The 42152-nt window shown below is 36.2% G+C and carries 31 protein-coding genes and 2 pseudogenes (1 of these 33 only partly in view); 4 read left to right on the top strand and 29 right to left on the bottom strand.

Translation table 11 applies throughout. The annotated features are described in order from the left end of the window. The first annotated feature begins 328 nt into the window (after positions 1–328). The gene (locus ACQV2P_RS04440; RefSeq protein ID WP_428894673.1) at positions 329–4096 is read left to right on the top strand and encodes a YSIRK-type signal peptide-containing protein; all 3768 of its coding nucleotides are present in this window, start codon (positions 329–331) and stop codon (positions 4094–4096) included. Between the two features lie 544 nt (positions 4097–4640). Here the strand turns inward: ACQV2P_RS04440 and ACQV2P_RS04435 are convergent. From ACQV2P_RS04435 to ACQV2P_RS04400, 8 genes are all read right to left on the bottom strand, one after another. Then, on the bottom strand, positions 4641–7154 hold the full coding sequence (locus tag ACQV2P_RS04435) for a CAMP factor family pore-forming toxin (protein ID WP_428894672.1): 2514 nt from the start codon (positions 7152–7154) through the stop codon (positions 4641–4643). A 204-nt stretch (positions 7155–7358) separates the two neighbouring features. Further along, the gene (locus tag ACQV2P_RS04430; protein ID WP_428873353.1) at positions 7359–8021 is read right to left on the bottom strand and encodes a potassium channel family protein; all 663 of its coding nucleotides are present in this window, start codon (positions 8019–8021) and stop codon (positions 7359–7361) included. Between the two features lie 4 nt (positions 8022–8025). Continuing rightward, positions 8026–9381, bottom strand: coding sequence for a TrkH family potassium uptake protein (locus tag ACQV2P_RS04425; RefSeq protein WP_428885054.1), 1356 nt, complete (start codon positions 9379–9381; stop codon positions 8026–8028). Positions 9382–9526: 145 nt separating this feature from the next. Next, positions 9527–10384: a class C sortase gene (locus tag ACQV2P_RS04420; protein WP_428875258.1), complete on the bottom strand. Its 858-nt coding sequence runs from the start codon at positions 10382–10384 to the stop codon at positions 9527–9529. After that, on the bottom strand, positions 10385–11236 hold the full coding sequence (locus ACQV2P_RS04415; protein WP_428875257.1) for a class C sortase: 852 nt from the start codon (positions 11234–11236) through the stop codon (positions 10385–10387). Further along, positions 11217–12563: an MSCRAMM family protein gene (locus tag ACQV2P_RS04410; protein ID WP_428894671.1), complete on the bottom strand. Its 1347-nt coding sequence runs from the start codon at positions 12561–12563 to the stop codon at positions 11217–11219. The genes ACQV2P_RS04415 and ACQV2P_RS04410 overlap by 20 nt, the downstream gene beginning before the upstream one ends. 99 nt (positions 12564–12662) lie before the next feature. Next, on the bottom strand, positions 12663–14192 hold the full coding sequence (locus ACQV2P_RS04405; protein WP_428894670.1) for a SpaH/EbpB family LPXTG-anchored major pilin: 1530 nt from the start codon (positions 14190–14192) through the stop codon (positions 12663–12665). Between the two features lie 4 nt (positions 14193–14196). Beyond that, on the bottom strand, positions 14197–19311 hold the full coding sequence (locus ACQV2P_RS04400) for a SpaA isopeptide-forming pilin-related protein (protein ID WP_428894669.1): 5115 nt from the start codon (positions 19309–19311) through the stop codon (positions 14197–14199). A 337-nt stretch (positions 19312–19648) separates the two neighbouring features. Between ACQV2P_RS04400 and ACQV2P_RS04395 the strand changes: the two genes are divergently transcribed. Next, positions 19649–20842 (top strand): coenzyme F420-0:L-glutamate ligase, encoded by a 1194-nt coding sequence (locus tag ACQV2P_RS04395; protein ID WP_428876432.1) that lies wholly within the window; start codon positions 19649–19651, stop codon positions 20840–20842. A gap of 294 nt (positions 20843–21136) precedes the next feature. Here ACQV2P_RS04395 and ACQV2P_RS04390 read toward each other — a convergent pair whose 3' ends face one another. From ACQV2P_RS04390 to ACQV2P_RS04370, 5 genes and pseudogenes are all read right to left on the bottom strand, one after another. Next, entirely contained in the window at positions 21137–21346 is a 210-nt protein-coding gene (locus ACQV2P_RS04390) for a hypothetical protein (protein ID WP_428873361.1), read from the bottom strand. A gap of 124 nt (positions 21347–21470) precedes the next feature. Next, the gene (locus ACQV2P_RS04385) at positions 21471–22340 is read right to left on the bottom strand and encodes a radical SAM protein (protein ID WP_428873362.1); all 870 of its coding nucleotides are present in this window, start codon (positions 22338–22340) and stop codon (positions 21471–21473) included. Between the two features lie 92 nt (positions 22341–22432). Continuing rightward, positions 22433–22681: pseudogene (locus tag ACQV2P_RS04380) on the bottom strand (2-keto-3-deoxygluconate permease); the annotation flags it as partial. A gap of 79 nt (positions 22682–22760) precedes the next feature. Continuing rightward, positions 22761–23312: pseudogene (locus tag ACQV2P_RS04375) on the bottom strand (2-keto-3-deoxygluconate permease). Between the two features lie 72 nt (positions 23313–23384). After that, positions 23385–24572: a M20 family metallopeptidase gene (locus tag ACQV2P_RS04370; RefSeq protein WP_428873363.1), complete on the bottom strand. Its 1188-nt coding sequence runs from the start codon at positions 24570–24572 to the stop codon at positions 23385–23387. A 161-nt stretch (positions 24573–24733) separates the two neighbouring features. On the opposite strand from ACQV2P_RS04370, the gene ACQV2P_RS04365 reads away from it, so the two are divergent. Then, positions 24734–26074 carry an MATE family efflux transporter gene (locus ACQV2P_RS04365; RefSeq protein WP_428873364.1) on the top strand — a complete coding sequence of 447 codons (1341 nt, stop codon included), beginning with the start codon at positions 24734–24736 and terminating at the stop codon, positions 26072–26074. Between the two features lie 76 nt (positions 26075–26150). Here ACQV2P_RS04365 and ACQV2P_RS04360 read toward each other — a convergent pair whose 3' ends face one another. The 13 genes from ACQV2P_RS04360 to ACQV2P_RS04300 all read right to left on the bottom strand — a co-directional run bounded on the left by ACQV2P_RS04360 (position 26151) and on the right by ACQV2P_RS04300 (position 39617). Beyond that, on the bottom strand, positions 26151–26501 hold the full coding sequence (locus ACQV2P_RS04360) for a hypothetical protein (RefSeq protein WP_428894668.1): 351 nt from the start codon (positions 26499–26501) through the stop codon (positions 26151–26153). Between the two features lie 69 nt (positions 26502–26570). After that, positions 26571–26720 (bottom strand): hypothetical protein, encoded by a 150-nt coding sequence (locus tag ACQV2P_RS04355; RefSeq protein ID WP_428881786.1) that lies wholly within the window; start codon positions 26718–26720, stop codon positions 26571–26573. 122 nt (positions 26721–26842) lie between these two features. Beyond that, positions 26843–28351: a DUF1846 domain-containing protein gene (locus ACQV2P_RS04350; RefSeq protein ID WP_428894667.1), complete on the bottom strand. Its 1509-nt coding sequence runs from the start codon at positions 28349–28351 to the stop codon at positions 26843–26845. A 157-nt stretch (positions 28352–28508) separates the two neighbouring features. Further along, a complete protein-coding gene (locus ACQV2P_RS04345) occupies positions 28509–29588 on the bottom strand; it encodes a M42 family metallopeptidase (RefSeq protein ID WP_428873368.1) in 1080 nt (359 codons plus the stop codon). 11 nt (positions 29589–29599) lie between these two features. After that, complete coding sequence (locus tag ACQV2P_RS04340; protein WP_428885050.1) at positions 29600–30391, bottom strand: Cof-type HAD-IIB family hydrolase; 792 nt, start codon at positions 30389–30391, stop codon at positions 29600–29602. A 128-nt stretch (positions 30392–30519) separates the two neighbouring features. Next, positions 30520–30783, bottom strand: a complete 264-nt coding sequence (locus tag ACQV2P_RS04335) for a YkvA family protein (protein WP_428873370.1) — start codon at positions 30781–30783, stop codon at positions 30520–30522. Between the two features lie 85 nt (positions 30784–30868). Next, positions 30869–31858 (bottom strand): MsnO8 family LLM class oxidoreductase, encoded by a 990-nt coding sequence (locus ACQV2P_RS04330; protein ID WP_428873371.1) that lies wholly within the window; start codon positions 31856–31858, stop codon positions 30869–30871. Positions 31859–31883: 25 nt separating this feature from the next. After that, positions 31884–32375 carry an FUSC family protein gene (locus ACQV2P_RS04325; protein WP_428873373.1) on the bottom strand — a complete coding sequence of 164 codons (492 nt, stop codon included), beginning with the start codon at positions 32373–32375 and terminating at the stop codon, positions 31884–31886. Positions 32376–32723: 348 nt separating this feature from the next. Continuing rightward, positions 32724–33089, bottom strand: a complete 366-nt coding sequence (locus tag ACQV2P_RS04320) for a DUF937 domain-containing protein (protein WP_428894675.1) — start codon at positions 33087–33089, stop codon at positions 32724–32726. Between the two features lie 130 nt (positions 33090–33219). Further along, positions 33220–35004 carry an ABC transporter ATP-binding protein gene (locus tag ACQV2P_RS04315; protein WP_428873375.1) on the bottom strand — a complete coding sequence of 595 codons (1785 nt, stop codon included), beginning with the start codon at positions 35002–35004 and terminating at the stop codon, positions 33220–33222. Continuing rightward, on the bottom strand, positions 34991–36754 hold the full coding sequence (locus ACQV2P_RS04310) for an ABC transporter ATP-binding protein (RefSeq protein ID WP_428894666.1): 1764 nt from the start codon (positions 36752–36754) through the stop codon (positions 34991–34993). The genes ACQV2P_RS04315 and ACQV2P_RS04310 overlap by 14 nt, the downstream gene beginning before the upstream one ends. 132 nt (positions 36755–36886) lie before the next feature. Next, positions 36887–38728, bottom strand: a complete 1842-nt coding sequence (locus ACQV2P_RS04305) for a heavy metal translocating P-type ATPase (RefSeq protein ID WP_428894665.1) — start codon at positions 38726–38728, stop codon at positions 36887–36889. Between the two features lie 211 nt (positions 38729–38939). Further along, complete coding sequence (locus ACQV2P_RS04300) at positions 38940–39617, bottom strand: LPXTG cell wall anchor domain-containing protein (RefSeq protein ID WP_428894664.1); 678 nt, start codon at positions 39615–39617, stop codon at positions 38940–38942. A 165-nt stretch (positions 39618–39782) separates the two neighbouring features. On the opposite strand from ACQV2P_RS04300, the gene ACQV2P_RS04295 reads away from it, so the two are divergent. Next, entirely contained in the window at positions 39783–40064 is a 282-nt protein-coding gene (locus tag ACQV2P_RS04295; RefSeq protein ID WP_428873381.1) for a DUF1294 domain-containing protein, read from the top strand. A 45-nt stretch (positions 40065–40109) separates the two neighbouring features. Here ACQV2P_RS04295 and fsa read toward each other — a convergent pair whose 3' ends face one another. The 3 genes from fsa to ACQV2P_RS04280 all read right to left on the bottom strand — a co-directional run. After that, complete coding sequence (gene fsa, locus ACQV2P_RS04290) at positions 40110–40766, bottom strand: fructose-6-phosphate aldolase (RefSeq protein WP_428875247.1); 657 nt, start codon at positions 40764–40766, stop codon at positions 40110–40112. 98 nt (positions 40767–40864) lie between these two features. Then, a complete protein-coding gene (locus ACQV2P_RS04285) occupies positions 40865–41527 on the bottom strand; it encodes an HD domain-containing protein (RefSeq protein WP_428873383.1) in 663 nt (220 codons plus the stop codon). Next, a protein-coding gene (locus ACQV2P_RS04280; RefSeq protein WP_428873385.1) for a deoxynucleoside kinase crosses the window boundary here: on the bottom strand, positions 41508–42152 show its 3' portion. 33 nt of this gene lie beyond the right edge of the window; the window shows 645 of its 678 coding nt (coding positions 34–678); its start codon lies off the right edge, out of view — the gene reads right to left on this strand; it ends in the stop codon at positions 41508–41510. Before ACQV2P_RS04280 ends, ACQV2P_RS04285 begins: the two co-directional genes overlap by 20 nt.

Below are 42152 nucleotides of genomic sequence, written 5' to 3'. Positions count from 1 at the left end.
CGAAAGATCATCTAAAATGCGAGGTTAGGATCGGAAATAACAGAAGTATTGATCTGATAATTACAATCTTGAAATGTAGGTTACACAATTTATCTGACACTACCTTCGACATTGATCTATAATACATTTATATAGGGATTTAAGGCTGTATTATTTAAAATAATAAGTTTCAAGGTTTTATCTAAAGCTTTTGAGGTCATAATAGTTGTTGTCAAAAAGCAAAAATATATTTAAAGAAGTTTATACACTTGACTTTTCTTTACATTTCAATTAGTTTATAATAAATTAATGTATATTATGCATTGATTATTTTGAAAGGGGTTATGATATGGTGTTAGAAAATAAAAACAGATTTGCCTTAAGAAAAAAATCTTTTGGCTTATGTTCAGTAGCAATTGGTTCATTTATAGTAATGAGTTCATTTGGCATTACACAAGCTTCGGCTAACGAATTGACTGATGAGAATTTTTCTCATGCAGTAATTTTAGAGGAAGTAGTAACTAAAGATCAAGCAGTAACTGAAGAAGAAGTAGTAACTGAAGAAGTAGCAGTAACTGAACAAGAAGTAGTAACTGAAGAGCAAGCAGTAACTGAAGAAGTAGCAGTAACTGAACAAGAAGTAGTAACTGAAGAAGAAACAGTAACGGAAGAGGAAATTCATTTAAATCAAATAGAAGAAGATTCATCACTTAGTTCAAACAGTAATGAACTTGAATTACAAGAGAAACCTCAAATTGTTACAGACAATGACGTTCAATTTCAGCCAATGCAAAATTATAATCAATTTCAAAATTTTCCCTCACAAAATGTTATTTCCTATACAGGAGGTGGAGTTGATGTAACTCCACTTGAAGCGAAAAAACTGGAGACGGGAGATATTCAGTATTCTTTCCAGGTCTCTTTTGCTGGAATTACAAGTTCGGATCATGTCCAAACCGCAACATCTTATAGTTTAGTGGTTCCTTCTCTATTAAAAGATATTAAAATCACACAAATTGGGACATATGATGGGGATAAATTAAAAGATGAAGCAGGTGATTGGCACTATACGGATATTAAAAAAACACATGATGCAGCAGTTGATATTTTATTACCATTAGAAATGATTAAAGAGTATGAAGGAGTCGAGTACCCAGCTTTATCAGATGCCTTTGATCTACGTGATCAACTACTAAGAGAATATACTGGGGATGAGTATAGTTATGCCGGAAAATTCGGTAATCTAGCAACATTGGATGAAGTGCGCGCCTTAAAAGCTAAAGGATTTGATTATTTACCTGGAGGCATTGTAGATCGAGGCTACACGGCAACACACTCATCATATCAACCTAAAGGAGAAATGTTTACTTCTACAAAAGGATACGCTTCTCCGGAAGAAGCAATCAAGCAATTCAAGTTAAGTCAAAATCAAGAATTGGATGATGAAGGCTTTAGCACAGTTCGAAGATTTGCCATTAATTCAGGAACTCTTTCCTCTCGTTTTCCTATTGCTATTCGGTTGGATTATGTTGTGACAAAAGAACAGGCTCAAAAGACGCCTATTTTACCACTATGGGCTGGATTAGAATGGCGAGCTTATTTTGAAAGTCGTGAGCCGGATAGTCATGAAGATGGATCTCAAAATTTAACTTCTTATGGTGATTTCACCTCTGCCTATCAATTCTTAGCGCATCCTGAAGTCATTCAAGAAACCCAACTATCAAAAGATGGATTGGCAGGGACACAAGTTGGCCTTAACCAATATACAGGTGACTGGAAAATGATCGGCAATGATGTGACAAGTTCTACTTTTAATTATGTAGAAACATTCAATTTGCATAGTAATCCATCAATAACCTATTATGCTTCAGAAACGGATGATTATCGGGACATTGCAGCTGTGCAATATATTCCTGAAGATAATCTACCGTTGACACCACTCAATGAAGTGCCAACTCTCACTGTTAAAGACATGCGTATTGCTCAAGGTGATAATACTTTTACCTTAGGTTCATTAATTTCAGACGCACAAGATGCTGAAGACGGTGATTTAAAAGAGTCCGTTGTGATTACCAGTGATGGAGGCTTCAACCCAAATGTTCCTGGGGAATACACGATTACTTTTAAAGTAAGGGATAAAGATGGCGCAACTATTACTAAGTCATCTCTTGTTACAGTTTCACCAAAATGGACCGCAATCAATGAAGCTCCAACCCTCACCGTTGAAGACATGCGTATTGCTCAAGGTGATAATACTTTTACCTTAGGTTCATTAATTTCAGACGCACAAGATGCTGAAGATGGTAATTTAAAAGAGTCAGTTGTGATCACCAATGATGGAGGGTTCAACCCAAATGTTCCTGGAGAATATACAATTACCTTTAAAGTAACGGATAAAGATGGGGCAACTATTTCTAAATCAGCAGTCGTAACTGTAGAGGAAGAAATGACACCATTGACGCCACTTAATGAAGCGCCAACACTTAGTGTTAAAAATAGCACCATTGCTCAAGGTGACGAAAGCTTTACTTTAGAATCGCTTATTGAAAAGGCTCATGACAAAGAAGATGGTGATTTGATTAACGAAGTTAAAATCTTTGACAATGGTGGTTTTGATGTCAATGCACCAGGTCAATATACGATTATATTCATGGTCACTGACGAAATGGGTGCAAGCATTACTAAATCAGCAGTAGTGACTGTTTCACCAAAATGGACCTCAATTAATGAAGCACCAACGCTCACCGTTGAAGATATTCGTATTGCACAAGGTGATAATACCTTTACTTTAGCTTCATTAATAACAGACGCACAAGATGCTGAAGATGGTGATTTAAAAGAGTCCGTTGTGATTACCAATGATGGAGGGTTCAACCCAAATGTTCCTGGGGAATACACGATTACTTTTAAAGTAACGGATAAGAACGGTGCAAGTGTTACAAAGTCATCTGTTGTTACTGTTTCACCAAAATGGACTCCATTTAATGAGGCACCAACACTCAAAGTAACAGATCAAACAATCACCCAAGGAGATGATGTCTTTACCTTAGAATCACTCATTCAAAAGGCTCATGATACTGAAGATGGCAACTTAATTGACGAAGTTGAAATCGTTGATAATGGTGGGTTTGATGTCAATACAGCGGGTCAATATATTGTTACTTTTAAAGTAACGGATAAAGATGGGGCAACTATTTCTAAATCAGCAGTCGTAACTGTAGAGGAAGAAATGACACCATTGACGCCACTTAATGAAGCGCCAACACTTAGTGTTAAAAATAGCACCATTGCTCAAGGTGACGAAAGCTTTACTTTAGAATCGCTTATTGAAAAGGCTCATGACAAAGAAGATGGTGATTTGATTAACGAAGTTAAAATCTTTGACAATGGTGGTTTTGATGTCAATGCACCAGGTCAATATACGATTATATTCATGGTCACTGACGAAATGGGTGCAAGCATTACTAAATCAGCAGTAGTGACTGTTTCACCAAAATGGACCTCAATTAATGAAGCACCAACGCTCACCGTTGAAGATATTCGTATTGCACAAGGTGATAATACCTTTACTTTAGCTTCATTAATAACAGACGCACAAGATGCTGAAGATGGTGATTTAAAAGAGTCCGTTGTGATTACCAATGATGGAGGGTTCAACCCAAATGTTCCTGGGGAATACACGATTACTTTTAAAGTAACGGATAAGAACGGTGCAAGTGTTACAAAGTCATCTTTAGTGATTGTAGAAGTTAAAGAAGTTGACCCAAACGTTCCATCTAACCCTAATGATCCTACAGACCCAGAGACACCTGAAAGTTCAGAGACACCTGAAAGTCCAGAAACACCTGAAAGTTCAGAAACACCTGAAAGTTCAGAGACACCTGAAAGTTCAGAAAGACCTGAAAGTTCAGAGACACCTGAAAGTTCAGAAACACCTGAAAGTCCAGAGACACCTGAAAAGCCTAACCCTCAAGCACCTAATGGTGAGATGGATGAAGCTTCCGTTTTACCAGCAACAGGGGATGCAGGAGCATATGCCATCTTCTCTGGAGCTGCCCTTTCTATTTTAGCTGGATTGTTCCTTACAATGCCTAAAAAGAAAGAAAACGAAGAGTAATACTAAATAATTTGAATAGAAACCTAAGTTTAAAGGCGAATTCAATTTCGGCTTACTGAAACTTAAGATTGATGCATTCAATTTATCTTGGAGGGGGCTGAGACAAAAGGTCTTCTCAGCTGCTTCAAAATATACAGCGAGCCTAGATTGGAAAGTTACTTTCCAATCTAGGCTTGCTGCTTTGCGTATTTACTTAGATTATTGGTCATAAATATCATCCCTATATCGGTCTTCACCTTATTTTTACCGCGAAGATGGAGCCGAGTGAAACCTAGTCAGTAAAGAGCGTCTCATCTATTTTTGGCGCTGATATCTATTAATCAAGGCCCCCGTACTATTGATAGGATTCCATTACCATTTACTTTTGGAGTTATGCTAAGTTTGCTTTTCATCTTTTTACTGGTTAGAGGCTATGTGAATTGTCACCGTTTTAAAAATAAGATAATGTATATTATGTAAACCCATATAAATAAATTGTATTTCAAACTAAAAAGCCTAATAGAATGATTCTATTAGGCTTCTAACGAGACGGACCAAGCTATGATTAAAGATCTGATTCAACGGCTGACTCTTCTATTGAGAGGTCACTTATAGTTTCGTCTTGAAGAACTGTTTGCTCAGCATCAAGTTGAGTTTCTTCAGTTTCAGCGTCATCTGCCGATTTCTCAACCGTTGTTTCTTCAATTTGTTCAACTGATGTTATTTCTTCTTCAATCGCTTCATCTGTAGAAAGCTCTTCAAAAGTATCGCCGACAATCACTTCTTCTACGGAAGCTCCTTCACTCTGATCTTCACTAACACTTTCTTCATTAGCTTCAATTGCTTCATCCACAGCAACTTCATCATTAAGAGCTTGGATGGTAGCTTCTTCTTCAGTGACTTCTGTTGCAATCACTTCTTCGGTTTCTGTTATCTTATCATCAAACAATAATTCTAATTCATGAATCATTGAATAGACATCTCTTAAAGTAGAATTTGGATTTAATTGAACCCCAACTGCTTTTGTAAGTGTCCGATTGATTTTAGAATATACTTCATAAGGTTGTTTACCGAGAATTTCTTTATCCCGTCTAAATCTTGTATTCCAAATCACTTCATCTAGGATTGATTGAACATAAATATTAGCACGAGAATCTAAATGAAGATCGGGTGTATGGGCTGCTTTTGTTTCTAAAGCTTGCAATTCAGCCATTCTTTTTTCAATTTTTTCTTTTGAAGCAAATGGGTCTGATAAAGTAACTAGTGTTCTTGTAATTGCAAAACCATAATCTTTATGTATAGATAAATCTTTATTTTTGAGTTCACTTGTTGCATAATCAATGGACTCAATAATGTTTTTTAAAGCATTCATCCGGCTACCAATTGAGTTTAGGTTAAATATAGTATCTGATTGTTTTATCCCATTTAACTCGCCACCGAGTTTATCGATTAACTTAAAGGCTTGTTCTAATGATTTTTCATATTTTTTAGAAAGAACTCTTTCAGAAATTTTTACCAGTTTATCTTCTTCAATTTTTAATTCTTCTAGATCTGAAGCAACCTCATGATCTTTTACAATGTCTGGAAGTGTCAAGTCTTTTGATACGATTGATCCCACTTCGTAACCTAAAATTGATTGAAGTTTTTCTTGTAATTGTTGAACGGATAAATTAATATCCTTGACAGTCGATTTTGGATCCAACTGCACACCTACGGCTTTAGTAATTGTTTTATTAAGATCATTATACTGTTCAAAAGGAAGTTTACCTAATATGTTTTTATCTCTGATAAAACGTGTATTCCAAATGGCGTTATCTAATTTAGCTTTTACATAGATTGTTGCAATGTCCTCTTCAGTTAAATCTGGATAATCATTGATGGCCTCTTTTAGATCTAAGATTTGTTGTACTTGATGATCGATTGAAGCTTGTGAAGAGAATGGGTCTGCTAAAGTGATTAAAGCTTTAGTGATTGTATATCCCATGTCTTTATGGGCATGGCTGACTTTATTAGTAGCTTCAGTCGTTGCGTATACAATTCCATCAATGATCGTTACTAATGCTTCAATCCGACTTCCAATTGTATCAACCTTTAATGGAACTTTGCCCGCTATGCTTGCTTCGAGAGTGGCTTCTTTCTTGATGTTTTCAACCAATTTTGAAGCTCTTTCAAGGATATTTTCATAATTTGTACCCGCTAAAACTTCTTTCAGATGCTTAATTTGCTCTTCTTTATCTTTAATTACGAGCAGATCTTCCTTGTGATCAGCTACACGATCACGTTTAGTGACTTCTACAACTTTACCTTGTAAGGCTTGATTAAGTTGACTTTCAATTTCAGCCACCGCTTGGTCGATTTCTCCAACGGTTGATTTTGGATCATGTTGAATTCCTACTGCTTTTGTGATTGCGCGATTTAAAGAATGATAGACATTGGCACCCATCTTACCTAATATTTTTTCATCCCGAATAAAACGCGTATTCCAAATGGCTTTATCTAATTTAGCTTTTGAGTAAATAGTTGCTGTATCTTTTTCACTGAGATCTGGTAGAGCAGCTGCCTCACTCTTGGTTTCTCTCAATTCAGCAATTAATTTCTCAATGCTATTGTTCGAAGAAAGCGGATTCAACAGAGTGTATGTAAGATGTGTAATTTTTAATCCCATCATATGGTGGGCATCGATTATTTTATTATTCAAATGATTAACGGAATAATCAATTGCCTCAATTACTTCTGTAATAGCAGTTAGACGTGGCCCTATTGAATTTAAAGCATAAATTGTTTCAGGATTTATACCCTCGCCTTTTGCTATTGCAGTAGCGTCTGAGATGACTGTTTCTAAAATATCAAAACTTTTATTTAGGAGATCTTCATAGGGAGTCCCTAAGACCGTTTGTTCTAATGCTTCTAATTTGTCTTTTTGATTTACTATTTCTATTGCTAAATCTTGTACATTTGCACTATAAGCTTGCGAAGTATTTGACGCTTCTTCTTGTGCGTATATTGATTGTTGTATCAGAGGAGTTCCAACACTAGCTAGCAATAATGCACTTGAAAAAATGATTGACATTTTTCTCATAAATACCACCTCGATCTATTATGATAAAATAATTATAACACGATTAGAAAAAAAATCAATATTTTATCTCGAAACAGTTTGATACAAATTGCTTATATTAAAATGCGTAATATGTTCATTCTCAAACCCTCCCATTTAAAATAAAAAAGAAACAATCTAAAATGTAGATTGTTTCAGGATTTGATACTTTATTCAATGGATCAATTATTGCTCATTAATCAGCTTCTCAACCGTCATAAAGTCTTTTGAGGTTCCCAGTATTACCAACATATCCCCTTTATGGATGACCGAATGAGGTTCAGGATTTCCAAGAAAATCACCCGAATCTCGAATAATTCCAACTATATTAAAGCCATGTTTAGCTCTCACGTCTAAATCGATTAGACTTTTATCCACCCATAATGAAGGGGTGGTTACTTCGAAGATGGAATAGTCATCAATAATATTAAAATAATCAACAAGATTCTTAGAGGATAAACTATAAGCTAATTTACGGCCACTTTCTTTTTCTGGAATAATAACTTTATCAATGCCAACCTTTTTAAGAACTTTGGCATAATAATCGGTAGAAGCTTTGCCGATGATTGTTTTTACACCGATTTCTTTTAAAGTGATGGTAGATAATATAGACGCTTCTAAATCCGATCCAATTGCAATAATGGCTGTTTGGATATTCGCTAGCCCTAACTCATGAAAAACCTCAATGTTTTTGATATCTGCGCAAATTGCATGGGTTACATAAGGAGCGATTCGGTTGATGCTTTCTTCATTATGATCAATAATAATCACTTCATGTCCTAATTTCATTAAATTCTCCGCTAAACTACGCCCAAATCTTCCGGCGCCAATCACTAGATATTCCTTCACATAATCACCCCACTAAGATACTTTCTTGTGCTTCGCGATAATTGTTCGAGGCTTTGGATTTGAAGAAGACAAACACCATCGCCATGGGTCCAATTTTACCAAAAATCATGGTAAAGATTATCACTATTTTACTCATCACACTTAAACTGGCTGTAATTCCTTGGCTTAATCCCACTGTACCATAAGCAGAGATAATCTCATAATAAAGATTAACCAGTGACTTATTAGGTTCAAATAGGGTAAGCAAGATTAAAGCGATACCCACCCAAGAAAAAGAAAGAAAGAAAATGGCCAGTGATTTCAATATATTCTTCCTAGGAATCCGACGTCTAAAGACAACGGTATCTTGACTTTCGCGCAAATACGACAGAGTATAAAGAATTAATAAGGCAAAGGTTGTAACTTTTAAGCCACCGGCTGTTCCTCCGGGTGCCCCCCCAATAAACATCAGTAGATTCGTCACCAAGTAGCTCGGGGTGCGTAAGCCTCCTTGTTCGATCGTCGCAAAACCAGCCGTTCTTGTCGTTACCGATTGAAAAAAAGCCGCAGTAAATTTATCCACAAGATTTAAGGGTCCTAACGTACTAGGATTTTGCCATTCAACAACTAAAAAGAATAAGGCAGGTAAGATAATTAAAAGACTTGTTGTCACTATAACAAGTTTTGTATGCAAGCGAAGAGGCTTTCCATTTAAGTAATGGTGGATTAAATTTCTGCTAACTGAAAAACCGAGTCCCCCTACTATAATTAAGAACATTAGTACGATATTTATCCAATTATTATCGACATAGCCCATAAAACTTTGGTCACCGATAATATCAAAGCCGGCATTACAAAAAGCAGAAACAGAGTGAAAGATACTATTGATGACGCCTTTAATGACCCCATATTCAGGTATAAATTGAAAGCTTAATAAAACAGCACCAATGGCTTCAATAATTAAAGTAGAATAAGCGACATACCGCACAAGGTCTGCTACCTCACTAAAAGTAGTGGTGTTTTTTTCTTCTGCTAAGAACTTACGATTAGAAAAAGACAGCCGTCTCCCCATTAACATACCAATGGTTCCCACACCGGTCATGATTCCAATACCGCCTATTTGTATGAGAATTAAAATGACCGTTTTACCAAATGGCGACCAATGACTTGCGGTGGTTAAAGTCGCTAGACCCGTGACGCAAACTGCAGAAGCGGCTGTAAAGATACTATCAATCAATGAGGTCTGCACACCCTCATTAGTTGCAAAAGGTAATTTTAAACAGAGGCTCCCAATTAAGATGAGGCCCAAGTAGCTATAGAAGAATAATTCAGCAGGATTGATTGAAATGAGATCTTTTTTCCACTGGTTATAGACAAGCATGACTTTCCACCCTTCTGTGCACAAAAGTTAGTTATATCGTGGTTTAGCTTTTTTAATTTTGCTATTCCTATAGTAGTGAAAAAAAACAGGAATTTCAAACACAAATTACTCATTGTTTATTTTGACCAGCAACTTATCAATAGACTCATTTTACCCTAGAAAAGCTACGATTAGCTTTTTTTCTTTTGATGAATAAAACTATAATAGACAAGAAAATAAATAAGCTTAACGCAATCGTAAGCCATAACTTCCATGGAGATGGCTGTCTTCTTGTTATTGTCTCTTGAACGCTTTCTTTCGGATATGGAATACGTTTACCAATAACCAATAAGCGATGACTATTAATCATATAGGGTGTGCAGGTTAATAAAGTTACTCGATCTTCTGCTTCTTCAATTTTGAGGGATTCAAAATCATTAGGTTCAATCACTTTGATTTCAATCACTTGATAAGCTAAATCATCGCGCAAGTTATGGAGGAAAAATAAGTCGCCAACTTCCATTTTGTTTAAATCAGAAAATAATTTGGCGCTAGGTAAGCCTCTATGAGCTGTAATGACGCTATTTGTTCCTTTACCACCAACAGGTAAGCTGGTTCCTTGGAGGTGAGCGGCTGCTTTTTGTAAGACTTCTTCAGTCGCTCCTGCATGGATAGGTAATGAGAGATCAATCTTAGGAATATCGATAAAGCCTATCTGTTCATTGATTTCGAGCATGCGAGCATATTCTTTAATTCCTTCCTTTTGTTTTTTGGTAAAAGGATCCACCACGCCATTCATACTAGGAAGGATGGTCGAATTATAAGCATGGGCTAATTCAATCCGACGGTCTAATTCAGTTTGTGATATTTTGATAGATTGGTCCCTAAATTCTTCTACTTGCGTTCTTGCCGCTTGGTTATGAATATAACGCGCTACAAAAGGATAGGCGACCAAGGTCAAACCCAAAAGGAAAATAAAAATGTTTAAAACAGCTTTGATATTTCTTCTATTGATTGTAGCCACCTACTTTCCATTGTCAGTCTTTTTTCGATTATACAGCCAAAAAAGAATAGTAAGTAGTAGTAAAAGTAACAGGAGTAATAAAAGCCAGCGGTACTTGATAAAGAAGTTCATAGAGGTCTTGCGGTCTTTTTCAAATTCATCCTCTACATAAGGAATACGGTGTCCTCTAACCAGTAGGCGGTGACTATTGATCATATAGGGGGTACAAGTAATTAATGTCATATAATCATGCTCTGGAACAATATCAAGATATCCTATTTCATGAGGTAAGATGACATCGATTCGATCGACTTGATAGGCTAAAGTTTCATTTAAGTTGTTAAAATAAAAGACATCATCTATTTTTAACTTGTCTAAATGCGAAAATAAACGTGCATTCGGCAACCCTCGATGCCCTGTAATAACTGCATGGGTGTGAAGTCCACCTACCGGCAGACTTGTCCCTTCTAAATGTCCGATTCCTTTTTGCAGCACTTCTTCACTGGTTCCAGCAAAAACTGGTAAGTATTCATTTATTTTAGGAATATCAATGACACCAATTTGTTCATTAATCTCCAACATATGCGCATAGGCTGCACGTCCTTCTTGATGATCTTTTTCTGAAAAAGGATCCGAAAGCTTTGAAACGCCCTCTTTTTTCTGACTTAATTGGTCGTTGTAGGCTTGGGCAAGAAAAACACGTCGGTCCACTTCTTGTATAGACAGTTGTTGCACAGCCTCCTTATAGCTATTCACTTCCACGCGTGAGGCTTGGTCATAGAGGTAACGTGAAATAAAAGGATAGCATAAAGCTATCCCTCCCATTATAAAAAGTAGATTATAAAAAAAGAGTTTAATTTTTTTCTTCTTCATAAAGTTTACATGAAATCCTTTCTGTACCAGTTGTCGACTTATAAAAAAGAATGAATAAACCGATGGTTATAAAAAGAAAAGCAAGGTAGAAATAATTAGTTTTACATTCTCCTGTCGTTGGTAAAAAGCCAATATCACTTGGTTTAGAAGGTCGGTTAATAGGAATATCTTGCTCTTGCTTTGATGCTTCAACTGGATGGTTGACGATCTCCATTACAGTATAGTTCCAATAACTCTGACTGGTTATTTCAAAGGGAATGGCTTGTTCAAAGGGTTGGTATTTTAGACCTTGTACAATGGGGGCTTCGATTTCGATAAGATAGTATTTTCCTAAGGGCAGATTATTGACTTCAAAATATCCTCGTGAATCAGATTCTACAATGTAGAAAGACCCTTCTTTCGAAGAGACTGGTTCGAAGAGGCGTTTTTTACTATTCCAAGTGACTACTTCAAAGCGTGCACCCATCAAGCCTTGCGCCGGCTTTTTATGGTTGACCTTTCGGAAATGTTGTCCGCCCTTTTCAAGCCCTTCTTCAAATGAGCTTTCATCTGTAGGCTCTGTGGTTGAGTCTTGAGAAGTCTCTTTAGCAATCAGATAATTTTTAACTAAAACTTCAGTAACTTCACCAGCCTTAATAGTGAAATGTATTTTTTTTGAAAGCTGATACCCATCGACCGTTTTTAGTTCAACTAATACATAGTCTCCTTCTGGTAATGAAGCGAGAGTGATTTCACCAAGAGAATTCGACTTCAATTCAGCCTTGCCCGAAGGATCCGTTGTAAAATGCCCTTCTTTAAACAACATTGGCTGGTCTGAATTCGCTGCATAAATATAAAAAGTAACATTCGCTAAATTCTTCCAATCATCCATTTGGTTAGTGGTCACTTCACCGATCACTTTGATTTTTAGGTAGCCCGTTTGAACGCGCTTAGGGAAAACATCAACTTCAAAAGCGTTTTGATAAGGCAAATCGATGATAAATGGTACCGTACGTTCTTCTTTTTTACCGGCTTGATTGATTTCTAATCCGTAATAGCTACCATCCGGAAGCCCGTCAATAATGGCTAGAGAATTTTCATTCGTTTTTGAAGAGTAAGATTGTTTAAATAGATGATCTAATTCACTAACTTTCTTTTCTTTTAAAGAAGCGATATCTGCTTGAGAATAGGTGGGATCGACCTTCCACACTCTATATTCTCTTATTGTTTCACTATCAACAGAATGAATGATCAAGCGATTGGATATGGCTGAAATATGATTAAAGGGTATGATCATTAAGGTAAAAAGCATCAATAGAAATGTAGTAAGTTGTTTAAATAACTTCATATCATACCTCCTAGTTTGAATATCCTTTGTTAAGGGAAATAGGCCTATTTCCCTTAACAAAGGATGGAGAAAATCTCCATACCTTAAATTCTTAATCGTTTAGGCTTCTTCTTTGGCCTTACGACGACCATAAATTGCAAGGAACATTAGTAATGCGCCTGCTACGATGAAGATGACAGTCCCCATACCACCAGTTGCTGGGATAGATGGACGTAAATTATTAGTAATCTCAAGTTTTTGATTATCTTTTTCTACTGAAAAATTAACAGCATCGGCTAACAACTGATAACCCTCCGGTGCTTTAGTTTCTTTAACTGAATACTGCGATGGTTTAGTTCCCTCATTTCCTTGCGCTGAGTATGCCAGTCCGTCAATTGAAAAATTACCCTCGGCATCAGATTTTAATTGGATAACCTTACCAACCATTGCATCTGGGAATTTTGGATTACTCTCGGCATTGTTAAGGGTGATAAGATGTTCGTTCCACTTCATCGGAGCATTATCTTCTAAGACAGTAAAAACAGCTTCTGAAAGAGCTTTCTTATTGGAGTCAACTTTTTGAAATTCTTGACTTCCGTATTTGATCGAAACATCATTTGAAGCGCTAGTAGTCTCTTCTACCACACTATTATTGTAAGTAATTGTTGCATTGTTTGTAATTGGTGTATCAGTAGATGAGTGAGTGCCGTTAAGGTAGGCAGTAAAACTAACTTCAATAAATGGTGCTTCATTTGTATTGGACGAAATACCATCGATTTCATTATCAGCGATTTTATTTCGATTTGCTAAAGGAACTTGAGAAGCGATTTGTTCGATACCCTTTGGTGTTAAAGCAATACTTATAGTTTGACCACTGACTGAATAATTGAAATGATCTTCTATAATTAACGTTTCATTTCCCACCTTAATCGTCGGTTTAAGGTCATCATGCTTAATCGTTAAGGCCGGATCTAACTGGTCTGTAAAGGTATATTTTGAATATTTTTCAATATTTGTTGGGATGGTTCCTTTTAAAATATATTGAAAAGCTTCGCCAACATTGAATGAGGCTTCGTTAAAACCTAACTTAGCAATATCCTTACCGATAACCGGAAAAGCACCTGTGACGTTTTTAGGATAAATATGAATATCTTTAAGATATTCACTACCGTCAAATTTAGTCATTGGAAAAGCAATTACAAATGGAACCGCTAATGACTCCGTTACGGAATTTGGTTTTTTTGTTTCAAAAACAGCAAAGTATTTAGGGTTAGCAGGATCAACATTTACTGTCCATTCAACCGTTCCATTTGAATCGGTTTCACCGAGAAGTTGGCCTCCAGAAGCTGGCTGGGTAGGCTTTGTACCAGCAATTGCTTTATCATAGCTATCTTTATCAATTTCATAAGCTGTAAAGCTTACTCCAGATAAGGGTTTTACATTGGTACCGAGAGTAGAAAGGTCTGTAATTATTGTCCCGTCCTGGTTTGCTTTTGGCAAATCAGAATTATATGAATCTGCTTGCAGTTTATGAATGGTTACCTTTGCATCGAAAGGTTCTGTTGCAAATACTGAAGGGGTCTGAGTTAAAATGTTCGAGAGTCCCAAAATAAAAACAAGGACTGCTGTTAATAAGTTGCTTTTTTTCATGTGTTTACTCCTTTTCATGTGTTTTTTTTGATTGAAGATAATAAAAACTTGTTAAAGCCATTAATATGAAGCCGGAAACTAGATAAATCAGCACCCCCGTTCCTCCAGTAAGTATAAGGTCATGCGATTGGTAATTCATTACAACAATTTCATTGTCATTACCGTCAGAGCTTGTTTCTCGTTTGCTAATAAAATCGACTTGCTTTTCATCCAATATGAATTCCGCTTGGCCTGTTTTATTCCCTTGGGAATCGGTACTTTCAATAATTTCAATAGTTAATGGTTGTCCCAGGAGCTTATAGCCTGCAGGTGCCTTTTCTTCATATAATAGGTACTTTCCAAGAGGTAAATCTTTAAAGACGATGGAATTATAATTATTCTGGCTAACGACTTGATCAATAAGACGGTGATCTTTATTATCTTCAGCTTTAGATTTTAAGCGAAAGATGCTGCCGGTTATTCTTGTAGTAGGGTCCTCACCGTCAATTTTATTGAAACTAAAATCCGTCCTGATAAGTTCATTAATCACAACATAGCCCTTATTAGCATCTAAGACGATTGCATTTTCGTTCTTAATTAAATCATCCGGCATTATAGAGACGTTGTTACTTCTATCTACTTGAATGATAACTGGCTTAACAATTTTTCGATAGCCATCTGGTACAAAGCTTTCATCCAGATGGAAATAAACATAATTCTCCTCTGTTCTGATGGGACGATAATTAGATAATTCTTGGTTAAAACTAACTCTTCCATTGGTATCACTGGTAACTGTCCAGCTTTCATGACTCGAACTTAATCCACTTGCTGGGTCCCCTTCCATACGGGTCAATGTAAAGCCGGCACCAGCTATAGCATTGCCGTAGTCTCCATTTTGATTATTAATATCATCCCGTTTCCAAAATTCAATTTCGATCGGATGGAAACGGTTGATCACTCTCGGAATGCCATCACTGCTTTCGAAATTCCAATGGGCATCAGATTGGGAAAGCCAAGTTAATTCTCCCTTGTCAGAAACTTCTACTTTTGCACTGATACCTCCTCCATTTATTGTCTCATAATTAACAGGTGATTGGGTTTCTACAACTTCATAAGTTTTGCCAACTGGCAAATTCTTGAATGCAAGCAAGCCATCTGCTCCGGTTACTTTAGTAGCCAAAGCTTGTCCGACTCGTTCTTGTTTTTGTCTATCGTACTCATAAATTTGAAAGCTTGCACCTTCTAAAGGGGGCATTGACTCGATAGACAGACCTTCATTATCATCTGCTACTTTCTTTAGTTGGATATTGGTGGGGTTTTGACGATTAATGGCAAAATCTAAGCGATAGTTGCCAGAGTCGTCTTTTGTTAAGAAGTCCTCCTCATCAGTACCTTCTATACGGGTGATGTGAGGGCGTATTCCTCCTGCATCCGAAATAATCTCTATTTGATAGACATTATTTGACCTTAAATGAGTGTTGGGACTACTCAATTCCCTTAATTCATATTTACCTGTTTCTACATCGGTAAAACCTGCTGTTCCCGTCGCATTGGTCGTGACTGTTTGTAGATAGTCTTTTCCTTCTATTCCCTTTAGTTCAAATTGCACACCAGCTAAAGGAATAACCGGTTGCGTAAAAGGATCCAACTCTTCCCCTTTTTCACTATAGCCGTATTTCACAATTTTAAAGTTCGAGTCCACTAGGTTTGAAACGGTATAGCCTTGATTGTCATCTCCAGTGAGCAATTGATTGTATTCTGGCAGTATATCCGCAATATATTTATTGTCTAGCGTATCCAATTTTATCTCAATGATATCATAGGCATCGCTTTGGGCAACGTAACCTGGTGGAGCTTGTATTTCTTGTAAACGATAGAAACCTAGGGGGAGATCGTTAAAAATGACTGTGCCATCTGCAGCTGATTGAGCGATCAGAGCAGTCTGATTCGAGTCCTCAATATATTCACCTTGATCATTCTTGATAACAGGCGTTAAAGTAAACTTTGCCCCTTCTAACGGCAAGTCGTTAAGTCCCACCTTGGTGAATTGAATGGTATAGGTTAAGAGTTTGTTAGTCATTTTGATCTGATCCTCTGCCCCATCTACGACACTTGAACCAGTAAATTCGTCTGATCCAGTAGGGGGTTCCATAGTGACTTGTCCAAATTCATCTGTTGTAATTTTCCATGTTGCTTGACTCTTTTGATACCCTAAAGGTGCTCGAATCTCTTGAATAGTAAAGGTTGAATTAGGTTGAGTGGCTGTTCGATTGAGAGTCACTCGCCCTTTTGTATCACTTGTCTTTATTAAAACCTCTTCAGTTTTAGCGTCATTAACCACACGGAATTGAGCCCCTGATAAAGGCTTGCCTTTTTCATCTACCTTAAAGAAGGAATAGGATTCTCTAGTATTAGTATATTCATAAAGATTAGAAACTGGATTGCGTTTTAAAAGGGTTTCCACTTCTTTTTGTGTGTCTAAGTTAATTGTTTGAATATTTTTAATTATTAACCCGCTGTTATCTGCTAATAATTCCAAATCAAAAAGGGTTTTTAAATGTTGTTTTACATAGCCAGGCGGTGTTTTTGTTTCTATTAATTCATAGGAGCCGACTCCTAAGTCCTCAAATTGAACCTCTCCACTGGAATCCGTTGTGACTGAAGCAATCTCAGCTTCAAAGGGCTGTGTTTGTTTCAAATCAAATTGAGCCCCAGCTAAACGGCTTTCATTTAAGCCAATTTTTGTGAACTTAAAATCAAGTGTATGTTCTTGATTGATAAGATTAAAGCTTTGGCTATCATCTGTAGAATTTATCTCACTAATATTGCTTGTATTGCCTTGTAGACGGATCTTGCCATCTGCATCCACCACCAGGGTCCATTTGTTATTTTGGGGCAAATAGTAGCCAATTGGGGCCTTGTCTTCAGTTAAGAGATAACTTCCCTCTGATAAGCGACTGTATTCAAAAATTGCTGACGAATTGCTAGTTTCTTTTGGAATTACTGTTCCATTAAGTGTTTTTAATGTAAATTGAGCATCTTCAAGTAAATCGCCTTGTTTATTAACTTTGCGAATTCTTAAACGATTGGGTTTGTTTTCTAAAACAGGTGCTTTATCACCTAGTGAAGTGACATTACCCTTATAAGACTCTCGATAATTTTTGGCAAACACAGCTGTTTTATCAGCATTTTGCACAATATCAAATAAAATTGTCTTCTCACTTTCAAGGTACCCATCGGGCGCATTAATTTCTTTAAGTTCATAAGTCCCTACACTTAAGTCCTTAAATGGAATATTTCCTTGTGAATCAGATATAACAGTCTGACTAAAGTAAGAATCATTTTGTTTATTAAGCTTAAAAACAGCTCCAGCTAGCGGCTTGTTGGTTGATAAATCTACTTTTTTAAAATTAACATCTGTAACTAATAAATTCAGTCGAACTACTGCAGCATTTGAAAAAACCATATTACCGTTAGTAGCCCTAGGACGAATCGTAGAAACAGAGTCGGAAGATATAACACCATCCGAGGATAAATGAAAAGCACCAAAGAATTGACCGTATTTAACATTTGGAAATGGGTTACCACCTGGACTTTGTTGCAAAGGTTCTATGGAAGGTTTCGCATAGCCATAGGGAGTTTGAGAAACTTCCACATAAAAATATGGATAAGCTGAATTGCGCGGCGTGTCATAATAAGAAGTAAAACCATTAGTCCCTGTAACAGATTCAGAATTATTTTCATCTACTACCAGTGTAAGGTCATAGCTAATAGGGACAGACCAAGGTATATACCGATATTGATAGAGCTTAATAGTAACACCTGGTACTTTATTATAAAACTGGTCTAAGGCTAAGATATTAAATTTTTTTGAGACGGGTGTGGTAGAATCCGTTGCTGATCGTGCTTGGATATTAGAAAATCTTGCTATTACTTCATATTCTACAGGTAATTTAATGGTTTCACCGTCAGGAAAAGTGATGGATAAAATGGTTTGGAAGACCCCTGTTTGCGAAGTATCTATGGCTTCCTCCCATTCGTACAGCACTTCTTTCGATAAATCACTGTAATTTTCGACTACATTTTCCGCTAACAAAGGTTGATCGACTTGAACAAGAATTTCATCTTTTAAGATCGGCTCAGGATTTAGCTGAGTACTTTTATCTTTTGTTTGATCTTCTTGACTTGATTCTTTATTTTCTTGATTTATAGTAGTTGCATTATCATCAACTATCGTGACTGTTGTTGATTCTTCGTTTGTCGCTAATTCTTTATTATTGTCATCGTTTTTAGGAACAGTTTGCTGGGCAGTAATCTTCCTATTCGAAAAAAGCGTAACGGCTTTAACGGTAAAACTTTTACTCATCGAATCTGAACGATCTACCTCTGCTTGCAGTGTATGTTTAAAGTAAGCTTTTGGTATCCAAAATTGATAAATTTCTTCATTAGCATTCGCTTTGAATCCGACTTGCCAAAGTTTCTCTTTTTCTTCATTATAAGGATTTTCTGGTGCTAATGGTTCTTCCATTGTAAAAACTTCAGGTTCTACTAAATCAGCTTGACTTGGGGCTTGTGGTTCAACTAGGTCGGAAGGAATTTCAAGACCACTCTCAATTAGTTGGTTATATTGTGTCCAGTATGCTTCTAGTTCTTGCTCATAATTTGCATATTCTAGCTGATAAGTCTCTAGGGCTTCTTGGTAGGCTTGCCACTCAAGATCATTTTGCTTTTTGGCTTCCAGATAAGTTTGGTATTTTTCTTCGTAATGAACCTTATCCTGCTGATAGGCCTCCATCTCTTCGCGGTATTGCATAAAATTCTTAATAGCCCTATTAAAATCTGATTGCTGATTCACTAATCGCATGGAAATAGTTTCTTCTTGATTGGTAATAAGTTTAAATGAATGGACTTGTTCAAATTCAGCATCTGTTTCAAACATTATAAGCTGATCACTTGGTTCCATATTATTGTTGCTATTCAAAAATATTTGCCAAGTAGAAGGATTATTTTTTAATTGAAGAATATTCGGGTCTATTGCTTCTTGGGCATAGGTCGTAGTGAAAGTTTTAAAGGGAATGGTTGATAGAAGCAATAGGAGCACTAACATAGTATTCCAAAGGGTTTGTGAATATTTTTTCAATTTTATCACCTCTTAATCGTTGTGTATTCTATAACTTAATAGCATTTTAAGATCATAATCAATTGCATAGCTTTCTTCAAATATTATATCTAAAAAAACAGTTCCATTGCAAATAAATCTATAGCATTTATAAAAAAATTAAACATTAAGAGCAAAAATAACTATGAATCCGAACATTCGGCTTAAATTTCTTGTAAAAAATCATATAAATCTTTCTCCAAAGAAGACTCTATGATAGACTATTTTAGTAAATGGGTGATGGCGGTCTTCCGTCGTTTTTTTCATTTATACATTGTTGGTCGATTAATTTATCTCAATGAGAGAAAGGAATTTGATTATGAAAAGAACAGTAGGTACCGTAGTAAGAGGGTTAAGAGCACCAGTTGTCCATGAAGGAGACGACTTAGTCAAGATTGTTGTGGAGACTTTATTAGAATCTTCTAAGGAAGCTCAGTACAAGATAGAGGATCGAGATGTTCTTGCGATTACGGAATCCATTTTAGCGCGTGCCCAAGGCAATTACGTGACCCTTGATCAAATTGCAAAGGACATTCAGGATAAATTGCAAGCCAAAAAAATAGGAGTTGTCTTCCCTATTACAAGTCGTAACCGTTTTCAATCAACCCTTAAAGCGATTGCTCGTGCAGCCGATGAAGTGATCGTTCAATTGAGTTATCCGTCCGATGAAGTGGGAAATCCGCTTATGTTAATTGAAGATTTGGATGATGCTGGTATTAATCCATGGACAGATGTCTTCACAGAAGCAGAAATAAAAAAAATATTTGCCGATATGAAGCACCCCTTCACAGGTGTTGATTATTTAAGTCTTTACCGAGAAACCATCGAAGCTGAAGGAGCTGCTTGCACGATTATTTTAGCTAACCAACCAAAAGCTGTCCTAGATTACACAGACACCATAATTACAGCAGATCTTCATACACGCAATCGTACTCAAAAACGCCTATTACAAGCTGGTGCTTCAAAAGTACTCCGACTGGATGAGATTATGAATCAGCCAGTCGACGGTAGTGGTTCGAATCCAGAATTTGGATTGTTAGGTGCAAACCTATCTTCTGATGAAATCGTAAAACTCTTCCCTATTAATGGTGAAGCCTTTGTCAGTGAGGTCCAGTCTTTAATTAAAGATTTAACTGGTAAAACAATCGAAGTTATGATTTACGGTGACGGCGCTTTTAAAGATCCTCAAAGTCAAATTTGGGAATTAGCCGATCCGATAGTATCCCCTGCATACACCAGTGGGTTAGAAGGAACACCTAATGAAGTAAAGCTAAAGTATTTAGCAGATGGCAAATTTAAAGATCTTGAAGGTCAAGATTTACAAACGGCTATTTCAGATTATATTGCAGGCCATGCGGAGGCTAGTCAAGACCAAGCAGAAAGAATCGGAACTACCCCGCGTCAACTAACAGACCTATTAGGTTCTTTATCTGATTTAACTTCTGGCTCAGGTGATAAAGGAACACCTTTCATCTATATCAAAGGTTACTTCGATAAGTTTTCTGATCAATAATTTTACCCTTTAAATAAAAACTCTGTTAAGCACCTGAGTGTTTAACAGAGTTTTTTTAGATTAATTCACGAGGTAGGCTGTTGTTCCTGTTTTCAAAACATCTAAAATGGTATTAAGCTCACCTTCTACTAAGTTTTTTGCGGCTTGGTCGGTATAAAAAGCACTGTGTGGTGAGGAGATGATTTTAGGGTGATTTAATATTTGAAAGAAGTTTTCATCTGAAATTTTTTGATTTTTAAAGCCATTGCCTGCATAAGGGCCTTCACCCTCAGAGCTATCCAGACCAGCTCCGGCTCAATGGTTTTCATCTAAAACTTTGATCCAGTCATTGGAATTAATGATGCCACCACCTGCCATATTTAATAAATAGGCAATTTGTTTAAAGCCAATCTTAGCTAAACTTTCATAAAAAGTATTATCTATTTGGGCTACTTGCGAGATTGTTATACGGTCATACTTATCTAAAGAGTCAAAATATTTACTACTTAGAAAATGACTGCACAAGGTGAAGTCTACTTGATGCGATATGATTTTATAAATATACTCTCTCCTACATTACTAAATATAAATTCGCTTGTCTTTTTTAGCAAAAAAGTTGCATTAATTAATCTCTATAACTTTTAGATGCTTAAAATATTTTCAAAAAGTCCCTAAAGCTCTTTTTATTTTCTTCTTCCCAATTGTAAAGCTTGTCTTCCAGTTGACTGATAATTTCTTCTTTATCTTGAGGGAACTTCCCACTTAATGAAATTGTATTTGAGGAGTGATTTCCATTTATTTTGATATTTGTATTAATATGATTCAGTAGCATTAATTCTTCCTCTAAACTTTCACGAGGCGTCAAAATTACAAAGCCTTCTCTCTCTTCCTCTTTTAAACTAGATAAGTCTTCTGCATCGATTGTCAATAAAATAAGTTCTTCTGCATCGACATGGTTAATAAGTTTGGCAGTTTCAATGGCATGTCTATCAGATAAACCATTTCCACCAGCTCCTATAACAGTCACTATAGAATAGTTAATGCCTACTTTTTTCAATTTTTTTAAAGCGATTTTTTCTTGATGAATAGTTAGATGTTTATTGTAAAAGTTTAATGTTTGATCTGATCCTGTTTCAATTAAAAGATAAAGTTGGTCTAAACCGTGAAGTCTTAACTTCAATAAATCTTCTTCTGAAGAATCTAAAATACTTTGTGAGCTAGTAATACCTTTTAAAGTTTTTGCATTAGAAAGATCTTTTTTAATTGCAGGGATTATATTAATTAAACTCTCTATATCTACATCTAATATATTTTGATTAATAATCACTATCTCTTTTGTTTCTTCACCTTTTTTACTTTTTAATTCTTTCTTATTTATAATAGATTCTTGTACATTCAACGGTTTATTTGAATCGAATGCCTTTTGATCATTTTTAATAGCTGGGTGATGAATAGATATTTTTTGGCCTTTTAGCTGATTGGTTATGAAATTGACCATTTTTAAATAAAGTTGGTTCATAGTCTTAATCGCTCCTATTTGAATAGTTTATATATAAAAAGCTAACCCCAAATTATGGTTAGCTTAATTATATGATTGAACTTGTATCGGTTTCAACCACAGAAAGCATTAAGAAGCTTTTTGGTGAATTTTGCTACTAAGAATGATGTTAAAAATGTGGGAATAAGCCCTGTTAGAATTTGTGCAGATGCTTGTGTTACGTAAGGTTCTACACTAGGATAGCTTTGAGCGATTAAAGTGGGAAATGAAGCAGAACTTTCTAGCTTAGCATTGAAGGACATGCCCATTATACCATCATTTTTAAGTAAATACTTGTCTACTAAAAATAGTGGTGAGCTTACTAAATAGAAGAATACAACTCATCACACCGATTAATCCAGAATGCAAACTATAGACAATGTTCATAGCCTGACCGATTCCTCATCCTAATAAAGGCAGGAATAATCCGATAGCTGGCGAAAAAAGTTTTACTGCCTTTTTATCGATATTTCCAATAATAATTCCTACTACTAGGGGAATAAGAGTTGATAGCAAAGGCATCTAATTAAAGCCAGAGCTATCAGCTTTTCCAAGCGAATAGACGATTAATGGTAAAGTTGGTATTCTAAAAAAGACTATAAAGTTAAAGCCAATCTTATTTTCTTCTTGGGCATAATCAGTAACTAAGGATAAGAAGATGGCTAGATTGGCTGAACATACTGCAAGAATAAGCGCTAAAAGACTAATACCTAAGAAACCTTCATCTCCAAATACCTTTAATATCAACCCCCCCAATAATGATTGATAATTAGCTTTAACAAGAGAAAGGCCCCCTTCTCGTTGAATAACTTTCATCAAACTTTTTGTATTAATCATCGTTCCCAAACAAAAAGTGATGGCAGCCAAAATAAAAGCAATTGAGTTTTTACTTAGTATAGCCTCAGTCATTCTAACAATATAGGACAAATCAGGCCAGAAAGTGTGAAAATACAGAAGAAATTAGTAAGGGAAGGAGGAAAGTTCCAGCAGGTATTTTTTATCCACTGTAACAGATGGGACTCCTTTTTAACCTACAAACTCATCAACGACTGCAGCCATTGATATTGCCGAAATTTTTAATGATTTTTCATCGATTTCAAACTTTGGATGATGATGAGGGTAACTATTTTCTGGATCTTCATTGGCACCAATATAGAAGAAACAACCAGGAACTTCTTTAAGATAATAAGAGAAATCTTCCGAAGGAGAAATAGGTCCACTATCTTCAACAGCCTTAATATCAGAGATATTTAGACTTTCAAGTGCTGATGTAACCCTCTTAGTAACTGCAGGATCATTATATAATACAGGATAGTCTGGCTTATACTCTAATTCTGTTTCTACTTGGAAACTCTCTTCTAAACCTTTGGCTAATTGTGTTACCATATCTTGAATAGTCTTAGCTGTTTCTTCCGACATTGAGCGAACATCACCTTCTAGAACTACCTTATCTCGAATAATATTAAATTGACCTTTACCATCGAATGAACCAATTGATAAAACGCCCATATCAAATGGATTTACTCGACGACTAACTACCGTTTGAGCATTCATGACGAAAGACGAAGCAGCTACAATTGCATCGTTTGCATCATGTGGAGCCGAACCATGTCCACTTTTACCCTTAATGGTTAATTTAAAATAAGCTCGGGCAGTTTGGGTATTTCCTTCATGCGTATAAACGGTTCCGAGTTTAAACTGACTCATCACATGAGCACCAAAAATGTAGTCTACATTTTCTAAGGCTCCAGCTTTAATCATTGCTTTAGCTCCTCCTGGTGGAACTTCTTCAGCTGGTTGATGAAGGATTTTAATTGTACCTTTAATTTGATCTTTTAATTCAATTAGAGACTCGGCTAAAATCAGCATATAAGCGGTATGGCCGTCATGACCACAAGCGTGCATTACCCCATTATTTTTTGATTTAAATGGCAAATCTACCTCTTCCGTAATAGGTAATGCATCAAAATCTGCCCTTAAAGCGATTGTAGGTCCCTCTTGCCCCCCTTTAATTGTAATAACATGGCCATATTGTCCTCCTAAGTCCGTTTCGATATGATCTATATCAAGGTCTTTATAGAAGTTTTTAATATATTTAGAAGTTTCTTTTTCTTGAAAGGATAACTCTGGATGTTGATGTAAATAACGGCGGATTTCAATTATGCGTTCTTCTTTATTTTCGATTTTAGAAATTAATTGCTCTAATAGTGTCATAGCAAACGCCTCCTCTACTCCATCATATCTACTTTAATTAAAAAGTAAAGACATACACATAGGGTGATATATAATTAAGACAAAAAAATTCTCATCAAATTCTTACAGCTTTTTTCTTAGAATTAGGTATAATGAAAGGACAGTTTAAAGTGAGGTGTCCTATGAATAATCAAGATTTTTATCGTAAAATGTTAGCCATTGCGATTCCGATTTCTTTGCAAAGTTTAATCGTTTCGTTTCTAAATACTTTAGATACCATGATGATCTCATCACTGGGACCGGAATCAATCGCAGGAGTCGGCTTGGCCAATCAAGTCTTCTTTTTTTTCACTATGATTTGTTTTGGTACAGCCACGGGAGCTTCAGTAATGATTGCTCAATACCATGGTCGAGGTGATCTTGCTAAATTACAAAAGGTTAATGCTTTTTCGTGCTTAATTACCTTTGTAGTAGCTTGTCTTTTCACTTTGTTGGCATGGCTAATACCAGAAAGAATATTAGGCTTAATGATTGATGATCCTGCTGTCATTGCAGAAGGGTCTAAATATTTAAGGGTTGTTGCTTGGTCGTATGCCTTAACTGGCGTCAGCTTCGTGAACAGTGTGGCTCTTCGCTCAACTGGAAACCCTCGTTCGCCATTAACAGCCGCTATAGTTGGTTTTGTTTTCAATGCTTTTTTCAATTATGCCTTTATTTTTGGTAAGTTTGGCTTCCCAGAATTAGGGGTAGTGGGAGCAGCAGTGGGAACAATCATTGCTCGATTAATGGAATTATTGGTTATCTTTTACACAGTCAGTCGCTATGATTGTCCGCTTAATGGTTCGATTAAAGAGATGTTTAATTTTAAGGGAGATTTTATTCAAAACTTTTTGCGCATCACCTTTCCTGTCATTGTTAATGAAACCTTTTGGGGACTCGGTCAAGTATTATATAGTGTGGCTTACGCCATGGTTGGTACTAAAGAAACAGCTGCCATTCAAGTTGTTTTTGCCATCCAGAACTTAGCCTTTGTTTTAATACGTGGTCTATCCAATGCTTGTACGATTATGTTAGGAAATACGATTGGGCGCGGCGTTATGGATGTTGTTTATCCTCATGCCATCCGTTTTCTTAAAATGGGCGGAGTCATTGCCTTATTTGTAGGCCTTTTCTTATCCGTCACCCCTTCAATTAGTTTACAGTTGTTTCCCAATTTAACACCAGAAGTCTATGAACTTTGTAAGACTTTACTAAATTATATGGGCTTTATCTTCATTTTAAAAGCTATTAACTCCATTCTGATTGTAGGTGTTCTAAGAGGTGGAGGCGATACGAAGTATTCCCTTTTCTTAGAAATGGGATCTGTATGGTTAGTAGGCGTTCCCTTAGCTTTTCTAGGAGCGGCTGTGCTTAACTTTTCTATTCAATGGGTTGTAATGTTAGCGGCCACGGAAGAAATTACCAAATTAGTGATTGGCCTATTTAGAGTAAAATCTAAAAAATGGATTCATCAAATCTCATAAAAATAAAGACTGCCGCTCATAAACGGCAGTCTTTTATATTTAATGAAGTTCTTCTAATATTTCTTGCATTCCAGCTCTAGGAGGTGGTGTTGAATGAAGTGAAGCAAAAACCTCGTATCGACCAGTCGATCAAGCCAGATCGGTCAAAATATCTTTTGTAATATACGAATCCTTGACTTATTTTTAAGGCGAAGTCCGGTTCGATGAACGTAGCACGTCCAATAGCCACTAAATCCGTATAATTCAAGGCTCTTTGAGCAGCGTTAGCATCAAATACGCCTCCTAATAAAACAATTTGTTGGATAGTTAAGGGCACAGTTTCATGATCTAGGAAATCTAAATCCACAGCTGACGGACCATATACTGTTAAACCTTCGCTGGCTCTTTGATGAGCTTGGTAACCGGAATGGTGGATTTGTATAAACACTTTGTTGCCTTTAGACTTTACTTTTTAGCTAGTTCTTTTAAACCAGGAAAATAGGCATCAGAAAAGCGGCTAATTGCACCCTTCTTTGGTAATCCTCCAAGGTTTCTTGGCTGGACCCCCCTTTTTAACCCCCCAAAAAGACATCATAGGGGGTTGAACAATCCGGTTAGCTAATTGTGCACCGTGTCTTAAGCGAATAGAATCTGTGAATTTCTTCATCTTTTTCCTTCTAAATTTTTATCGTAAATATAAAGTATTAAAACTAGTTTAAACTATTAATTAAAAACTTCTACCTACTGAGACTTCAATAAGTAGAAGTTTGGATTGAGTGTCATCTGGGCTTAATTACCTTTTAATGAACCCGAAACAAAAACGGCATCACAAGTAATATCAATCCCCAAGTTTTGTAATTGGTTTTTAGTATCTTGTGATAGGATGATGCTAGAATGCGCTTGAGCACCACTTAATTTAGATAAGGCTTGATAGGCTGCTTGAGCCGTTGGATTTGTCACTGCTGAAATTGCTAGAGCAATTAGTAATTCATTTAAAGTTAAAATGGGATGCTTACTTTGCAACTTGTTAGCTTTAAGATTTTGAATGGTTTGTAAAATCATGGGAGCTAAGAGGTCGATTTGGTCTGAGATACCTGCCAAGGTCTTTAGAGCATTCATAATCGCTGCCCCCGGTGCATCCATTAATTCGGTTCGTCTGCCAGTAATCATTTGTCCATCGCTTAATTGAATAGCAATGACTGCCGGAATCTCTTCCTGCGAAAAACGTTCCTTAACCGATTGAGCATAAGCTTGAGCCTTAACCACTGGAAGACGATCTTCAGCTGTTAACCCACTTTCTTCCATTAACAAGTGCATTTTCGAACGAACCTCTTCATCCACAATGCCGACTTTATAATCTTGTTCTACTTGGAAATAGCGGCGAATAATTTCTTGCTGGGCCGCTTCTTTAACAACTTCTTCATCGGTAATTCCCGATTTAATCCGATTAACTCCCATATCCGTTGGGGATTGGTAGATTAAATTGGGTGAACTCGTATTAGCTAAAATCCGACGAATAACTGGGAACATCTGCATGTCGCGATTATAATTGACCGCCATTTCGTTATAGGCATCTAAATGATAAGAATCAAGAACATTAATATCATTTAAATCAACTGTTGCGGCCTCATAAGCCACATTAATTGGATGTTTTAGTGGTAAGTTCCAAACTGGGAAAGTTTCAAACTTAGCATATGAAGCCTTAATTCCCTTTTGATGTTCATGATAAAGTTGGTTCAAGCAAGTTGCTAGCTTGCCCGATCCAGCCCCTGGACCAGTTACAATAATCAAAGGTTGACTAGTTTCAATGTATGGATTTTTAGCAAAACCATTTTCCGAAAAGACAACTTCCAGATCAGTTGGATAGCCATTAATACTCTCATGTAGGTAAACTTTAACTCCTCTGTTTTCAATGTTTTTCTTGAAGACAGTGGCATTTTTTTGTCCTTTATATCTAGTTAATAGAACACTGTTTACTTGAATGTCTAACGCTTGGTATTCATCAATTAGCCGCAACACTTCTTGGTCATAAGTAATACCATAATCGCCCCGCATTTTATGATGTTCAATATCTTCGGCATAGATACAGATAATAATCTCAGCACGATCTTTAAGCTTGGTTAAGAGCGTTAATTTGACGTCCTCGTCATAACCTGGTAGTACCCGCTTAGCATGCTTATCACCGATTAATTTACCGCCAAATTCTAAATAGAGTTTATCAATATTCTCAAGTCGCTTAAAGATATATTTCGATTGTTCTTTGAGATATTTATCGTTATCGAAACCTAATTTTTGCATCCTCCCAACCCCTTTCATCACATACGAATTATTTTATCAAAACTTTTGGTGGGACTAAAGATTTTCTTTATTAAATGAGTTAATAAAGACTTTTTTTCTTTTTAACGTTCAGTTTTACATGAAAAAGTCTGCTAATTACTGAATCCATTGTATTCTTTTACTTTAATTCAAAATGGTTAAAGTCTTCTGCTGTTAAGTTCTTAACGAATGCTAGGCTCAGGTCCACAGTATTTTCGAAGTCTTTATAAGAGCAGAAGCAATAATTAGTATGCGCATAACGCGTCGGAGTACCTAAAGTAGCTACAGGAACTCCTTTGTTAGAAAGATGAATAGACCCAGCATTGGTTGAACCACCTTCTCTTACCGCATGTTGTAAGGGAATATTTTTTTCAGTAGCTAGTTGCTGAATGCGATTGAGTAACCATTCGTTGGCAATATAAGAGTTATCCCGGTAACGTAATTGAGGTCCCATTCCTAAGCGAGCTTGTTCCAAGTATTCATCGGCAGTAAAGTCATCCGAAGGGGTTCCTTCAAAAACCAAGGCCATTTGGGGATTCACACGTTTACTAGTAATGACTGCTCCACGCATTCCCACTTCTTCTTGGGCAGCAAAGGCTGCGACAAGATTAAAAGGTAGATCTTTAAGATGATCTTTCATCTCATTCATTATAGCCACCGAAACGGCCACACCGATTCGATTATCAAATCCCTTGCCAAACATTACTTGATTGCGCTCATTAAAAGCAAATTTTGTAGCAGGCACAATCGGTTGCCCGATTGTAATTTTAAAATCTTCAATCACTTCTTGACGACTACTTGCCCCAACATCAATTTTTAAATCAAATAAGGTTATCTTTTTGGCTCTTTCTTCTGCAGTCATAAAATGAATTGGTTTAGAAGTTGAAATACCTGGGTGGTAATGACCTTGACTATCACGGACTAAATAATGTTGGGCCGAAACGTGTTCTGCTAGCCAACCACCTAGAGGCTGTAAGTGGATTAAACCGCTCTTATCAATTGCTTTAACCATAAAGGCTACTTCATCAGTGTGGGAGTCTAACATCAAGGTGGGTTTTAAAGGGTCTAGTTGATCAAGGTTATAATAAGCATTCTTAAGGTTGTCGATTTGTAGACTATAAGCTCCCTTATACTTATTAAGGACCTCTAAGACTTCATCTTCAAAGCCAGGCGCCCCTTTAGCGTTTACTAAATCACGAATTAGGTGTTGATAATTCACTTTATTCTCTCCTATTCTAATATTTTGAGTACTTCTTCAATAATCCCATCACCATATTTTTTCTTAGCTGTAATCATGGCTGTTCGTTTAACTTCGTCTAAAGCATTGAAAGCAGCAATACTACGCCCTGCTTCTTTTAATAAGTCAATATCATTGTGGTTATCACCAGCAGCTATAACTTGATCGCTAGTAATTCCTAGATAATCAGCGATCCAATGCAAGGCTCTCCCTTTACTAACATTCGCTGCTACAATATCCATCGCCCAATCTGAATAAGTAAGATAGCGATACTCTGGTTTAAGATTATTAACTAAAGCATGGAGTCGAGACAAAGCTGTTTGTGGATGGTCATCGACGATTAAGAATTTATCCACTTCCATGCTAGCCCAATCTTCTGGCTTAATTGGGCGAATGATTTGTTCAGTAAAGTTGTTTTTCAATTCATGTCGAATAAACTCAGTATCCTCTAAAGCAAACTCTTCCCCATTCACAACATAAACAACCGTTAGTCCCATGCTTAAAGCCACTTCGATTAAAGGACGTAAAGGTCCAATAGGAAAGCTAAAGGACTGAATTACTTGTCCTTCTAGCATAATATTAGCGCCATTAGAGGTCGCATAAGGAAGCTTTAAATCTAATTCATCAATAATGGGTTGCACAGCCTTAGCTGAGCGACCAGTTGCTAATGTGAAAGCGACATCTTTTTCAGCCAAAGTGGCTCTAAATTGTTCAAAATTGGGACTCCACTTCTTATTATGATCCAAAAGTGTATCATCTAAATCGGATAAAAATAATTTAAACATAGTTTCTCCTTACTTACATAATTTGTTATCATTACCTGATTTAGTATACCCCAAATATTATATAAAATAAATTATAAGCAAAAAGCCAAGTTCACTTAATTTGAAGTGAACTTGGCGAATTCATAGTATTAATTGGCTTTAATTGCTTGCTGAAGCATATGTTCAGGCAAACGTTTGACCACACTGTTAACCATTAAAGGAAGTAATAAAGCGTCATCCATAAAGCCTAAAGGACCTAAAAAATCGGGCAGCAAATCGGTTGGTAGTAAGACATATAAAAAAGTTGCAAAAATTAGAACTCTAGCTAAGATGGGTGTTTCTCTCTTGAATAAGGATGTTATAAAGAGTGGAAACTTTTCGACTAAAGTTAATTTAATCGGTTTCTTTTTCATTTAATCACTTCTTTCGGTTGACTACGACTCTACAATTATATTCTAAATGATTGTTGTTATACTTTAATCCAACTAGAGTCTGACTTTATTTAAAAAGTTCAGCCAGTAGTTTATAAGAATGTAGACGTGCTCTTTGATCAGGTATGGGCATATAAGCCATTAATTCATCGATGCCTAAGCGATCAATTTCTTCATGTAGAATCTCTCCAACTTGTTCTGGTGTACCTTTTAGGATAAATCTTCTTTGATATTTTTCGTCTAGCATAGCTTGTTCTTCTAAACTTAAATCGATGGCTTGAGCACGTTCAGAAGACATTAACGCTAAATTATTTTTACGAATATGAGTAATTTCGGAAGGTCTTGCCCAATAATCTGCTTCTTCTTTTGAATCAGCTAAAATAATTTTATAGGAAACCATCACTTTGGGTTCTTGGAAAAATTCACTGGGTTGAAAATGATCGCGATAAGCTTTAAATACAGAAGTTTCCGTTTCTACTCCAAAGAATTTTGCAAAAGAATATCCCAATCCCATTTGACCGGCTTTGATAGCGGATTGCCCAGATGACCCTAACATCCAAGGTTGAGCAATAGTCCGGGTTTTAACTGGAATGGCTTGAGTCAGGCCGTAAAATCCTTTGGGAATAGTATCTGTCATATAATCTAATATGACTTGAGCTTTGTCATATAAATGGTCAAAATCAATCGAATTTCCTTGAGAAAGAGCCATCATACCATTGTAATCCGTTCCTGGCGCCCTTCCAATACCAAAATCAATCCGATCGGGTGCTAATAAAGTTAGAGTCTTAAAAGTTTCAGCAACTTTTAAGGGGGAATAGTTTACAATCATTGTTCCACCTGTCCCAAGGCGAATTTGTTTGGTAACTGCTGCTAAATAGGCCAATAAAATTTCTGGAGCAGAACTAGCCAGGTTAGACCTACCATGATGCTCTGAAGCCCAGTAGCGATCATACCCCATAGCTTCCAATTCTTTAACCATTTCAATGGTCTTTTCATATCTGGTTTGAGTGGACTCTCCTTCATTTAAGGGTAATAAATCATGAATTCCTAATTTCATTTTAATCTCCTTCTTAAGTATTGAGTTAATGGTTTTTATCTGACGGACTGGGTAAGAGATAATTAATGGCAAGGGCCACAAGGACTCCCATGACCGTTGAAAACAAACGAATCAGCGTATAGCTTAATTGATTATTTACAGGTATATTAAAAAAAATTACTAGCATAGTGGCACAGCCGGTTATAATTCCTTTTTGTAAGTGAATACGATTAGCGACAGAAATATATAAGATAATGGCTATTGGAGCGAGTATAATCAATATTTCATCTTGGCTAGATGTAATCGGAAAGAGGAAAATAAATAATAAAGCCACCACACCTGATAAAAGAACACCCATAATTCTTGCCTTACCAAAGGTATAACTACTTTCCAAGTCCTGTCTGAGTGAAAAAATAGCCGCTAGACAAGAAAGGGTTGGACTGATTTTAAGGACGTAAAAGGAAAAAAGAATGCAAAGAAAGACAGCGACTGCTGTTTTAAAAGTACGCATACCGACCGGCGATTTTGAAAAATCCAATTTAACACCCTCTTTAAATAGATAGAATTATTATAGCACGGCTTCTCTAGATAATCATTATATCGCATATTTTCCCTAAAAAGGGATGAAGCTAAAAAAGTCCGCTAAGAATAGCGAACTTTTTTAGCATTATTTAAATATATCCAAAATCCCACCCAGGATACCTTCCTCGCCATTAGTTTGTTCTTTATAATCAGGATGCAGCTTGATCACCTATAGGGTATTACCTGCGCTAGTTGGAGGCTCTCCACGCTCTTTTAAAGAAGAATTAACTCTTTCATAAGTCTGACTGACTTCTTTTTGAGGGCCCTCTTTATCTAGTTTTTTAGCCATTTTACGATCGACCATCTATTTTAATAGCAAGGGTGCTACTACAATCAAAGTTCGCTTAACAGCATTCACAGACAATTCTAAAGTGTTGGCGATACAATCAAAAATAATTGGCTTATCTTCAAAGACATGAGCTAGAATTTTATCTCTATCTTGAGGATCAACATTTTCGCTTAATTGGTCGACGGATGGATAGTCATTAATGTCTTCATGCTTGCTTAAAGCATTATTATTGGATTCTAAGCCTTCAAGTGTTTGAGTCTTTTTATTAATTGCTGTCAAGATAATTGGTAAACCAATAGTAGCAATTTTACCCAAGACTCCTAAATTTAAGCCTGCTTTATTAGCAAGATTTTTCTTATTTGTGCCTTTGAACCTTGTAATAATCTATCTAATAGATTCAATGCATCAAGTAAGCCCATCATCATCAACTCTTTAAAGTTTTATTATTTAAGGATAATGTAAAAATTAAGAAAGAACTACTAAAACGCTGACTGAGGCTTTAGCAACTTAACTATTTTTCTTTTAAGGACTGTAAACGGTACATATCGTAATAGATTCCTTGATGAGCAATTAGTTCATCATGTTTGCCAACTTCAATAATATTTCCTTTATTCAAAACGTAGATTTGATCAGCTTTTTTAATGGTTGATAAACGGTGGGCAATCACTATTAAAGTAGCTTGTTGTCTAATTTTATCTAAACTTGTCTGAATATATTGCTCACTTTCAGTATCCATGGAGGCCGTTGCCTCGTCAAGAATTAAGATTTTAGGTTGGCGAATCACCGAGCGCGAAATATTGATTAATTGTTTTTGACCAGCTGATAGGGAAGCTCCTCCCTCGGTTACTAAATGGTCATAACCATCAGGGAAAGCTTCAATAAAGTGATCAGCTCCGGTGAATTTTGCAGCTGCAATTACTTCTTCATCCGAATAGTCTCCATGCAAACGAATATTATCCTTGATACTACCATAGAACATAAAAGCGTCTTGTTGTACTAAGGAGACTTGGTCTTTTAGGGTCTCTATGTCATAGTCTTTGATAGAGACTCCGTCAAAATTAATTTCTCCTTGATCAAAGTTATAAAACCGCATTAAGAGATTGATGATGGTCGATTTACCAGATCCAGTGTGTCCGACCAAAGCAATCATCTGACCTTGATGGGCTTGAATATTTATATCTTTAAGCACCAGTTGCTCTTGGTCATATGAAAAGCTTAAATCTTTAGTTGAAACTTCGCCATCCAATTGTCTTTGAATTTTCTTATTAGTTTGGCTGGGGTTAATATCTGAGTTTGATAACAGCTTACGCCCTCTGGAAGCAGATACCAGGCCATCTTGATAAACAGAAAGACTATCCAACATATTACCAATTGGATTAAAGAATGACTTGGAGTAAGAGGTGAAAGCATAAATTATACCGATATCTAAGTTGTTTCCTTTTAATAGTTGATTACCAAAAATCCAAATTACTAATACTAGAACAATTTGTTCAATCAAATTAACCGCTGGCATTAAAAAGATCGCATTCATTTTGAACATATTCGTTCTTGCTTTAACATATTCTTGGTTAACTTGGTCAAACTCATCTTTCATACGCTCGGTCTGATTAAACTGCTGAATTAACCACATTCCCATAGTCGATTCGGCCAATTTAGCATTCACTCGTGCCAGAGCAGACCGCATCTTGCGGTATACGACTGTCGATATTTTTTGATAAATATAAATTAGAATAAACACTAAAGGTAGAAAGGCAATAAACATCCAAGAAATACCAGCGTGTAAACTAAACATAGCTGTTCCAACGGTTACAGCATTAATGAAGCCATCAAAAAAAGTTAAGAAAACATTCCAGAACTCTTTAATTGTTTCAGTGTCATTTGTAATGCGCGAAACAACTTCGCCGTTAGGAGTTTGGTTGAAATAGTTCATACTTAACCGGCCTAGTTTTGAATACAGACGGTTACGCATACTTGCCACAGTGTATTCGCTCGCCATAAAGAAGTAAAAATCTTTGGCATAAATCAAGATCATTCTTATAATCAAGAGGCCCAAATAAGTTAAAGCCACTTTGATGGTGATATTAAAACTTGTCACTTGACCAGCTGAAATACTGTCTAAATAACGTTTAATAATAATCGGCAAATAGGCAGCAATAGATGAGGAAGCAATCATTGCAATGACAGAAATAAGAAACCGCCACCACTGATTGGAAGCGAAAGAGAAGAGATAACGTAAGATATCGATTTGTTCAAGAATTGAAAATTTAGTTTGTCTAGTTTTCTTATTCTTCTTCACCGACTTCACCTCCTAATTTCTCTTCTAATTGTTGTTGGGTAAACATATTGGCATACCAACCATTCAAGGCAACTAGCTCTTGATGGTTTCCTCTTTCAGTTATTTTCCCTTGGTCTAGCACAATAATCTCATCGGCATGCATAACAGAAGATAGGCGATGAGTCGCAATAATCGAAATGCCATTATCTCTTTCATCTTTTAACTTACTTAAAATAGCTTGTTCAGTTCTAGCATCCACTGCTGATAGGGCATCATCCATTAATAAAATTCGAGGCTGCATAGCCAGCGTTCTTGCAATTGAAATCCTTTGTTTTTGACCGCCAGAAAGTGATACCCCTCTCTCACCTACTTCCGTCTCATAGCCATCAGTAAAATCAAGAATATCTTGGTGAATATCAGCTATTTGAGTGTAATGTTCCACTTGATCTTGTGACATATCTGGCCGGCCAAAACGAACATTCTCTCTAACAGAAGTTGAAAACAGCAGGTTTGTTTGCGGAATATAGCCTACATGGTCTCTTAAGTAAGTTAAATCAATCTTAGTTAAATCTTGATTGTCAAATAAAATCTGACCTTGATCTAAATCATAGAGACGAACTAAACAGTTTAAAAGGGTCGTTTTGCCTGAACCAGTTTTACCGACAATTCCTAATGTTTGTCCTTCGCTTAGTTCAAAAGTAACATCTTGTAAATTAATTTCTTCACTAGTAGGATAGGTAAATTGTTTGATATCAACCTTTAGGTTTTTAAATGGAAGTTTCTTAATGCCATCTTTTGGATTAGTAACACTCGCCTTTTGAGCTAGGAGTTCTGTTACCCGGTCATAGGATGCATTCCCTCTTTCCATGGTATTGACTAAACGACCCACTGCTAAAAGTGGCCATGTCATATTACCTAAATAAGAAAAATAAGCAATCAATTGACCAATCGAGATTCTACCCTCACTGACAAAGTATGAGCCAAAGATAATTGTTAAAACATAAGTTAATCCTGTAATTAAGTTAATGATAGGAGAATAGGCTGAATTGACTAAGTGGACCTTACGATTTTGAGCAATTACATTATCAGTTGCTTTTACAAAGTCTAAGTGGTCTTCTTTTTCTTCGCCAAAGGCTTTAATGACTGTCATTCCAGCTACACTTTCTTGCACATGATCATTCATTTTAGAAAAAGCTCTTAGGGACTCTCTAAAGTATTTATTAATCCACTTACCTAAGTATCTTGAAACAAAAATAAGCAAAGGGAAAGGAACAATTGTATAGAGTGTTAACTTCCAATCAATAATAATTACCATGGAAAAAAGTGTGACGATTGTGATAGATAAGGCATCAGTTAAGGTTAAAATACCTCCCCCAGCTACAAAGCGTAACGCTCGTAGGTCATTAGTAGCGTGAGCCATCAAGTCACCGGTACGGTATTTTCCGTAAAAGGTTTGATCCATTTTTGTAAAGTGGTCATATAATTTATTACGCATAATCGACTCTAAAATAGTGGAATTAGTAAATAGATTCGATCGCCACATATAACGTAAGCCATACATCATTAGACCGACCAATAAAAGCAATAACATATACTGTAAAAGAGAGGATGAAGTTAGACTACCTTTTGCCATTTGGTCAACTACTTGACCAATTAATAAAGGAATTATTGCAGATAAAACCGCACAAGAAATCAACCCCCCTATTGCCAAGGTATAGGTCTTCCATCTTAATTTAAAAAACCATGCTAATTTGCGAAAAATTGCAAACATTATTTTTCTTCCTCTCTATATTTTTTTCAAGTAACTCTTATTGTAGTATATTTTAATCTCGATTTCATATTAAATGCATAAAACTCTCCCAAAATACCAAAAATGGGAGAGAACCGAGATTAAAAGTAAAAATTATTCATTTAAAGACTCGTTTTGTCTTAAAAGACGAAGACCGTTTAAAATAACTAAAATAGTAGAGCCTTCATGAAAAACTACACCTAAAGGTAAGTCTAAAGTACCTAGAAAGTTAAGGACAATTAATATAAAGATGACACTAATAGCAAAGATAATGTTTTGCTTAATGATTCGATTTAATTTATGACTCAACTGGTAAGAATAAAATAGTTTCAATAAATTATTTTTTACAACGATAATTTCAGATGACTCCATCGCGATAGAAGAGCCAGATCCCATGGCAATACCAATATTAGCATGGGCTAAAGCAGGAGCATCATTAATTCCATCGCCAATCATGCCCACTACCTTATCCTTTGCTTGACTTTCTTTAACATATTTTATTTTATCTTTGGGTAAGCATTCAGCCACTACGTCTTCAATCCCTACCTGGTGACCTACTTTTTTAGCAACTTGATGGTTATCCCCAGTAATCAGGACAACTTCTACTCCGGCTTGCTGGAATTTCTTAACCGCTTCAATTGATTCGGAACGAATCTTATCAGCTAATGAGAGATAACCTAATACTTTTTCTTGATTAGCGATAAAGATAGTTGTATGCCCTTCTTCTATTCGATCAATATATTGTGCATAATTTGCTAAGTGTTCAAAAGTAGAAGGCTTTCCAACTTGAATTTCTCCCTTTTTCATCCCTTGTCCTGGTAATTCTTCCACCTTTTCATGGATATCTACTTCCGACAAGTCTAGATCCTTAAAATGCTTAACAACTGCTAGAGCAATGGGATGGTTGGAACCTTGTTCCATATAAACTACTTCTTTTAAGTAGTCTTCTTCTAGCTCATAATCAACCACATCAAAGACACCTTGAGTTAGAGTACCAGTTTTATCTGAAAATAGAATATCCATGGTATTTAATGATTCCATGGCTGCTCCACCCTTGACCAAAATACCATTTTTAGCTCCATTAGAAATGGCTGATAAAGTGGCTGGAGTAGCCGTAGCAACTAACGCACAGGGACTAGCCACCGTTAGCAAGACCATGCCGCGGTAGAAAGCCTCTTGGAAGGAATAATCCACTAAAAAATATAAGGCAACAATGAATAAAGGCACAGCGATTAAAACACCCATAGCATAATGCGATTCAAAGCGATCGATAAAACTCGCTATTTTAGATGGATTGGACTGGGCCTCTTGAACCATCCGAATAATGGAAGAAAAGACTGTATCTTTACTTAGCTTACTTACCTCTAGTCTAAAAGAATTTCCTTCATTGATTGTACCAGCAAAAACTTCTTCGCCTTGATTTTTTTCTACTGGTAAAGATTCTCCGGTTAAAGCAGCTTCATTTATGATTACCGATCGATCTGAGAAACCATCGATTGGTAAGGCATCACCCTTAGCTACCAATACTTGATCACCTATTTCTAAACTATCTGTAGGCACTTCTTTCGTTTCACCATTTGGTAAAATTTTTAAGGCTACATTAGGCACATGCCCCATTAGTTCTTCGATGGCCTTAGTAGATTTATTGGTTGCATATTCTTCTAAAACTTCGGCCCCTGCAAAGATGAATAAAAGCATAGCTCCCTCAGACTCATAATTAATAATAACAGCTCCTAAAGCTGCTAAAACCATGAGGAGGTCTACATTCAATTTTTTTTCAATAAAAGTCTCACTGACAGCTTCTTTAGTGGCAAAAAAGCCTAAAAAGAAAATAGCTAAATAAAAAGCAAACCGACTCAAAAGAGGATTAAATGAAAATAAGAAACCTGCGATCATTAAGATAGTTCCTATGGCAAAAAACTGCCCTTCACGATTCCTAAAGATACTAACCACCACAAAATCTCCTTCTTTCTTTCGTAATTCTCTAACAAAAAAAGCGCACCAAAGACAGTTAATGAAAACTGTCTCACAGGTACGCTAAGGTATCTCTGCTGTCCTCGCAATGAGGACCGGGCTGCATGATTATATCACCGCTTGATCAGAAATATTTAATTGTTAAAGTTTATAATCATATTATACCGTCTATTTATTTTTTGTCAAGGTGTTTTTAAATCTTTTCGAAATGATCGACTAACATGGCTGGAACAAGCTGTTTATTAGAAACTTTTAAGCCTTGCATCTTACCATAAACTTTGACATGATCGTCTGTATTTAGCGTTTGGTCCGTCTCGTTAATGAATTTTAAAGCTACAAGATTAACGGGTTCTTCTTGGCTAGTAGATAAAGAACCTAAGGCGATAGCGCCTTCTACTCCTAAATCTTCAGTAAAGAACGATGCGATTTTCCCTTCAAGTTGCACCCATTCATCTTTTAAGCCATTATTATCAATTAGTTCTTGATAGTGAACAAAACGATAAGAAGAATGGTCGAATGATTCACTTGAGGTAAATGCGTTTTGACTATTATTTAGGGGGGGAGTTTTTCCGTCCTCTGCTTCACTTGCTTCATCAGGATTTACTCCTATTTCATCATTATAATGCTGAGCTTTTTGAGCTGCTTGACCTTCACGTAAAGGAACGTTATCTTTGAACGGATCTTCCCCTAAAGCATTGGTTGAAGAATCAATATCAGAATTAATATGAACCGGACCTAAAGGATCGTTCATAGTCTTGTCAGTAACCTGAAGTTTATTATTTGAATCTTTACTTTTACGTGATAAGAAGTAAATGGCTCCTAAAATAATAACCAATCCGAGTATCAATAATAAAGTACTTGTATCTATCATATACATTCTCCTCTGTCATTTTGTTATAACCATTATAACTCATTTACTTGTCTTTAGAAAAATGTTTTGCTTAAATTAATAATCAGTTTATTTTGCAAGAACCATCGCTCTATTTAGCCCGTTTAGCGTTATAATAATATTAACTTATTAATAGAAAGGTGACTTATGCCGACTTATATTTACTTTGTCATAGGACTGCTTGGTCTTTGGAATATTGTTGTTTTTTCACTCTATGCTGTTGATAAATATAAAGCCAAACATCAGCTTTGGCGTATTTCAGAAAAAAGCTTATTAATAGCCACCTTTTGTTTAGGGGGCTTAGGTGGTCTAATAGCTATCTATCTCTGCCGTCATAAGAGCCGTAAAGGGATATTTTTAGCAACTGCCCGATTATCCTGCTTAATGATTGTGGCCTTTGTGGGTTATCTGACTGGTCTAAATTTTTAAAAATAATTAATTAAAAAGGATCTAAAAGCTAGATCCTTTTTCTTTTTATTTAGATTGTTTATGCTGAAAAGCTTCCCAGTCTTTTAAGAAGCCAGCAATTCCTTTGTCAGTTAATGGATGAGACCATAATTTAGGGAATAGACTGCCGGGTACCGTTGCAATATCTGCTCCTGCAACAGCTGTGGCTTCAAAATGTCCAATATGACGAATGGAAGCAGCAATAATTTCAGCGTCTAATGCATAGTTATCTAAAACTAAGCGTAAGTCAGCAATCAATTCCATACCATCTTCTCCCATATCATCGATTCGTCCAATAAATGGAGATATATATGTGGCACCTGCCTTAGCCGCTAAAAGGCCTTGAGCCACTGAGAAAATAAGTGTGACGTTAGTCTTAATTCCTTCTTTAGACAATGTATTAACAGCTTTTAAGCCTGCTTCAGTCATCGGAATTTTAACCACGATATTATCTGCCCATTGGGCAACTTGTCTAGCTTCTTTAACCATGCCTTCATAATCTAAGGCAATGACTTCAGCCGAAACAGGTCCATCAACAATTGAACAAATCTCTTTGATAACTGTTTCAAAATCTTTTCCCTCTCTAGAAATTAATGTAGGATTGGTAGTAATGCCATCCACCAAACCTAGGTCGTTGATGCGCTTAATTTCTTCAACATTTGCAGTATCTAAAAAGAATTTCATATAGGGCCTCCTAATTGTATTCGTTTACTTCTTTGAGTATAACAAGCTTAAAGAATTATTTCAATCTTGAAAACTTTATAGTCAACTGCCCAGGCCATTTAACTCAATTGATTGGTATTTGAGAGGGTTTCTTGATCAAAAGCTTGTAGAAAGTCAATCATTAACTGATGACGATTTTTAGCCATTTCCTGCCCAGCTTTAGTATTCATTAAATTTTTGAGCTTTAATAACTTATCATCAAAATGTTGGCGTACGTTTCTTACTTGACGATAAGTTTCTTTGGAGCATACAGCTTGTGCCGAAGTATGAACAGCTTTCGGATCATAAAGACTATGCCCCTTGCTACCTCCGTAGTAGAAAGTTCTAGCAATACCAATCGCACCGATTGCATCTAGGCGATCGGCATCTTGAACAATTTGGCCTTCCAATGTTAAGTGTTGTTTTTCTATTAAATTGGCAGCAAAAGAGAGGTTTTTTATAATACGTAAGACTTGCTCTATTTCTTCCAGAGACATTTGGGCTTCTTTAAGTATATGTCTTACATCTTTTTCCGTAAGGAGGTAATCAACTTTTATTTTTTCATCTAATAAATCATGGGTATAAGCAGCTGCCAAAACAACATCAACATTAATAGGCTCTTGTATATGTTTGATTATTTGCTCACAATTGGCAACCACCCGTTGGATATGTAACCAATCATGCCCACTTTTTTCTTGTCTTAAATAAGTTTTGCTAAAGTCTTTAATCTTGTCCATATCCATCGGCAGGAACCCCTAGCTCTTCTAGTTTAACAATAACCATTTGTATCACTTTTTTTGCATCAGCAGGATTATTTAAGACATCCAATTCATCAATCGATATCTTTAAAACTTGGGAAGCATGATAATGGTTATCTACCCAATCATCATAACCTTGCCATAGACGATAATAATACTCGATTAATTCAGGGTCTTGTTCAAAATCGCGACCTCTTTGATTGATTCTTTTTAAAATGCTTTCAAAAGATCCATGTAAATAAACCATCAGATCGGGTGCTTTTTTGGGTAAATCTTCTAATTCTTCCATCATATTGTCTAATAATTTCTCATAAATAATAAATTCTTCGTCCGAAATTTTACCCGCTTGATGGTTGACCTTGGCAAAATACCAATCTTCATAAATGGAACGATCTATTATATTATGTGGGTGATAAAAAGCTTTCTTGATATCACGATAACGACTGGACAAAAAGTCTAATTGTAATAAAAATGGATACCTTTTTCTTTCTTGTTCTTCTTCACTTGCGGTGTAGTATAAGGGTAAGATATGATTATCATCTACATTTTCGTAATACACCTGGCTCTTTAAGGCCTTACCTAAAAAAGTCGCTAAGCTTGTTTTGCCAGC

Source organism: Facklamia sp. P12932 (genome assembly GCF_050409545.1).
Lineage (GTDB): Bacteria > Bacillota > Bacilli > Lactobacillales > Aerococcaceae > Facklamia.
Note: the sequence above shows the minus strand (reverse complement) of the source record. Positions and strands in the feature narration are given on the sequence as shown.

Excerpts from the sequence above, each read along its gene's own strand:
- ACQV2P_RS04440 (WP_428894673.1), top strand. The coding sequence starts at position 329 with ATGGTGTTAGAAAATAAAAACAGATTTGCCTTAAGAAAAAAATCTTTT.
- ACQV2P_RS04435 (WP_428894672.1), bottom strand. The coding sequence starts at position 7,154 with ATGAGAAAAATGTCAATCATTTTTTCAAGTGCATTATTGCTAGCTAGT.
- ACQV2P_RS04425 (WP_428885054.1), bottom strand. The coding sequence starts at position 9,381 with ATGCTTGTCTATAACCAGTGGAAAAAAGATCTCATTTCAATCAATCCT.
- ACQV2P_RS04415 (WP_428875257.1), bottom strand. The coding sequence starts at position 11,236 with ATGAAGAAGAAAAAAATTAAACTCTTTTTTTATAATCTACTTTTTATA.
- ACQV2P_RS04410 (WP_428894671.1), bottom strand. The coding sequence starts at position 12,563 with ATGAAGTTATTTAAACAACTTACTACATTTCTATTGATGCTTTTTACC.
- ACQV2P_RS04405 (WP_428894670.1), bottom strand. The coding sequence starts at position 14,192 with ATGAAAAAAAGCAACTTATTAACAGCAGTCCTTGTTTTTATTTTGGGA.
- ACQV2P_RS04395 (WP_428876432.1), top strand. The coding sequence starts at position 19,649 with ATGAAAAGAACAGTAGGTACCGTAGTAAGAGGGTTAAGAGCACCAGTT.
- ACQV2P_RS04385 (WP_428873362.1), bottom strand. The coding sequence starts at position 22,340 with ATGAACCAACTTTATTTAAAAATGGTCAATTTCATAACCAATCAGCTA.
- ACQV2P_RS04370 (WP_428873363.1), bottom strand. The coding sequence starts at position 24,572 with ATGACACTATTAGAGCAATTAATTTCTAAAATCGAAAATAAAGAAGAA.
- ACQV2P_RS04365 (WP_428873364.1), top strand. The coding sequence starts at position 24,734 with ATGAATAATCAAGATTTTTATCGTAAAATGTTAGCCATTGCGATTCCG.
- ACQV2P_RS04355 (WP_428881786.1), bottom strand. The coding sequence starts at position 26,720 with ATGAAGAAATTCACAGATTCTATTCGCTTAAGACACGGTGCACAATTA.
- ACQV2P_RS04350 (WP_428894667.1), bottom strand. The coding sequence starts at position 28,351 with ATGCAAAAATTAGGTTTCGATAACGATAAATATCTCAAAGAACAATCG.
- ACQV2P_RS04340 (WP_428885050.1), bottom strand. The coding sequence starts at position 30,391 with ATGTTTAAATTATTTTTATCCGATTTAGATGATACACTTTTGGATCAT.
- ACQV2P_RS04335 (WP_428873370.1), bottom strand. The coding sequence starts at position 30,783 with ATGAAAAAGAAACCGATTAAATTAACTTTAGTCGAAAAGTTTCCACTC.
- ACQV2P_RS04330 (WP_428873371.1), bottom strand. The coding sequence starts at position 31,858 with ATGAAATTAGGAATTCATGATTTATTACCCTTAAATGAAGGAGAGTCC.
- ACQV2P_RS04310 (WP_428894666.1), bottom strand. The coding sequence starts at position 36,754 with ATGTTTGCAATTTTTCGCAAATTAGCATGGTTTTTTAAATTAAGATGG.
- ACQV2P_RS04300 (WP_428894664.1), bottom strand. The coding sequence starts at position 39,617 with ATGATAGATACAAGTACTTTATTATTGATACTCGGATTGGTTATTATT.
- ACQV2P_RS04295 (WP_428873381.1), top strand. The coding sequence starts at position 39,783 with ATGCCGACTTATATTTACTTTGTCATAGGACTGCTTGGTCTTTGGAAT.
- fsa (WP_428875247.1), bottom strand. The coding sequence starts at position 40,766 with ATGAAATTCTTTTTAGATACTGCAAATGTTGAAGAAATTAAGCGCATC.
- ACQV2P_RS04285 (WP_428873383.1), bottom strand. The coding sequence starts at position 41,527 with ATGGATATGGACAAGATTAAAGACTTTAGCAAAACTTATTTAAGACAA.